This window comes from Streptomyces sp. NBC_01635, from assembly GCF_045209715.1.
GTDB classification, from domain to species: Bacteria; Actinomycetota; Actinomycetes; order Streptomycetales; family Streptomycetaceae; genus Streptomyces; species Streptomyces hirsutus.
Window position 1 is genome coordinate 2847482 of record NZ_CP109277.1, and the last position, 56442, is coordinate 2903923.

General features: G+C 70.3%; 54 protein-coding genes and 2 pseudogenes (1 of these 56 running past the window's edge). 34 read left to right on the forward strand and 22 right to left on the reverse strand.

Translation table 11 applies throughout. From position 1 onward, the window contains the following. Window positions 1-440 precede the first annotated feature (440 nt). Window positions 441-2267 (reverse strand): flavin-containing monooxygenase, encoded by a 1827-nt coding sequence (locus tag OHB56_RS13470; RefSeq protein WP_406353443.1) that lies wholly within the window; start codon window positions 2265-2267, stop codon window positions 441-443. 212 nt (window positions 2268-2479) lie between these two features. Between OHB56_RS13470 and OHB56_RS13475 the strand changes: the two genes are divergently transcribed. Next, window positions 2480-3505 carry an SMP-30/gluconolactonase/LRE family protein gene (locus OHB56_RS13475; RefSeq protein ID WP_326752509.1) on the forward strand — a complete coding sequence of 342 codons (1026 nt, stop codon included), beginning with the start codon at window positions 2480-2482 and terminating at the stop codon, window positions 3503-3505. A gap of 12 nt (window positions 3506-3517) precedes the next feature. Here OHB56_RS13475 and OHB56_RS13480 read toward each other — a convergent pair whose 3' ends face one another. Next, window positions 3518-4156, reverse strand: coding sequence for a TetR/AcrR family transcriptional regulator (locus OHB56_RS13480; RefSeq protein ID WP_406353445.1), 639 nt, complete (start codon window positions 4154-4156; stop codon window positions 3518-3520). Window positions 4157-4325: 169 nt separating this feature from the next. Between OHB56_RS13480 and OHB56_RS13485 the strand changes: the two genes are divergently transcribed. Further along, window positions 4326-4877 (forward strand): multidrug transporter, encoded by a 552-nt coding sequence (locus OHB56_RS13485; protein ID WP_326752511.1) that lies wholly within the window; start codon window positions 4326-4328, stop codon window positions 4875-4877. A 414-nt stretch (window positions 4878-5291) separates the two neighbouring features. Here the strand turns inward: OHB56_RS13485 and OHB56_RS13490 are convergent, their stop codons facing one another. Continuing rightward, window positions 5292-5960: a pirin family protein gene (locus OHB56_RS13490; RefSeq protein WP_406353448.1), complete on the reverse strand. Its 669-nt coding sequence runs from the start codon at window positions 5958-5960 to the stop codon at window positions 5292-5294. 62 nt (window positions 5961-6022) lie between these two features. Here OHB56_RS13490 and OHB56_RS13495 point away from each other — a divergent pair, with 62 nt between their 5' ends. The 5 genes from OHB56_RS13495 (at window position 6023) to OHB56_RS13515 (ending at window position 11047) form a co-directional block, all read left to right on the forward strand. Continuing rightward, window positions 6023-7228: a helix-turn-helix domain-containing protein gene (locus OHB56_RS13495; protein WP_326752513.1), complete on the forward strand. Its 1206-nt coding sequence runs from the start codon at window positions 6023-6025 to the stop codon at window positions 7226-7228. A gap of 89 nt (window positions 7229-7317) precedes the next feature. Continuing rightward, window positions 7318-8262: an ACP S-malonyltransferase gene (locus OHB56_RS13500; RefSeq protein ID WP_326752515.1), complete on the forward strand. Its 945-nt coding sequence runs from the start codon at window positions 7318-7320 to the stop codon at window positions 8260-8262. Window positions 8263-8284: 22 nt separating this feature from the next. Then, window positions 8285-9286 carry a ketoacyl-ACP synthase III gene (locus tag OHB56_RS13505; protein WP_406353449.1) on the forward strand — a complete coding sequence of 334 codons (1002 nt, stop codon included), beginning with the start codon at window positions 8285-8287 and terminating at the stop codon, window positions 9284-9286. A gap of 103 nt (window positions 9287-9389) precedes the next feature. After that, the gene (locus tag OHB56_RS13510; protein ID WP_004988657.1) at window positions 9390-9638 is read left to right on the forward strand and encodes an acyl carrier protein; all 249 of its coding nucleotides are present in this window, start codon (window positions 9390-9392) and stop codon (window positions 9636-9638) included. Between the two features lie 137 nt (window positions 9639-9775). Beyond that, window positions 9776-11047, forward strand: coding sequence for a beta-ketoacyl-[acyl-carrier-protein] synthase family protein (locus tag OHB56_RS13515; RefSeq protein WP_326752516.1), 1272 nt, complete (start codon window positions 9776-9778; stop codon window positions 11045-11047). 154 nt (window positions 11048-11201) lie between these two features. On the opposite strand, the gene OHB56_RS13520 is transcribed toward OHB56_RS13515, so the two are convergent. Beyond that, a complete protein-coding gene (locus tag OHB56_RS13520; RefSeq protein WP_055598235.1) occupies window positions 11202-11696 on the reverse strand; it encodes a DUF3145 domain-containing protein in 495 nt (164 codons plus the stop codon). A gap of 326 nt (window positions 11697-12022) precedes the next feature. On the opposite strand from OHB56_RS13520, the gene OHB56_RS13525 reads away from it, so the two are divergent. Both OHB56_RS13525 and OHB56_RS13530 read left to right on the forward strand, forming a co-directional pair. Next, window positions 12023-12949 carry an SGNH/GDSL hydrolase family protein gene (locus OHB56_RS13525; RefSeq protein ID WP_326752517.1) on the forward strand — a complete coding sequence of 309 codons (927 nt, stop codon included), beginning with the start codon at window positions 12023-12025 and terminating at the stop codon, window positions 12947-12949. Between the two features lie 15 nt (window positions 12950-12964). Then, window positions 12965-13972 carry an aldose epimerase family protein gene (locus OHB56_RS13530; protein ID WP_406353451.1) on the forward strand — a complete coding sequence of 336 codons (1008 nt, stop codon included), beginning with the start codon at window positions 12965-12967 and terminating at the stop codon, window positions 13970-13972. Between the two features lie 248 nt (window positions 13973-14220). Here OHB56_RS13530 and OHB56_RS13535 read toward each other — a convergent pair whose 3' ends face one another. After that, window positions 14221-15048, reverse strand: coding sequence for an EI24 domain-containing protein (locus OHB56_RS13535; RefSeq protein ID WP_406353453.1), 828 nt, complete (start codon window positions 15046-15048; stop codon window positions 14221-14223). A gap of 206 nt (window positions 15049-15254) precedes the next feature. Further along, complete coding sequence (locus OHB56_RS13540; protein ID WP_406353455.1) at window positions 15255-16277, reverse strand: NADP-dependent oxidoreductase; 1023 nt, start codon at window positions 16275-16277, stop codon at window positions 15255-15257. A gap of 92 nt (window positions 16278-16369) precedes the next feature. On the opposite strand from OHB56_RS13540, the gene OHB56_RS13545 reads away from it, so the two are divergent. Then, the gene (locus tag OHB56_RS13545) at window positions 16370-16837 is read left to right on the forward strand and encodes a MarR family winged helix-turn-helix transcriptional regulator (protein WP_406353457.1); all 468 of its coding nucleotides are present in this window, start codon (window positions 16370-16372) and stop codon (window positions 16835-16837) included. Between the two features lie 7 nt (window positions 16838-16844). Here OHB56_RS13545 and OHB56_RS13550 read toward each other — a convergent pair whose 3' ends face one another. Next, the gene (locus tag OHB56_RS13550; RefSeq protein ID WP_406353459.1) at window positions 16845-17477 is read right to left on the reverse strand and encodes a hypothetical protein; all 633 of its coding nucleotides are present in this window, start codon (window positions 17475-17477) and stop codon (window positions 16845-16847) included. 542 nt (window positions 17478-18019) lie between these two features. Here OHB56_RS13550 and OHB56_RS13555 point away from each other — a divergent pair. The 6 genes from OHB56_RS13555 (at window position 18020) to mmsB (ending at window position 25539) form a co-directional block, all read left to right on the forward strand. Next, a complete protein-coding gene (locus OHB56_RS13555) occupies window positions 18020-19183 on the forward strand; it encodes a mandelate racemase/muconate lactonizing enzyme family protein (RefSeq protein ID WP_406353460.1) in 1164 nt (387 codons plus the stop codon). Then, on the forward strand, window positions 19180-20223 hold the full coding sequence (locus tag OHB56_RS13560; RefSeq protein WP_326752524.1) for an alcohol dehydrogenase catalytic domain-containing protein: 1044 nt from the start codon (window positions 19180-19182) through the stop codon (window positions 20221-20223). The genes OHB56_RS13555 and OHB56_RS13560 overlap by 4 nt, the downstream gene beginning before the upstream one ends. A 198-nt stretch (window positions 20224-20421) precedes the next feature. Further along, window positions 20422-21390 carry a hypothetical protein gene (locus tag OHB56_RS13565; protein WP_406353462.1) on the forward strand — a complete coding sequence of 323 codons (969 nt, stop codon included), beginning with the start codon at window positions 20422-20424 and terminating at the stop codon, window positions 21388-21390. A gap of 189 nt (window positions 21391-21579) precedes the next feature. Then, window positions 21580-22692, forward strand: a complete 1113-nt coding sequence (chvE, locus tag OHB56_RS13570; RefSeq protein ID WP_406353464.1) for a multiple monosaccharide ABC transporter substrate-binding protein — start codon at window positions 21580-21582, stop codon at window positions 22690-22692. A gap of 46 nt (window positions 22693-22738) precedes the next feature. Then, window positions 22739-24298 (forward strand): multiple monosaccharide ABC transporter ATP-binding protein, encoded by a 1560-nt coding sequence (mmsA, locus tag OHB56_RS13575; protein WP_406353466.1) that lies wholly within the window; start codon window positions 22739-22741, stop codon window positions 24296-24298. Continuing rightward, window positions 24295-25539, forward strand: coding sequence for a multiple monosaccharide ABC transporter permease (gene mmsB / locus OHB56_RS13580; protein ID WP_406353468.1), 1245 nt, complete (start codon window positions 24295-24297; stop codon window positions 25537-25539). Before mmsA ends, mmsB begins: the two co-directional genes overlap by 4 nt. A gap of 13 nt (window positions 25540-25552) precedes the next feature. Here the strand turns inward: mmsB and OHB56_RS13585 are convergent, their stop codons facing one another. Then, the gene (locus tag OHB56_RS13585; protein ID WP_406353470.1) at window positions 25553-26797 is read right to left on the reverse strand and encodes an RNA-guided endonuclease InsQ/TnpB family protein; all 1245 of its coding nucleotides are present in this window, start codon (window positions 26795-26797) and stop codon (window positions 25553-25555) included. Window positions 26798-27179: 382 nt separating this feature from the next. On the opposite strand from OHB56_RS13585, the gene OHB56_RS13590 reads away from it, so the two are divergent. Further along, window positions 27180-28340, forward strand: coding sequence for an aldose epimerase family protein (locus OHB56_RS13590; RefSeq protein WP_406353472.1), 1161 nt, complete (start codon window positions 27180-27182; stop codon window positions 28338-28340). 218 nt (window positions 28341-28558) lie between these two features. Next, on the forward strand, window positions 28559-30343 hold the full coding sequence (locus tag OHB56_RS13595; RefSeq protein ID WP_406353474.1) for a pyridoxal phosphate-dependent aminotransferase: 1785 nt from the start codon (window positions 28559-28561) through the stop codon (window positions 30341-30343). 76 nt (window positions 30344-30419) lie between these two features. Here OHB56_RS13595 and OHB56_RS13600 read toward each other — a convergent pair whose 3' ends face one another. From OHB56_RS13600 to OHB56_RS13620, 5 genes are all read right to left on the reverse strand, one after another. Beyond that, window positions 30420-31853: a family 43 glycosylhydrolase gene (locus OHB56_RS13600; RefSeq protein ID WP_406353476.1), complete on the reverse strand. Its 1434-nt coding sequence runs from the start codon at window positions 31851-31853 to the stop codon at window positions 30420-30422. Next, a complete protein-coding gene (locus tag OHB56_RS13605; RefSeq protein ID WP_406353477.1) occupies window positions 31835-32815 on the reverse strand; it encodes an arabinan endo-1,5-alpha-L-arabinosidase in 981 nt (326 codons plus the stop codon). The genes OHB56_RS13600 and OHB56_RS13605 overlap by 19 nt, the downstream gene beginning before the upstream one ends. Before the next feature lie 94 nt (window positions 32816-32909). Beyond that, window positions 32910-33182, reverse strand: a complete 273-nt coding sequence (locus tag OHB56_RS13610) for an ATP-binding protein (RefSeq protein WP_406353479.1) — start codon at window positions 33180-33182, stop codon at window positions 32910-32912. A 137-nt stretch (window positions 33183-33319) separates the two neighbouring features. Beyond that, on the reverse strand, window positions 33320-33922 hold the full coding sequence (locus OHB56_RS13615) for a recombinase family protein (protein WP_406353481.1): 603 nt from the start codon (window positions 33920-33922) through the stop codon (window positions 33320-33322). A 147-nt stretch (window positions 33923-34069) separates the two neighbouring features. Next, the gene (locus OHB56_RS13620) at window positions 34070-35383 is read right to left on the reverse strand and encodes an XRE family transcriptional regulator (RefSeq protein ID WP_406353483.1); all 1314 of its coding nucleotides are present in this window, start codon (window positions 35381-35383) and stop codon (window positions 34070-34072) included. On the opposite strand from OHB56_RS13620, the pseudogene OHB56_RS13625 reads away from it, so the two are divergent. Beyond that, window positions 35382-36482: pseudogene (locus OHB56_RS13625) on the forward strand (NAD-dependent epimerase/dehydratase family protein); the annotation flags it as partial. The gene OHB56_RS13620 and the pseudogene OHB56_RS13625 sit on opposite strands and share 2 nt — an antisense overlap. Before the next feature lie 142 nt (window positions 36483-36624). On the opposite strand, the gene OHB56_RS13630 reads toward OHB56_RS13625, so the two are convergent. Continuing rightward, complete coding sequence (locus OHB56_RS13630) at window positions 36625-37455, reverse strand: glycosyltransferase family 2 protein (protein ID WP_406359045.1); 831 nt, start codon at window positions 37453-37455, stop codon at window positions 36625-36627. Window positions 37456-37515: 60 nt separating this feature from the next. Here OHB56_RS13630 and OHB56_RS13635 point away from each other — a divergent pair, with 60 nt between their 5' ends. The 4 genes from OHB56_RS13635 to OHB56_RS13650 all read left to right on the forward strand — a co-directional run bounded on the left by OHB56_RS13635 (window position 37516) and on the right by OHB56_RS13650 (window position 41509). Next, on the forward strand, window positions 37516-38274 hold the full coding sequence (locus OHB56_RS13635) for a hypothetical protein (protein WP_406353485.1): 759 nt from the start codon (window positions 37516-37518) through the stop codon (window positions 38272-38274). Window positions 38275-38283: 9 nt separating this feature from the next. Further along, window positions 38284-39609 (forward strand): hypothetical protein, encoded by a 1326-nt coding sequence (locus OHB56_RS13640; protein WP_406353487.1) that lies wholly within the window; start codon window positions 38284-38286, stop codon window positions 39607-39609. A gap of 136 nt (window positions 39610-39745) precedes the next feature. Then, a complete protein-coding gene (locus OHB56_RS13645) occupies window positions 39746-41032 on the forward strand; it encodes a Tn3 family transposase (RefSeq protein WP_406353489.1) in 1287 nt (428 codons plus the stop codon). Between the two features lie 306 nt (window positions 41033-41338). Continuing rightward, window positions 41339-41509, forward strand: coding sequence for a hypothetical protein (locus OHB56_RS13650; protein ID WP_406353491.1), 171 nt, complete (start codon window positions 41339-41341; stop codon window positions 41507-41509). Here the strand turns inward: OHB56_RS13650 and OHB56_RS13655 are convergent. Continuing rightward, the gene (locus OHB56_RS13655) at window positions 41496-42014 is read right to left on the reverse strand and encodes a pyridoxamine 5'-phosphate oxidase family protein (RefSeq protein ID WP_406353493.1); all 519 of its coding nucleotides are present in this window, start codon (window positions 42012-42014) and stop codon (window positions 41496-41498) included. The two genes, OHB56_RS13650 and OHB56_RS13655, sit on opposite strands and share 14 nt — an antisense overlap. Before the next feature lie 135 nt (window positions 42015-42149). Between OHB56_RS13655 and OHB56_RS13660 the strand changes: the two genes are divergently transcribed. After that, the gene (locus OHB56_RS13660) at window positions 42150-42914 is read left to right on the forward strand and encodes a hypothetical protein (RefSeq protein WP_406353495.1); all 765 of its coding nucleotides are present in this window, start codon (window positions 42150-42152) and stop codon (window positions 42912-42914) included. A 156-nt stretch (window positions 42915-43070) separates the two neighbouring features. Here OHB56_RS13660 and OHB56_RS13665 read toward each other — a convergent pair whose 3' ends face one another. From OHB56_RS13665 to OHB56_RS13690, 6 genes and pseudogenes are all read right to left on the reverse strand, one after another. After that, window positions 43071-44651, reverse strand: coding sequence for a hypothetical protein (locus OHB56_RS13665; protein WP_406353497.1), 1581 nt, complete (start codon window positions 44649-44651; stop codon window positions 43071-43073). 30 nt (window positions 44652-44681) lie between these two features. Continuing rightward, entirely contained in the window at window positions 44682-45008 is a 327-nt protein-coding gene (locus OHB56_RS13670) for a helix-turn-helix transcriptional regulator (protein ID WP_328778930.1), read from the reverse strand. Beyond that, entirely contained in the window at window positions 45005-45148 is a 144-nt protein-coding gene (locus tag OHB56_RS13675; protein ID WP_406359047.1) for a hypothetical protein, read from the reverse strand. The genes OHB56_RS13670 and OHB56_RS13675 overlap by 4 nt, the downstream gene beginning before the upstream one ends. Window positions 45149-45353: 205 nt before the next feature. Next, window positions 45354-45866, reverse strand: a pseudogene (locus OHB56_RS13680) (tyrosine-type recombinase/integrase); the annotation flags it as partial. Window positions 45867-46202: 336 nt separating this feature from the next. Then, a complete protein-coding gene (locus tag OHB56_RS13685) occupies window positions 46203-46937 on the reverse strand; it encodes a response regulator (RefSeq protein ID WP_406353499.1) in 735 nt (244 codons plus the stop codon). Further along, window positions 46934-48247: a sensor histidine kinase gene (locus tag OHB56_RS13690; protein ID WP_406353500.1), complete on the reverse strand. Its 1314-nt coding sequence runs from the start codon at window positions 48245-48247 to the stop codon at window positions 46934-46936. The genes OHB56_RS13685 and OHB56_RS13690 overlap by 4 nt, the downstream gene beginning before the upstream one ends. A 212-nt stretch (window positions 48248-48459) precedes the next feature. Between OHB56_RS13690 and OHB56_RS13695 the strand changes: the two genes are divergently transcribed. Then, a complete protein-coding gene (locus OHB56_RS13695; RefSeq protein ID WP_406353502.1) occupies window positions 48460-49182 on the forward strand; it encodes an ABC transporter ATP-binding protein in 723 nt (240 codons plus the stop codon). Beyond that, on the forward strand, window positions 49179-51527 hold the full coding sequence (locus OHB56_RS13700; protein ID WP_406353504.1) for an FtsX-like permease family protein: 2349 nt from the start codon (window positions 49179-49181) through the stop codon (window positions 51525-51527). Before OHB56_RS13695 ends, OHB56_RS13700 begins: the two co-directional genes overlap by 4 nt. A gap of 144 nt (window positions 51528-51671) precedes the next feature. Here the strand turns inward: OHB56_RS13700 and OHB56_RS13705 are convergent, their stop codons facing one another. Further along, window positions 51672-51842, reverse strand: coding sequence for a hydrophobic protein (locus OHB56_RS13705; RefSeq protein ID WP_406353505.1), 171 nt, complete (start codon window positions 51840-51842; stop codon window positions 51672-51674). A 182-nt stretch (window positions 51843-52024) separates the two neighbouring features. On the opposite strand from OHB56_RS13705, the gene OHB56_RS13710 reads away from it, so the two are divergent. The 8 genes in view from OHB56_RS13710 to OHB56_RS13745 are tightly spaced (at most 34 nt apart) and all read left to right on the forward strand, a layout consistent with a single transcriptional unit that may run on beyond the window. Further along, complete coding sequence (locus tag OHB56_RS13710) at window positions 52025-52345, forward strand: gas vesicle protein (RefSeq protein WP_406353507.1); 321 nt, start codon at window positions 52025-52027, stop codon at window positions 52343-52345. Between the two features lie 34 nt (window positions 52346-52379). Then, window positions 52380-52838, forward strand: a complete 459-nt coding sequence (gene gvpJ / locus OHB56_RS13715; RefSeq protein ID WP_406353509.1) for a gas vesicle protein GvpJ — start codon at window positions 52380-52382, stop codon at window positions 52836-52838. 2 nt (window positions 52839-52840) lie between these two features. Next, window positions 52841-53590: a GvpL/GvpF family gas vesicle protein gene (locus OHB56_RS13720; protein ID WP_326756984.1), complete on the forward strand. Its 750-nt coding sequence runs from the start codon at window positions 52841-52843 to the stop codon at window positions 53588-53590. A gap of 1 nt (window position 53591) precedes the next feature. Continuing rightward, window positions 53592-53852 (forward strand): gas vesicle protein GvpG, encoded by a 261-nt coding sequence (locus tag OHB56_RS13725; protein ID WP_406353511.1) that lies wholly within the window; start codon window positions 53592-53594, stop codon window positions 53850-53852. A gap of 7 nt (window positions 53853-53859) precedes the next feature. Continuing rightward, window positions 53860-54627 carry a histone protein gene (locus OHB56_RS13730; protein ID WP_406353513.1) on the forward strand — a complete coding sequence of 256 codons (768 nt, stop codon included), beginning with the start codon at window positions 53860-53862 and terminating at the stop codon, window positions 54625-54627. Between the two features lie 6 nt (window positions 54628-54633). Beyond that, on the forward strand, window positions 54634-55701 hold the full coding sequence (locus tag OHB56_RS13735) for an SRPBCC family protein (protein ID WP_406353515.1): 1068 nt from the start codon (window positions 54634-54636) through the stop codon (window positions 55699-55701). Then, on the forward strand, window positions 55694-56035 hold the full coding sequence (locus OHB56_RS13740; RefSeq protein WP_406353517.1) for a gas vesicle protein: 342 nt from the start codon (window positions 55694-55696) through the stop codon (window positions 56033-56035). Before OHB56_RS13735 ends, OHB56_RS13740 begins: the two co-directional genes overlap by 8 nt. 19 nt (window positions 56036-56054) lie before the next feature. Continuing rightward, window positions 56055-56442 carry the 5' end (the start) of a GvpL/GvpF family gas vesicle protein gene (locus OHB56_RS13745; RefSeq protein ID WP_406353518.1) on the forward strand. It continues 437 nt past the right edge of the window, so the window shows 388 of its 825 coding nt (coding positions 1-388); the start codon lies at window positions 56055-56057; the stop codon falls past the right edge of the window.

Here is a 56442-nt window from a genome sequence, read left to right on the forward strand (position 1 = left end):
ACATCTAGGCCGTAACAAACTCTGCGCATGATCTAGGCAGGATGTAACTTTCACTGCAGTCATGCGGCACAAGGATGGTCTTGTGCGCCTTCCTTCCCACCGCGGCTACGATCCCGGCGCAAGGAGGTGCGGCAAAGCGCTTGTGGTCTTCAGCGGCTCCCGGTAGGTCTTACGCTGCGGTCGATGAGCCGCTGCAGGCCAGCCGTCAAACAGCGTCACGGTGTCGCGGCCCTTCCTCGGGCCATCGGGGGATCCCTGCCAGAACCTACGGAAGGGGTCAGTCAGCGACGGCCACGCGGCGGCATCGGCAAAACTCTCCATGTTTCGTCTCGGAATTGAACCCGACCCTGTCCCCGGGCCGCATCCGTTCGATGTCGTCCTCGACTGTCAGGGTGTCCACTCCAAAGGATCAGCCTCGGCCATTCCCACACCCCGCCGGGTCACCGCTCCCGGGCAGGCGTCCTCGGCTGGAGGATGTCGTCGATCGAGTCCTCGCGCCACTGAGCGAGGAGCCGGTGGAAGGCGAACGCGCCGTGGGGGTAGGCGGTGGGGCCGTTGGGACGGCCCCGGCCTTCGCGGTTGTAGTAGCCGGGGGTGCACTCGGCGTGGAACCACTCGTGGTCGGGGGCGTCCTTCGCCAGGACGGCGAGCCAGGCGTCCTCGGTCTCGCGGGACGGTTCGACGAGAGCGTTCTCGGCTTCGGCCGCGGCAACCAACGCGGCGGCGTGGACGGCCTGTTCGTCCAGGATGTGGGTGAAGTTGACGCTGCTGGCGTTCTGCAGGGACCCCATCTGGATCAGGTTCGGGAAGCCGTTGCTGGTGAAGCCGTGCAGGGTGCGCGGGCCCTGCCGCGCCCAGGCGTGCAGGAGCTGGGTGCCGCCCCGGCCGTGGACGGGAAGCTTGCCGGAGAGGACGCCCGAGGTGCCGACGGAGAAACCCGTGGCGAAGACCAGGCAGTCGAGGTCGTAGGTGACGTCGCCGACGACCACGCCGGTCTCGGTGACGCGCTCGATGCCGTGGGTGTCGGCGGTGTCGACCAGGGTGACGTTGGCGCGGTTGAAGGCCGGATAGTACTTGTCGGAGAAGGTGGGGCGCTTGCAGGCGTACCGGTACCAGGGCTTGAGCTTCTCCGCCGTGTCCGGGTCGGCGACGGTCTGCTCGACGCGGGTGCGGAGATCATTCATCTTGGCGGCGTCGGCCGCCTCGTAGGCCGCTTCGAAGGCTTCCCGGTCGTCCTGGCGGCGGAAGCTCGGCAGGAGCTTCTCCAGGAGGCCGGCGGACTCGGTCCAGCGGTCGGCGACGAGGTCCTGGTCGGCCGGTTCGCCGGAGACGATGCGGAGGTAGTTCTCGCGGCGCTCATGCGCCCAGCCCTCGCGGTCGGCGCCGATGTCCTGGGCGGTGGTGCGGCGGTTGGCGCGGACGTCCACGGTGGAGGGGGTGCGCTGGAAGACGTAGACGTGTGCGGCGTCCTCGGCCAGCATCGGGATGGCCTGGATGCCGGTGGCGCCGGTGCCGACGACGCCCACCCGCTTGTCCGCGAGGCCGGTCATGCCCCCGTCCGGGGTGCCGCCGGTGTAGGCGTAGTCCCACCGCGAGGTGTGGAAGGTGTGGCCCTTGAAGTCCTGGACGCCGGGGATCCCGGGGAGCTTGGGCGTGGAGAGGGTGCCGGTGGAGGTGACGACGTACCTGGCGCGGAACGCGTCGCCGCGGTCGGTGGTCACGGTCCACGTCTCGTCGGCCTCGTCCCAGGTCAGTGAGGTGACCGAGGTGGAGAACAGGGCGTCCTCGTAGAGGTCGAACTTCCGGGCGACGCGCACCGCGTGGCGGCGGATCTCCTCGCCGGGGGCGTACTTCCACTCCGGGACGTATCCGGTCTCGTCGAGCATCGGCAGGTACACGTGCGACTCGATGTCGCAGTGGATGCCCGGGTACCGGTTCCAGTACCAGGTGCCCCCGAAGTCGCCGCCCGTCTCGACGACGCGGACGGACTCCACGCCCCGCTGCCGCATCCGCGCTCCGGCGAGTATGCCGCCGAATCCGCCGCCGACCACGGCGACGTCGACGGTGTCGCGCAGCGGCTCCCGCTCGACGACCTCACCGGCGTAGGGGTCGGCGGCGTAGTAGCCGAACTCGACTTCGGGAGCCTGGTACTGGGCGGCGCCGTCGGGGCGTACGCGCCGCTCGCGTTCGGAGCGGTAGCGCTGCCTCAGCGCGTCCAGCTCCTCACGGGACGGAGCCTGGTGGGACGGCATGTGAGGGATCGTCATGTGGGGGGACCTGCCTCAATCCTCTGTTGTTCCGGCCGAGTCGATCTGTGCGGTCGTCGGCTCCGCTACGGTAACAACAACCGGACAGCACTGTCCGGTTGAGATTCGGACGCGCAGTGGCGCGTACTGACCCGTCTCCGCCTCACTGCCGCCGGCACCCTCGACCCCACTCCCCCCACCCCACACACAGCCGACAGGAAGAGTGACCCCCCATGCGACGACTCCCCCTCCGCTCCCTCGCCGTGCTCGCCGCCCTCGGCTCCCTCGCCCTCGCCGGATGCGGTACGCAGAGCGGTGGCACCGGCGAGCGGACCGCCGGTGCGCCCGGAGCGGACCGGACGATCCGCGCGCAGCAGGTGATGCGGCTGACCGAGGTGCACGAGCAGACCGGGATGACGCTGCTGGAGGGGCCGACCTTCGGTGCGGACGGCGGTCTGTTCGTCGTCGACGTCACCGCGCCCGAGGGCGAGCCGAAGGTAATGCGCGTCGACGTCCGGAAGAAGACGAAGCGTGCGGTGCACACCGACGGGCGCGGGGCGTACACCTCGGCGCAGTTCAGCCCGTACGACGGACGGCTCTACCTGACCGACTTCGCGCACGGCGAGATCGTGAGCCTCGACGCCGACGGTGGCGGCCTGCGGACCTTCTTCTCCGGTGAGGTCGACGGCGCTCCGATGAACCCCGACGACCTCGCCTTCGACCAGGACGGCAACCTGTACGTCAGCGACTCGCGGGGACTGACCGAGGGCAAGGCGCTCGGCCGGGTGGTGCGGATCGACCGCGACGGTGAGGAGGCCACCGTGCTGGCCGACGGTCTCGCCGCGACGAACGGGGTCTCCTTCGACGCGGAGTACCGCGGCCTGTGGTTCAGCGAGCTGACGGAGAACCGGATCTCCTACCTCCCCGTCGGCGCGAAGGGCGGGGTCACGGCCCGGCACACCGCCATCCGGGTCGACGGCGGGATCGCGCAGACCGACTCGATCGCCGTGGACGCGGACGGCAACCTCTACCAGGCGCTGCACGGGAGGCCCGCGATGGTCGTGTACAACCGGCACGGTGAGCGCCTGGCGACCGTCGAGGTGCCCGCGCGCGCCGCCGAGGGCCTGGAGTCGGCGACGAACGTGGCGATCACGCCCGGCGGCACCAAGGCGTACATGACCGTCAGCGGGCCCGCGGGCGGCTACCTGTACACCTTCGACGCGTTGGCGAAGGGCACCCGGCAGTCCAACGGCGGCTGACGGCGACCGACTTCACCCTGAGAAGGGCCGCACCGGTCCCACCTCGACGCCGAGGAGCCGCCAGGCCGCCAGCGCCCTGCGCTCCCGTTCCTCGTGGGAGGGGCCGGTGACGGCGCCGGAGACCATGGCGACGGCGAGCATGAGGTCGTCCGCCGCGACCGGCCGGTGACCGCCGTCGCCGGGCAGGTGGGCGCGCAGAGCGCGTTCGACCCGCCGGGACAGGGCCAGGGCGTGCGCGCGGACACCGGAGTGACGGTCCGATCCGTCGGCGTGCAGGAGGCCGATGAACGCGGCCGACTCCTTCAGGTGCCAGGTCAGCACACCGAGCACACCGGCGAAGGTCGCGTGCTCGGCCGCGGCCGCCTGCTCCACCTCCCGGACGTTCTCCTCCAGCACCGCCGTCGTCACGGCGGCCCGGTCCGGGAAGTGCCGGTACAGGACGCCCTGCCCGACCCCGGCGCGGCGGGCGATCGCGGACAGCGGGGCGTCCAGGCCGTGCTCCGCGTAGATCTCCCGGGCGGCGGCGACCAGCGCGGCACGGTTGCGGGCGGCGGCCTTGGGCCCGTGGTTGGCGGGCCGCCGCTCCTCACCCACAGGCTGCCGCCCCTCACTCGCGGGCCGCGGCCGGTCCGGCACGGGGTGGTGCGTCATCCCGGCAGAGTACGGCAGTGCTCGCTCGGCACCGCCGCCTCGGTCCGCGTCGCCCCTCCAGTGCTACGGCCGGATGGTTCCCACCGTCGGGCAAGCCGGGCAACTCGCGCAGGCCTGAGCGACCAGGGTCGCTGACCGCAGGGCCGAGGGCGTACGCCATCCTGAGGGCATGACGTCCCTGACACGCTCCCGGGCGGCGCTTGCCACGCGGTTGCGCACCCTGGCCGCGCTGGAGCTGGCGAACATCCTCCTGATCGGCTGGGTCGTGTTCGTATCCCTCGGCGCCCCGGCCACCGCGGCGAACACAACCGGGTACGTATTGGCGACCGGACATCTACTCATAGGCGCCGGATACTGGGCGGTGAAGCTGCGTCAACTGCGTGACGCTCTGCCCCGCCCGCCGCTGATCGCGGCATTCCGCCGGCTCCGTTCGGTGTGTGCGGCGGGTCTGGCCGTCGGCCTCGTAGTGATCGCCACCTCCCTCACGGGACAGCCAGGAGTGGCACGGGTCCCGGGCCTGGTCCTGTACGGGCTGGCTCTGGCCGAGTACGTCAACTACTTCCACTGGCAGCTGATGCACGACACCCGAGCGGACTGGCACAGGCTGCTGCGCAGTCGGCGTCTGCGCAGATCACACCTGTCCGAAGACTTGCGGACTTACGCCATGGCACGCACACGGCGACAACGGCGCGCCTGCGCGCACCCCCACTTGGGACGATGAGGACCACAACGCCCCCGTTCGCCGACGCCGGGAGGTTGATCGGCTCATGGCACACCACGACGGTGTCCCGTCCGGTGGCGTGGAAGGCCCGAAAAGCGTGAGCACTTCGGCCGCAACTGCCCAGGATCCGCTCATTTGGGCACCCAAATGACAGTTGTCTGCTGACTGCTCACGCTTTTCAGCTACACCGCACCGTGGGACACCACCCGAGCCGCCGACAGCACCCTCGCCTCGAAGGCCGAGACGCCGTCTGCGGACCGGATCCACTCCGGGCAGGCCGGCATCCTGCGTCAGCCGGGCTTCCAGGGCGCGGCGCGCGTCGCCGACGTGACGGTCGAGGCAGCGGCGACGGCTGACTGGCACCTCGGCCCGGCCACCGGCTGATCGATGGCCTCCTCCGCCGTCGGACCCGTGTCAGGCGCGCCGCATCTCCCACAGCAGGAGTTCGGACGCGGTCTCCGAGACCGCCACGACGCCCTCGGCGTCCGTGAGGCGGGCCGCGTCGCCCGAGGTCAGCCGTTCGCCGTCCAGGGTCACCTCACCGCGCACGACGTGGAGGTATACGTATGCCGCGTCCGGGATCGCCGTGCGCTCCCCCGCCGTCAGCCGGCGGACGTGGAGCATGGCGCCCGCCTCCGGGAGGGCGTACGGGGTGGAGTCGGCGATGCCGCGGACGACCTCGTAGCAGGGGTCGCCGCCGGGCTCCAGCGGGGCCAGCCACATCTGGAGGAAGGTCAGGGGGACGGGGCCGTCGTTGCGCTCCACGTGCCGTACGCCGGAGGCGGCGCTCAGGCGCTGGACGTCGCCGGGGCGGACCACGGTCTCGTGGCCGGTGGAGTCGCGGTGGGTCAGCTCGCCCTCCACCACCCACGTCACGATCTCGGTGTGGCTGTGCGGGTGCTCGTCGAAGCCGGCGCCGGGGGCGAGCCGCTCCTCGTTGCAGGCGATCACCACGCCGAAGCGCAGGTGGTCGGGGTCGTAGTGCGGGCCGAAGGAGAAGGCGTGCCAGCTCTCGATCCCGGCCGCCGGATCGCCGCCCTGGAAGCGCTCGTGCGCGCGCCGTACGTCCGTCACGCCGTCCACGGTAGCCCCGGCGCGAGACCCGGCGACGCGTTGCGGTGTCCGGATGAGGCAGTCTTGTCACCGTGCCCGAACCCGAAACCAGCAAGCCCGAAACCCCGGCAGGCCCCGCCCACCCGCATCCCGCGACGCTGAAGCGACTGGAGAAGTCGTCCGGCCACCTCGCCGCGCAGGCCATCCTGCGGATGGACGAGACCCTGCCCTGGTACCGGGCGATGCCACCGGAGAACCGTTCCTGGATCGGGCTGGTCGCCCAGGCGGGCATCGCCGCCTTCACCGAGTGGTTCCGGCGTCCCGAGGCGCCGCAGGCCATCTCCACCGACGTCTTCGGGACCGCGCCGCGCGAGCTGACCCGGGCCATCACGCTGCGGCAGACCGTGGAGATGGTGCGCACCACCATCGAGGTCATGGAGACGGCCATCGACGAGGTGGCCGCGCCGGGCGACGAGTCGGTGCTGCGCGAGGCGCTCCTGGTGTACGCGCGGGAGATCGCGTTCGCGACGGCTCAGGTGTACGCGCAGGCGGCCGAGGCGCGGGGCGCCTGGGACGCGCGGCTGGAGTCGCTGGTCGTGAACGCGGTGCTCAGCGGCGAGGCCGACGAGGGTGCCGTGTCGCGGGCCGCCGCCCTGGGGTGGAACTCGCCGGAGCACGTGTGCGTGCTGCTGGGCACCGCGCCCGACGGCGACTCGGAGCTGACCGTGGAGGCGATCCGGCGGGCCGCCCGGCACGCCAAGCTCCAGGTGCTGACGGGGGTGCTCGGGGACCGGCTGGTGGTGATCGCGGGCGGCAGCGACAATCCGCTGGCCGTCGCCAAGTCGCTGATCGGGCCGTACGCGCAGGGTCCGGTGGTGGCGGGTCCGGTGGTACCGGACCTCCAGGCGGCGACCCGGTCCGCGCAGGCCGCCGCGGCGGGCCTGAAGGCGTGTTCCGCCTGGCAGGACGCGCCGCGTCCGGTGCTGGCCGACGATCTGCTGCCGGAGCGGGCGATCGCCGGTGACACCGCGGCCCGCGAGCAGCTGGTGGAGGAGATCTACAGACCGCTCGAGGAGACCGGGGCCGCGCTGCTGGAGACGCTCAGCGTCTATCTGGAGCAGGCGAGCAGCCTCGAAGGGGCCGCTCGGATGCTGTTCGTGCACCCCAATACCGTGCGTTACCGGCTCCGACGTGTGACAGACGTCACCGGCTGGTCACCCTCCGATGTACGCTCTGCGTTCACACTGCGGGTCGCGCTGATCCTGGGGCGTCTGGTCGACGGCGATCTTCAGCTCTAACCTCTTGTCGGGGTTCCACAAAACCCCCTCGTGTTCTTCGTCCTTGTCCTCACGGGCGGCTTCGGCCGTCGTCAAGAGAGAGTGTGAGAGTGCTCGTACTCGTCGCTCCCGGCCAGGGCGCTCAGACGCCCGGCTTCCTGACTGAATGGCTCGACCTTCCCGGTGCCGCGGACCGCGTCGCCGCCTGGTCCCACGCCATCGGACTCGACCTCGCCCACTACGGCACCGAGGCCGACGCGGACGCGATCCGCGACACGGCCGTCGCCCAGCCGCTGCTGGTCGCGGCCGGGCTGCTGTCCGTCTCGGCGCTGGGTGCCGGTACGGACGACGCCGCCTCGGCGGTGGCACGGATCGCGCCCGGCGCGGTCGCCGGTCACAGCGTCGGCGAGTTCACCGCGGCCGCGTTCGCGGGTGTCCTCGACGACGCGGCCGCGCTGAGCCTGGTCCGCAAGCGGGGCCTGGCCATGGCCGACGCCGCCGCGATCACCGAGACCGGCATGGCGGCGCTGCTCGGCGGCGACCCGGACGTCACCGTGGCGCACCTGGAGAAGCTGGGGCTGACCCCGGCGAACATCAACGGCGCGGGCCAGATCGTGGCGGCCGGCACCAAGGAACAGCTGGCCGCGCTGGAGGCGGACAAGCCGGAGGGCGTGCGCCGGGTCGTCGCGCTCAAGGTGGCCGGCGCCTTCCACACGCACCACATGGGCCCCGCGGTCGACACGCTGGCGAAGGCGGCCGAGGACCTGACGCCGGGCGACCCGAAGGTCGCCTACGTGTCGAACAAGGACGGCGCGACGGTCGCGACCGGTGCCGGGGTGCTGGAGCGCCTGGTCGGCCAGGTGGCGAACCCGGTGCGCTGGGACCTGTGCATGGAGACGTTCAAGGAACTCGGGGTGACCGCGCTGATCGAGGTCTGCCCCGGAGGGACCCTGACCGGCCTCGCCAAGCGTGCGCTGCCCGGCGTCACGACGCTGGCGCTGAAGACCCCCGCAGACCTCGACGCCGCCCGCGAGCTCGTCGCAGAGCACGCCTGACGCCCTTAGGAGCAGAATCCGCATGGCGAAGATCAAGCCCAGCAAGGGCGCCCCGTACGCGCGCATCCTGGGTGTGGGCGGCTACCGGCCCACCCGGGTCGTGCCGAACGAGGTGATCCTCGAGACGATCGACTCGTCCGACGAGTGGATCCGCTCGCGCTCCGGCATCGAGACGCGGCACTGGGCGTCGCCGGAGGAGACGGTCGCGCTGATGTCGGTCGAGGCGTCCGGCAAGGCGATCGCGGACGCCGGCATCGAGGCCGGGCAGATCGGCGCCGTGGTCGTGTCGACCGTGTCGCACTTCCAGCAGACCCCGGCCATCGCCACCGAGATCGCCGACCGGCTGGGCACGAACAAGGCCGCCGCCTTCGACATCTCGGCGGGCTGCGCCGGCTTCGGCTACGGCCTCACCCTCGCCAAGAGCATGGTGGTGGAAGGTTCCGCCGCCTACGTGCTCGTCATCGGCGTGGAGCGGCTGAGCGACCTGACCGACCTGGAGGACCGGGCCACCGCCTTCCTGTTCGGTGACGGCGCGGGCGCGGTCGTCGTCGGCCCCTCCCAGGAGCCCGCCATCGGCCCGACGGTCTGGGGCTCGGAGGGCGACAAGTCCGAGGTCATCAAGCAGACCGTGCCGTGGACGGACTACCGCGACGGCGAGGTCGAGAAGTTCCCCGCGATCACGCAGGAAGGCCAGGCGGTGTTCCGCTGGGCCGTGTTCGAGATGGCGAAGGTCGCCCAGCAGGCGCTGGACGCGGCCGGGATCACCTCGGACGAGCTGGACGTCTTCATCCCGCACCAGGCCAATGTGCGGATCATCGACTCGATGGTGAAGACCCTCAAACTGCCGGAGCACGTCACGGTCGCCCGTGACATCCGCACCACCGGCAACACCTCGGCCGCCTCGATCCCGCTCGCGATGGAGCGGCTCCTGGCGACCGGCGAGGCGAAGAGCGGCGACACCGCGCTCGTCATCGGCTTCGGGGCGGGTCTCGTCTACGCCGCAACGGTCGTTACTCTCCCTTAGGCACTCCGTGCCGGATCATTCGATCCGACACGGAAAACCGCACCACCCGCCGCTGTCGCGGCGGGCGCCACACCCTCAGGAATCACAGCGAAGGAGCGCCATCATGGCCGCCACTCAGGAAGAGATCGTCGCCGGTCTCGCGGAGATCGTGAACGAGATCGCCGGCATCCCGGTTGAGGACGTCCAGCTGGACAAGTCCTTCACCGACGACCTGGACGTCGACTCGCTGTCCATGGTCGAGGTCGTCGTCGCCGCCGAAGAGCGCTTCGACGTCAAGATCCCGGACGACGACGTCAAGAACCTCAAGACCGTCGGCGACGCGACCGAATACATCCTCAAGCACCAGGCCTGAGCGCTGCTGGTCCTTCCGTCCGGGGCGTGCCGGACCCGGCATGCCCCGGACGGAAGGACCGAGGCCGGGAGTCCCCGGCCCCGCCACCCGGCGGTGGCGCCGTACGAATCCTCGTATCCGTTGGAGAAAGAATTCCGATGAACTCGACCAATCGCACCGTGGTCGTCACCGGTATCGGCGCAACCACACCGCTGGGTGGCGACGCGGCCTCGACCTGGGAGGGTCTGGTCGCCGGACGTTCCGGAGTCAAGCCCCTCGAGCAGGAGTGGGCCGCCGACCAGGCGGTCCGTATCGCGGCCCCCGTGGCCGTGGAACCCACCGAGACCATCCCGCGGCCGCAGGCCCGCCGCCTGGACCGCTCGGCGCAGTTCGCGCTGGTCGCGGCCAAGGAGGCGTGGGCCGACGCCGGCTTCGAGGGCAGGGCCGGTGAGGACCCGAACGTCGTCCCGGAGCGGCTCGGCACGGTCATCGCCTCCGGCATCGGCGGCGTGACGACCCTGCTCGACCAGTACGACGTGCTGAAGGAGAAGGGCGTCCGCCGCGTCTCCCCGCACACCGTCCCCATGCTGATGCCGAACGGCCCGTCGGCCAACGTCGGTCTGCTCGTGGGCGCCCAGGCGGGCGTGCACACCCCCGTCTCGGCCTGCGCCTCGGGCGCGGAGGCCATCGGCTACGCCATCGAGATGATCCGTTCCGGCCGTGCCGACGTCGTCGTCGCGGGGGGCACGGAGGCGGCGATCCACCCGCTGCCGATCGCCGCGTTCGGCAACATGATGGCGATGTCCAAGAACAACGACGACCCGCAGGGCGCCTCGCGGCCGTACGACGTCGGCCGGGACGGCTTCGTCCTCGGCGAGGGCGCGGGCGTGATCGTCCTGGAGTCCGCCGAGCACGCCGCCGCACGCGGCGCCCGCGTCTACGCGGAGGCGGTCGGCCAGGGCATCTCGGCCGACGGCCACGACATCGTGCAGCCGGAGCCGGAGGGCCGCGGCATCTCGAACGCCCTGCAGCACCTGCTGGACTCCACCGACCTGGACCCGTCCGAGATCGTGCACGTCAACGCGCACGCCACCTCGACGCCGGCCGGTGACATCGCCGAACTGAAGGCACTGCGCAAGGTCTTCGGCGACGACGTGGACCACATGGCGGTCTCCGCGACCAAGTCGATGACCGGGCACCTGCTCGGCGGCGCCGGTGGCGTGGAGTCGGTGGCGACGGTGCTCGCGCTGTACCACCGGGTGGCTCCGCCGACCATCAACATCGACACCCTCGACCCCGAGGCCGAGGCGAACGCGGACGTGGTCCGCGGCGAGGCGCGCAAGCTGCCCGTCGAGGGCCGCATCGCCGCCCTCAACGACTCGTTCGGGTTCGGCGGGCACAATGTGGTGCTGGCGTTCCGGTCGGTCTGACCGGCGCCGGTACGCCGGGTGCGTCCGTGCGAAGGGCCCCACCTCGTGAGGTGGGGCCCTTCGGCGTGCCGGGGAGGGCGGGGTACCCCCGTACGGGGGTACCGGGTACGGCGTACGGGGGTAAGGCGTACGGGGGTACCGGGTGCCGGTGCGGTCAGACGACCTGGTGGAGCCAGCGGACCGGGGCGCCCTCGCCCGCGTAGCGGAACGGTTCCAGCTCGTCGTCCCAGGGTTTGCCGAGGAGCTTGGCGATCTCGGCCTCCAGGTCGGTCTCGCCGTGCTGGGACCTGGTCAGGGCGGCGCGCAGCCGGTCCTCGGGGATCATGATGTCGCCGTGGATGCCGGTGACGGCGTGGAAGATGCCGAGGTCGGGGGTGCAGCTGTAGCGCTCGCCCTCCGCGGTGGGGCAGGGCTCCGAGGTGACCTCGAAGCGCAGCAACTGCCAGCCGCGCAGCGCCGAGGCGAGCTTGGAGGCGGTGCCGGCCTGGCCCTTGAAGGAGAACTCCGAGCGCCAGGTGCCGGGGGCGGCGGGCTGCCGGATCCAGTCCAGGCTGACGCGCACGCCGAGCACCCCCGCGACGGCCCACTCGACGTGTGGGCACAGCGCACGCGGCGCGGAGTGCACGTACAGGACTCCACGTGTCGTCACCGGAACCTCCGGGCAGAGCGGGACAGGTCGGAAAGGGCCGATCAGCGGGTGGCCGGGAGGACCACGTCGATGCCGAGGCTACCGTGTGGCGAGGGAAGGAGTGTGACGTACCGTCCGTCCCGGTACCCGGAAATTGCCGCCATTCACCCGGCAGGCCGACAACCCCGGGGTACCGGCCCCCGATCATGTGAGCCGTTCCATATGCGGCGTTCCGTCTGAAGCCGTCCGCCCGGGCGGGCAATCGGGTGGACAGCCGGACGAGCGGGAACTCTCGCGCGTTGTTATGCATGGGGGACGGTGACCACGATGTGCGGGGAGGCCGCGGGATGGACCAGGGGACACGGCGGAAGAGGCCGGAGCGGGGCGGCCGTTCGCGGGCCGTGCTCGCCGCCGTGGCGGCCGCCGCCGTGCTGGGGGCCGCCGGCTGCGACGCCGTCGGCGGTGACGGGGCAGCTCCGTCCGGCCCCGGGGCGAAGAAGGCCGCGCCGTCCCCGTCGCCCACTCCACTCTGGGACACCAGCCCCGCCTCCGTGGCCGCCGTGGGCGATTCGATCACGACCGGTTTCGACGCGTGCGCGGTGCTGACGGACTGTCCCGAGGTGTCGTGGGCGACGGGCAGCAGCGAGGAGGTCGACAGTCTGGCGGTGCGGCTGCTGGGCCCGGCGGGGGCCGCCGAACGGAGCTGGAACTACGCGGTCACCGGGGCGCGGATGGCGGACCTGCCCGGCCAGATGGCCCGAGCGGTGGGCCGGGGGCCGGAGTTGGTGGCGGTGATGGCCGGGGCGAACGACGCCTGCCGGGCCACGACGTCGGCGATGACGCCGGCGGCCGACTTCCGCGCGGACTTCGAGGAAGCGATACACACCCTGCGCAAGGCACTGCCCAAGGCCCAGGTGTACGTGGCGAGCGTGCCGGACCTGAAGCGGCTGTGGTCGCAGGGGCGGACCAGCGCGATGGGCAAGCAGGTGTGGAAGCTCGGCATCTGCCCGTCGATGCTGGGCGATCCGGACGCTCTGGACGCGGCGGCGAACGAGCGGCGCGAGACGGTGCAGGACCGGGTGGAGGAGTACAACAAGGCGCTGGAGGAAGTCTGCGCCGAGGACGAGCGGTGCCGCTACGACGGCGGGGCGGTGCACGCGTACAGGTTCGGCACCGCGCAGTTGAGCCGCTGGGACTGGTTCCACCCCAGCATCGACGGTCAGGCCCGGCTGGCGGAGATCGCCCACCGTACGGTCACGGCGACGAAGCCGTGACTTATCGTTTCGCACATGAACGAACTCTTCGGCACACTTTCCGACGGCACCCCGGTGCACCGCTGGACCCTGGAGCGGGCCGGCGTACGCGTACGGGTGCTGTCGTACGGCGGGATCGTGCAGGCCGTCGAGGTGCCGGACCGGGAGGGACGGTCCGGGAACGTGGTACTGGGCTTCCCCGGCCTGGACGGCTACCTGGCCCACCCGGAGCCGTACTTGGGCGCCCTGATCGGGCGGTACGCCAACCGCATCGCGGGCGCCCGCTTCCCGCTGGACGGCCGGGTCCACACACTCGCCCCGAACAACGGGCCGAACTCGCTGCACGGCGGTGAGCGGGGCTTCGACAAGCGCGTGTGGGACGTGACGCCGGTTCCGCACGGTCTGCGCCTCACCCTGGTCTCCGCGGACGGCGAGGAGGGCTTCCCGGGCCGCCTGGAGATGTCGGTGACCTACACCCTGGACGAGCGGGGCGCGCTGGGAATCGCGTACGAGGCGGTGACGGACGCGCCGACGGTGGTGAACCCGACGAACCACTCGTACTGGAACCTGGCCGGCACCGGGCCCGACGCCGGCTCCGGCCCTCGCTCCGGCTCCGGCGGTGCGGCCGGGCACGAACTGCGGCTCGCCGCCTCCCGCTTCACCCCCGTCGACGCGGACCTGATCCCGGCCGGCGGCCACCAGGACGTGACCGGGACCCGCTTCGACTTCCGCGAGGCGCGCGGGACCGGCACCGGGTACGACCACAATTACGTGCTCGACAAGGGCGTGACGCCGACGCCGGTGGAGGTCGCCGAGCTGTACGAACCGGGTTCCGGGCGGGTGCTCACGGTGGCGACCACCGAACCCGGGATGCAGGTCTACACCGCCGACCACATCGGGGAGCCCTTCGCGCCCGGCGCCGGCGTCGCGCTGGAGACGCAGCACTTCCCCGACTCCCCGAACCGGTCCGACTTCCCGAGCACGGTCCTGCGGCCGGGCGGGACGTTCCGCTCGGAGACGGTGTACGGCTTCGCGGTGCGGTAGCGGGGCCCACTCGCCCGGGTCCGCCCGATTCCGCCGGGAGCCGTCCGGGGTGACGCACATGAGCCCCGGCCCGGGGTCAGGGTCCCGGACCGGGGCTGCTCATGCGGAGGGATACCCCGGCCGACGGGAGCTACCCCGGTTCAGACCGTAATCGTCGCGGTGATTCCGCGGTCCGCAATCGGGCATTCGATCGGGAGTTCGTACGAATCCTTCACAAAGGGCCACGATGTGGTCACCTCGTCGCACTCTCAGTGTCCGTCCCGGCCGATCGACGGAGACGGCTGCGACGGGACCCCGGGCGTCTCGGCGCCGTCGTCGTCCCCGCCCCTGGTCTCCTCGCCGAGCAGGTCCCGTGCCATGAGGGTGGCGCCCGCGACCGCGCCCGGCATCAGGAACACGGCGACGAACGGGACGAGGAACGCCAGCCCCAGCGGCGTACCGAAGCCCCAGACGAGGGTCTTACGGCTCCTCAGCAGGGTCAGCCGCGCCCGCAGCTCGACCCCGCGCCGCTGCAGGGCCACCGCCGTCAGCTCCTCCGTGAGGAAGAACCCGGTGACCATGAAACCGATCACCGGTACGACGGTCTGCCCGACGAACGGGACGAACCCGAGCGCGAAGAGCAGCACCGCCCAGAGCAGGGCCCGTACGACGATACGGAGGCTGTCCCGGCCGGAGATCCACAGCTCCCGCCACAGGGGCAGATCGGACTCGGGGGCGGTGCCGTCGGGCGAGACGTCCCGGTCGACCTTCTCGGAGAGGCTCTCGTAGAAGGGCTGGCCGATGAGCAGGGTCACCGCGGTGAAGGTGATGACGGAGAGCAGCAGGCCGAGCGCGAAGAGGAGGACGGTGAGCAGTCCGCGGAACAGGCCGAGCCAGGGACTGGACCAGTCCTCCGCGAACGGTGTCGCCCAGCCGACGAAGTCCGCTCCCCCTATGACCAGCCCGACCAGTGCCGCCACGTAGAGCACCAGCGTGATCAGCCCCGGCAGCAGGCCGAAACCGTACTGCTTGCCGTGCCGGGCGACCCACCGCTGGCCTTTCAGGAGATACCGGAAACCCACCCCAAGATCGCGCATGGGGGAACTATAGGGGCCCGTCGTCGGCGTGTCGTCGGCCGGTGGTCGGGGCATCGGCGGGACCGCGGCCGGACAACGGACGGACATCGCCTTCAGGATCGGCATTGCCGAGGGGAGTGGGAGAGCGGGCCGCGGAGCCGGTACGCGGGACGGAGGGACGGCCGTGTGCCGTCCCTCCGTCCCGCACCGGAGCTCGTCGTCCGGTGTCAGAGCTTGACGATCATCTTTCCGGTGTTGTCACCGCGCAGGACGCCCAGGAACGCCTCGAGGTTGTTCTCGATGCCCTCGACGACGGTCTCCCGGTACTTGAGCTCGCCCGAGGCGATCCAGCCGCCGACCTCCCGCACGAACTCCGGCCGCAGGTCGTTGTGGTCACTCACCAGGAAGCCCTCGATGCGGCCCCGGGTCTGGATGAGGCGGGCGAGGTTGCGCGGGCCCGGCGCGGGCTCCGTGTTGTTGTAGACGGAGATCATCCCGCACACGGCGATCCGTCCGCCCCGGTTCAGCGAACCGATGGCGGCCTCCAGGTGGTCCCCGCCGACGTTGTCGAAGTAGACGTCGACGCCGTCCGGCGCGGCTTCGCGCAGTTGCCGGCTCACCGGGCCGTTCTTGTAGTTGAACGCGGCGTCGAATCCGTACTCCTCGACGAGCAGGGCGACCTTCTCGTCGGATCCGGCGGAACCGATCACCCGCGAGGCCCCCTTGAGCTTCGCGAGCTGCCCCACCTGGCTGCCGACGGCACCGGCGGCGCCGGACACGAAGACGGTGTCGCCCTCCTTGAGGGCGGCGATGCGCAGCAGTCCCGCGTACGCGGTGAACCCCGGCATGCCCAGCACGCCCAGGTAGGCGGAGAGCGGCGCGACCCCGGCGTCCACCTTGGCGGCGCTCTTCGCGTCCACCAGCGCGTACTCGCGCCAGCCGAAGCCGTGCAGCACGTGGTCGCCGACGGCCAGCCCTTCCGCGCCGGAGGCGACGACCTCGCCGACGGCGCCGCCCTGCATGGCCTCGCCCACCGCGTACGGCGCCACGTAGGACTTGGCGTCACTCATCCGGCCGCGCATGTAGGGGTCGACGGAGAGGTACATGTTCCGCACCAGCACCTGGCCCTCCCCCGGCGTGGGGATCTCCGCCTCGACCAGGGAGAAGTCCTCGGGCTTCGGCCAGCCCACGGGTCGGCTGGCCAGGTGCCATTCGCGGCCGGTGGCGGGGAGCGTGGGGGTGTCGGACATGGGGTGGGGCCTCTCCTCGAAGTGTTTCACCATCTGAAACAACCATGCCGTTGAATATTTCAGGATGTCAAGCATGTGGGTACCCTGGAGGCATGGCCGCCACACCCAGCTCCCCCGGACGCCCCGACGACCTGACGCTGGAGGTCGTCGGCCTCATCGGCTCGGTGGTGGCCCGCTACCACGAGGAGTACGAGGAGGCGGCGGCCGGACACGACCTCACCGGCGCGCAGGCCCGGCTCCTGAGCCTGCTCTGCCTGGAGCCCCTGCCGATGAGGAAGCTCGCCCACCGCCTGAAGTGCGAGCCGTCGAACGTCACCGGCATCGTCGACCGCCTGGAGTCCCGCGGCCTGGTCGAGCGCCGCCCGGACCCGGCGGACCGCCGCGTGAAGGTGGCGGCGGCGACGGAGGAGGGCCGCAGGGTGGCCCGCGGCCTGCGCGATGCGCTGCGTTTCGCCCGCGAGCCGCTGGCCGCCCTCACGGACGAGGAACGCCGCTCCCTGCGCGACATCCTGCGGACGATGCTGGACACCGAAGGGACGGCGCCCGGAGGCCGGGGGTGAGCAGCCGTCAGGTGCACCACCACAGGAAGCGGTTGCAGGTCTCCGAGGGTTCCGGCTCAGGTTCCGGGTCCGGGTCCGGGTCGGGGTCGGGCTTCGTGGGGGTCGGGTCCGGATCGTCCGGGTCGTCCGGGTCGTCCGGCTGAGCCGGGGGCTCCTGCGGCCCGCCCGTCGCCGGGTCGGCCGGGGAGGTGTCCGCGGGCTCCGACGGGGTCGCCTCGTCGGGCTCGTCCTCGGCCTCCCCCGATTCCTCGTCCGTGGGCGACTGCGAGACCGACGGCGAGCCGGACGCCTCCGGGGAGGGGGACGTCACGGCCGCGTCCCCGCCCGCGCCCGGCGCGCCGCCCGACTGCCGCGTCGGCTCGGTCTCGACCGGCCCGCCGGCCGGTGTCTCGTCCCCGGCCGCCGCCGACTCGGACTTCGTCCCGGGCGCGTCCAGTCCCAGCTCCGCGAGGCTCAACGCGCCCGCGGCCAGCACGAACCCCGCCACGACCGACAACGAACGCCGCCGTCGCCTGCGGTGCGCCGCGGCCTTGCGGTCCCGGCGGCTCTCACCCGCCCCTGAACCTTCGTCGCCTTCGTCGCCTTCGTCACCGTCATCCGCGGCCGAGGCGGCCCCGTCCGCGGGGTCCGCGGAGTCCACGGGCGAAGGGGACGCGGGGGGCGCGGGGTTCCGTCCCTGCCGTTTCCCGGGCCCGGCGGTCCCACCGGCCTCGCCGGTCCCGGCGGGACCCGGGGCCGCCCCCGGGGCCCGCTCGTGTCCGCGGTCCGGCCGAGGTCCGGATTCCGGCTCCGGCTCCGGCTCCGGCGGGTCGTTCTCGTACGCCGTCCGGGCGGCGTCGGAAGCCTCCGGGCGAGCCGGGAGGTTTTCGGCGGGGGTGCCGCACCCAGGGCAGGCGAGAGCGCCGTTGAGGTGCCTTCGGCACGGCTGGCAGTAGTCCATGACGCGTGAAGGCTAAGTTCCGCTCACGTCCGGTTCCTAGAGCAAGGTGTGAAGGTTTGGTAGGGACGCTTGCCCATAGGTTTCGAAACTGTCGAAACCGTTATGCGCGCGACCCATTGACACCCCCACCGCCCCGTCCTTACTGTCACGCCAGCATTTCGAACGTGTGACGAAATATCGAACACGTCGCACCGCACCAACGAACGATCACAGGGTCCACAACGCAGCGAGGGGCAACCGCCGTGCGTATCACCGGAATCAGCACACACGTGGTCGGGACGCCGTGGCGCAACCTGACGTACGTCCAGGTGCACACCGACGAGGGGATCACGGGAGTCGGCGAGACCCGGATGCTGGGGCACACCGACGCCCTTCTGGGTTATCTGAAGGAGGCCGAGGTCAACCACATCCTCGGCTCGGACCCGTTCGCCGTCGAGGACCTGGTCCGCCGGATGAAGTACGGCGACTTCGGCCGGGCCGGCGAGATCGTGATGTCCGGTATCGCCGTCGTCGAGATGGCCTGCTGGGACATCAAGGGCAAGGCCCTCGGCGTCCCCGTATGGCAGTTGCTCGGCGGCAGGGTGACCGACAAGGTCAAGGCGTACGCCAACGGCTGGTACACCACGGAGCGCACCCCGGAGGCGTACCACAAGGCCGCGCAGGCGGTGGTGGAGCGCGGCTACCGGGCCCTGAAGATCGACCCGTTCGGCACCGGGCACTTCGAACTCGACCACAAGGAGACCCTGTACGCCATCTCCCTGATCGAGGCGGTCCGCGACGCCATCGGCCCCGAGACCGAGCTGATGCTGGAGATGCACGGCCGCTTCTCCCCCGCCACCGCCGTCCGCCTCGCGCGGGAGCTGGCGCCGTTCGACCCGGCCTGGCTGGAGGAGCCGGTTCCGCCGGAGAACCTCAAGGCGCTGGAGAAGGTCGCCGCCAAGGTCGACATCCCGCTCGCCACCGGTGAACGCGTCCACGACCGCATCGAGTTCCGTGAGCTGTTCGAGAGCCAGGCCGTCGACATCCTGCAGCCGGACGTCGGTCACATCGGCGGCATCTGGGAGACGCGCAAGCTCGCCGCGACCGCCGAGACCCACTACATGCTGGTCGCGCCGCACAACGTCGGCGGCCCGGTGCTCACCGCCGCGTCCCTCCAGGTCGGCTTCACCTCACCGAACTTCAAGATCCTGGAGCACTTCAACGACTTCGCCGACGCGGAGATCAAGAAGGTCGTCAAGGGCGCCCCGCAGGTGAACCCGGAGGACGGCTGCTTCCACCTCTCCGACGCCCCCGGCCTCGGTGTGGAGCTGGACGTCGACGCGGCGGCCGAGTTCCCGCAGCAGCAGGCCCGGTTCGACCTGTGGGCCGAGGGCTGGGAGCAGCGCAAGCCCAAGGGCACGAAGTGACCGGGCGAACGGGCGGCCCCGCGGCCGCTCCCGGGAACTCCGTCGCCGTCGTCGTCGACGCCCCCGGCGCACACCGCCTGGTCGCGCACGAGCCGCGCGACCCCGGTCCCGGCGAGGCCCTGGTCCGGGTGCACGCGACCGGCATCTGCGGCAGTGACCGCGAGGTGTACCAGGGCAACCGCCCCGAGGGGTACGTGCGGTACCCGCTCACGCCGGGCCACGAGTGGTCCGGAACCGTGGAGCGGGTGGGCGCGGGCGTGCCCGCCTCGCTCACCGGCCGCAAGGTCGTGGGAGAGGGGTTCCGGAACTGCCAGGTGTGCGACCGCTGCCACGCCGGCGAGACGACGCTGTGCTCGGCGGGCTACGAGGAGACCGGGTTCACCCGGCCGGGGGCGATGGCCGCCACGCTGACCCTCCCGGCCCGCCTGCTGCACGTCCTGCCGGACGACGCCGACCTCACCGCGGCGGCGCTGCTGGAGCCGGCGGCCTGTATCGCCGCCGCCGCGCTCAAGGCGAACGCCGTGCCCGGCGAGCGGGTCGCCGTGGTCGGCACGGGCACCCTCGGCATGTTCGCGGTGCAGTTCCTGCGCGCGAACTCCCCGGCCGAACTGCTGGTCGTCGGCACCCGCGGCGACCGGGAGGAGCTGTCCCGGCGATACGGCGCCACCGATTTCCGCACCAAGGACCAGCTGCTCCCGGACGACTTCGACGTGGTGATCGAGACCGCCGGGTCCGCCGACGCGGCCCGCACGGCCGCCGCGCTGCTGAGGCGCGGCGGGCGGCTCGTCCTGACGGGCATCCCGGCGCCGGGCGCGGACGGTCTCGACCCGACGGACCTGGTCGTACGGCAGGTGGAGGTGCACACCGTCTTCGGGGCGCCGCCGGACGCCTGGGCGCACACGGTACGGGTGTTCGCCGCCGGGCTGCTCGATCCGCTGCCGCTGGTCACGCACGAGCTGCCGCTGGCCGGGTTCTCGGAGGCCATCGAGCTGGTGGGATCCGGCGACCCGAAGGTGGGCAAGGTCCTGTTGCGTCCCTAGGGCGCCCGATCGTGCGCCGGTACGGGGCGTCCTGACCGCCCCGTACCGGCGCACCCGCCCCGCGCCCCCGCCGCATCCGCCGGCCGTCTCCCCCGCCGCCCGTCCCCTGCCGCCCGCCTCCTCCCGTCGACCGCGCCCCTCCCGTTCCCTCCCACGGGCCGCGCACCTCGTCCGACATACCGAACAAAAGGACATCTTGTGACCGACGCTTCCGCCAAGGCAGCCCGCAGGCCCGGTGAGCAGGCGCTCACCGCGCTCGGCCTGGGCGCTCCCGCCCCCGACCCCGCCGACGCCTCGCCGCACTCCTTCCCCGGCGGCGGCCGCTGGCGCACCGAGGTCCCCTCCTGCGAGGGGCCCGAGGCGCTGGCGGTGGTCCTGAAGGAGGCCTCCCGGCTGGACGTGCCGATCCACCGGATCAGTCAGGGCAGCGGCGTCTGGATGCTGACCGACGCCGAGATCACCGAGATGGCCGAGGCCACCGCCGAACGGGACATCGAGCTCTGCCTGTTCACCGGTCCGCGCGGCACCTGGGACATCGGCGGCTCCACCCGCACCGACTCGCGCGGCGCCGGACTGCGCGCCCGGGGCCACGACGCGGTCGCCGGCTGCGTCGAGGACGCCGTACGGGCGACGGAGCTGGGCGTCACGTGCCTGCTCGTCGCCGACGAGGGGGTGCTGTGGACGCTGCACCGGGCGCGGGCGGCCGGGATCATTCCGCAGGACACCACCTTGAAGGTCTCGGCCCTCATCGGACCGGTCAACCCGGCCTCGTACGCGGTGTACGAGCAGCTCGGCGCCGACTCGATCAACGTGCCCAGCGATCTGACGCTGGATCATCTCACCGAGATCAGAAGGGCGTCGGCCACCCCGATGGACATGTACATCGAGGCCCCCGACGACCTCGGTGGCTACGTCCGGATGTACGAGGTGGCCGAACTGATCCGGCGCGGCGCGCCGTTGTACCTGAAGTTCGGCCTGTCCAAGGCGCCCGGGATCTATCCGTACGGGCACCACATGCGGGACGTCACCCTCGCCAGCGCCAAGGAGCGGGTGCGGCGCGGCCGGCTCGCCCTGGACCTGCTCGCCCGCCACGGCGCGGACGGCGACATGGCCCCGCTCGGTTCACGGCTCCCGGGAGATCTGCGCAGGTTCGGCATCTCGTCATAACGTTCCGGAAAATCGACTTCACAGAAGCAGACACAGACGCGCACAATCCCACACACCCCTTTCTCGGGATTGTCCGGCACCGCCTTCGCACCGCACCGCCCCGCACCACAGCTTCATCACCAAACCCCTTGGCCCGAAAGCGACTTCGCACCTCCGGGCCGCCCTGCACACACATCGAGGATGATGATCATGCGTAACCGCAGAGCCGTCACCGCCGCCATAGCCACCGCCGCCTCCCTCGCCCTCACCCTGTCCGCCTGCGGCCAGAGCGGTGAGGGCGGCAGCGAGGACGACAAGGGTGGCTCCGATGGAGCGACCATCGGCATCGCGATGCCGACCAAGTCCTCCGAGCGCTGGATAGCCGACGGCAAGTACGTCGTGAAGGAGGTGGAGTCCAAGGGCTACAAGACCAAGCTGGTCTTCGGCGAGGACGACCCGGACCAGCAGGTCGCCCAGGTCGAGAACCTGATCACGCAGGGCGTCAAGGCGCTGATCGTCGCGGCGATCGACAACAAGTCGCTGAACAACGTCCTGCAGCAGGCCAAGGACGCCGATATCCCGGTGATCTCCTACGACCGCCTGATCCTCGGCACGGAGAACGTCGGCTACTACGCCTCGTTCGACAACGAGAAGGTCGGCGAGCTCCAGGGCGGCTACATCGCCGACAAGCTCGGCCTGAAGGACGGCAGCAAGAAGGGCCCCTTCAACATCGAGCTGTTCGCCGGCTCCAACGACGACAACAACACCCGCTACTTCTTCCAGGGCGCGATGAAGGCCCTGCAGCCCTACATCGACAAGAAGCAGCTCGTCGTCAAGTCCGGCCAGACCGAGCTCAACCAGGTCACCACCCTGCGCTGGGACGGCGGCACCGCCCAGAAGCGCATGGACGACATCCTGACCTCGTCCTACAAGAGCGGGCGGGTCGACGCGGTCCTCTCCCCGTACGACGGCATCTCCATCGGCATCCTGTCGGCGTTGAAGTCGGACGACTACGGCTCCAAGAACAAGCCGCTGCCGATCGTCACCGGCCAGGACGCCGAGGTCGCCTCGGTGAAGTCGATCATCGCCGACCAGCAGTCCATGACGGTCTACAAGGACACCCGCGAGCTCGCCAAGGTCGCCACGAACATGATCGACGCGCTCCTGAACGACAAGGAGCCCGAGGTCAACGACACCAAGTCCTACGACAACGGCGTGAAGGTCGTGCCGGCCTACCTGCTGGAGCCGGTCGCCGTGGACAAGAGCAACTACCAGGAGGCCGTGGTCGACTCCGGCTACATCAAGGAGAGCGACCTCAAGTAGACGCCCCCGGCACACCGCCGTCACCTACGGATTGGAAGGCACGACCATGGCGGGACCCGTCCTGGAAATGCGCTCGATCGTCAAGACCTTTCCCGGCGTCAAGGCGCTGTCGGACGTCACTCTGACCGTCCGGCAGGGCGAGGTCCACGCCATCTGCGGCGAGAACGGCGCCGGCAAGTCGACCCTCATGAAGGTCCTCTCCGGCGTCCACCCGCACGGCACCTACGAGGGGGAGGTCCTCTTCGAGGAGGGCCTCTGCCGGTTCAAGGACATCAGGGCCAGCGAGCAGCAGGGCATCGTCATCATCCACCAGGAGCTCGCCCTGGTGCCGTACCTCTCCCTCGCGGAGAACATCTTCCTCGGCAACGAGCACGCCCGGCGCGGATTCGTCGACTGGCACGAGACGCTGCGGCACGCGACCGAACTGCTGCGCCGGGTGGGGCTCGACGACCACCCGGAGACCCGGGTCGCCGACATCGGCGTGGGCAAGCAGCAACTGGTGGAGATCGCCAAGGCGTTGTCGAAGAAGGTGAAGCTGCTCATCCTCGACGAGCCGACCTCGGCGCTCAACGACGAGGACAGCGGCAAGCTGCTCGACCTGATCCTCCAGCTGAAGGAACAGGGCATCACCTCGATCATCATCTCCCACAAGCTGAACGAGATCCGCGCGGTCGCCGACTCGGTGACGATCCTGCGGGACGGGCAGACCATCGAGACGCTCGACGTGAAGGCCCCGGAGACCACCGAGGACCGGATCATCAGCGGAATGGTCGGCCGCGACCTCGAACACCGCTTCCCGGAGCGGACCCCGCACCACCCCGAGGAGGGCACCGCCCCCGCTCTCGAGGTGCGCAACTGGACCGTGCACCACCCGATCGACCAGCAGCGCAAGGTCGTCGACGACGTGTCGTTGCAGGTCCGGCGCGGCGAGATCGTCGGCATCGCCGGCCTGATGGGCGCCGGCCGCACCGAGCTGGCGATGAGCCTGTTCGGCCGCACCTACGGCCGGTACGCGGGGGGCACGGTCCTGCGGGACGGCGAGGAGATCCGTACCAAGACCGTCCCCGAGGCGGTGCGGCACGGCATCGCGTACGTCACCGAGGACCGCAAGCACTACGGCCTGAACCTCATCGACACCATCAACCGCAACATCTCGCTCAGCGCGCTGGGCAAGGTCGCCAAGCGGGGCGTCGTGGACGAGCACAAGGAACGGCAGGTCGCCGAGGGCTTCCGGAAGTCCATGAACATCAAGACGCCGACGGTCTTCGAGCCGGTGGGCAAGCTGTCCGGGGGCAACCAGCAGAAGGTCGTCCTCAGCAAGTGGATCTTCGCCGGTCCCGAGGTGCTGATCCTGGACGAGCCGACCCGGGGCATCGACGTCGGCGCCAAGTACGAGATCTACAAGGTCATCGACCGACTGGCCGCCGAGGGCAAGGCGGTCGTCTTCATCTCCTCCGAGCTGCCCGAACTGCTCGGCATGTGCGACCGCATCTACACGATGGCCGCCGGGCGGCTGACCGGGGAGTTCTCGCGGGCCGAGGCATCCCAGGAATCGCTGATGCGTCGAATGACGAAGGACAAGAAGGATAAAGAGGTAACCCGATGAGCACGGATGTCACCGACAAGACCCCGGCCGCCGCGCCGCCGGGCAGGAACGGGGCGGGCACCGGTGACGGCCTGCTCCAGCTGATGCTGGACGGCATGCGCCGCAACATGCGCCAGTACGGCATGCTGATCGCCCTCGGCCTGATCGTGGCGCTGTTCGCGGTGTGGACCGAGGGCGACCTGCTGCTGCCGCGCAACGTGTCCAACCTGGTGGTGCAGAACAGCTACATCCTGATCCTGGCGATCGGCATGATGCTGGTCATCATCGCCGGCCACATCGACCTGTCGGTCGGCTCGCTGACGGCGTTCGTCGGCTCGATGGCCGCCGTGTTCATGGTCCGCAACGACCTGCCCTGGCCCGTCGCGGTGCTGCTGTGCCTGGCGGTGGGCGCGATCGCGGGCGCGGTACAGGGGTGGTTCATCGCGTACGGCGGGCTGCCGTCGTTCATCGTGACCCTGGCGGGCATGCTCACCTTCCGTGGTCTGACCGAGATCTTCCTCGACGGCCAGACCCTCGGCCCGTTCCCCAAGGGGCTGCAGACGACCGCCAACGGCTTCCTGCCCGAGGTCGGCCCGGACACGAACTACCACAACCTCACCCTGTTGCTCGGCCTCGGACTGATAACCCTCGTGGTGCTCCAGGAGGTCCGCGACCGCCGCCGCCAGCAGGAGTTCGCGCTCGACGTCCTGCCCGCCAAGCTGTTCCTGCTGAAGCTGGTGGCGCTGACCGCCGCCATCCTCACCGTCACGCTGCTGCTGGCCAGCTACAAGGGCGCCCCGATCGTGCTGCTGATCCTCGGCGCGCTGCTCGTCGGCTTCGGCTACGTGATGCGCAACGCCGTCATCGGCCGTCACATCTATGCCATCGGCGGCAACCTGCCCGCGGCCAAGCTGTCGGGCGTGCGGGACAAGAAGGTCACCTTCCTGGTCTTCCTGAACATGGGCATGCTCGCGGCCCTGGCGGGTCTGGTCTTCGCCGCCCGCTTCAGCGTGGCCTCGCCCAAGGCCGGCCTCAACTTCGAACTCGAGGCGATCGCGGCCGCGTTCATCGGCGGCGCGTCGATGAGCGGCGGTGTCGGCACCGTACTCGGTGCGGTCATCGGCGGTCTGGTCCTGGGCGTGCTGAACAACGGCATGAACCTCGTCGGCGTCGGCACCGACTGGCAGCAGGTCATCAAGGGCCTGGTGCTCCTGGCGGCGGTCGGCTTCGACGTGTGGAACAAGCGCAAGGTCGGTTCTTGACATGCTCCCTGGCCTAAGGCCCAGGGATTCCGGTCTGGGCCGTCTGACCCTTCCGGGGGCTTCCTGCTTCACCGCGCTGTGCGGGCACACGTGCCCGTCTTACCGGCACTCCACAGGCGTTTCGCGTCTCCGCCCGTCCGGCGGCGACGATACGGCGTCCTTCGAACAGGACGTTGCAGGCTGCGTTGTGGTCACGGTCGTGCACGGTGCCGCACGCCCCGCACGTCCACTCCCTCACGTGCAGGGGTTTGGGAACGTCCCGGAAGCCGCAGGCCGAGCAGATCTGAGAGGACGGGAAAGCACGGTCCACCTGAGCGAAGGTGCGGCCGTGCTTGACCGCCTTGTACTCCAGCATCCGGACGAACGCGGACCATCCCGCGTCGTACACGGACTTGGCAAGCCGGGTGCGGCCGAGACCGGACACCGCGAGGTCCTCCACGTACACCGCTTGGTTGTCGCGGATGATTTGTGTGGATGCCTTGTGTGGGAAGTCCCGGCGCTGGTTCGCGACCTTCGCGTGACAGCGTGCGACCTTGCGGCGGGCCTTGGCCCAGTTCTTCGATCCTTTCGTCTTCCGAGACAGCTCCCGCTGACCGCGCTTGAGCTTCTTCTCCGCCCGGCGCAGGAAGCGCGGGCTTCCGATCTTCCGCCCGTCGGAGAGGACTGCGAAGGCGGTCAGGCCGAGGTCGATACCGGTATCGATCTCGGCCTTGGGGAGAAGGTCCGGTTCGGTGTCCACGACGAAGCTGAGGAAGTGCCGTCCACAGCTGTCCCGGGTGACGGTCAACGACGTGGGTGCGGCCGGAAGCGGGCGGGACCACCTCACCGCCAGTTCACCGACCTTGGCCACATACACCGTGCTGTTCTCCCTCAGAGAGAAGGCGCTGGCGGTGAGACGGACCGACTGACGGGTGTCCTTCTTCGACTTGTAGCGGGGAGGGCCTGCCTTGCGGCCCTTCCGCTTGCCTTTGAGGCTGTCGAAGAAGTCCTTGTAGGCGGCATCCAGATCCCGCAGGGACTGCTGCAGGACAACCGCAGAGACGTCGGCGAACCAGGCGCGCTCGTCGGTGCGCTTGGCCTGGGTGATGCGCAGCCGGGACAGCTCCGCCGACGTCACGTACGGCAGCCCGGCCGCGTGCGCTTCCTTCCGGTCGCGCAGACAGTCGTTCCACACCACACGGGCACACCCGAAGGCACGCGCCAGCGCACGGCGCTGGGAGGCATCCGGGTAGGCCCGATAGTTATAGCGAAGCTGCACGAACCAAAACGCTACGGCTATTTCCCTCAACGCGTCACGGAACAACGAAAGGCATATAAGACGCATTACTTCCATGAGGGAGAGATGCGCTTGACCCTTGCGACGCGGTACCGGCACGAGATGTTGACATGCTGCGCAGAGGTCATGCGCACGGTCTGCGAGGAAGGGGAAACGAAGAAATTCGGCGGGCGATCACGACCACGTTCACCTCCTGATCCGCCACTCCATCGAACAGCAACAACGTGCGCTCTGAGGTGCACGTCAAAACAGCCTTGAGACGCTTTCGCCCCCGGCGTATGCGCTGAGGCCTTCTGTAAGAGTCCTCGGTCAGTCAGCTCGGGCCCGCCGGACGGCGGGGCCCCTTCCCTTTCGGGAGTTGCACATGGAACTGAGCAGACGCACGGTCATCGCAGGAGCCGGAGCGGCGGCGGCCGGAGCGGCCGCCACCACCGCCCTCGGCGGTACGGCCCACGCCTCACCGGGCAGGGGGAAGCCGGCGCGGACCCTCTTCGGCCGGCTCGCCGACGGCACGAAGGTGCACAGCTGGTCGCTGGCCAACGGCGGGACCCGGATGAAGGTCCTGTCCTACGGCGGCATCGTCCAGTCGCTGGAGGTCCCCGACCGCCGGGGCCGCCACGCCAACGTCTCCCTCGGCTTCGGCACGCTGGAGGAGTACGTCGCTTCCAGCCCGTACTTCGGCGCCCTGATCGGCCGCTACGGCAACCGGATCGGCAAGGGCCGCTTCACCCTCGACGGCACGGTCCACCGGCTCTCCGTCAACGACGGCGCCAACAGCCTGCACGGGGGCGCCCAGGGCTTCGACAAGCGGGTCTGGGACGTCGAGCCGTTCACCGAGGGGTCCGACATCGGACTGCGCCTGTCCTACGTCAGCGCCGACGGCGAGATGGGCTACCCGGGCACCCTGCGGACGAAGGTGACGTACACCCTCACCCGGCACGGCGACTGGCGCGTCGACTACGCGGCCACCACCGACCGGGCCACCGTCGTCAACCTCACCAGCCACGTCTACTGGAACCTCGCCGGCGAGAGCAGCGGCTCCGTCGGCGACCACGAGCTGTCCATCGCCGCCACCCGCTACACGCCGGTCGACGCGGGGCTGATCCCCACGGGCGAACTGGCCCGGGTCGGCGGCACCCCCTTCGACTTCCGCGGCGCCAAGCCGATCGGCCGGGACCTCCGCGTCGCCCACCCACAGGTGTTGTACGGGCAGGGGTTCGACCACAACTGGGTGCTCGACAAGGGGGTCAGCGCCCGCCCCGGGCACGCCGCCACCCTGCGCGACCCGTCCTCCGGCCGCACCCTGCGGATCGCCACCACCGAACCCGGACTGCAGTTCTACTCCGGCAACTTCCTCGACGGCACCCTCGTCGGCACCGGCGGGCGGGTCTACCGCCAGGGCGACGGGCTGTGCCTGGAGACCCAGCACTTCCCGGACTCGCCGAACCGGCCGTCGTTCCCGTCGACCGTGCTGCGGCCGGGCGAGACGTACCGGACGACGACGGTGCACTCGTTCGACGCCTGAGCTCCGCACACGGGTCCTGACGGGCCCGGGGAGGCCCGCCCGGAGCGCGTGACGCACGCAACACGCCCAGGGTTCACGTCGTCACACTTTTTTCACACCAGTTGAACAGCGCCACACCCCCCTCCGTATGTACGGGTGGCCCGCGCTCCCCCGCGCGGGCCACCCACGCATGACGGGCCCGGAACCTCCCCGCCGGGCCCGCCGCACCCGGAGGTTCCATGGCCGACAACGTCACCTCGTTGTTCCGCAGCAACGCGGCGCACAGCCCCTCGATGGCTGCGCTGGCTCGGGAGAGCGACGGGGCCGGCCTGGTGGACTTCTGCATTCCCTGCAACCCTTACTTCCCCACCCCCGCCATGTTCGAGGACATGGCGACGCGGCTGCGCGAGATCATCACGTACTACCCGAGCGGCGCCGACACCATCACGGCCGAACTGTGCAGCCTGCTCCAACTCCCGCCGCAGTGCGTGGCGATGGGCAACGGCTCGACGGAACTCATCACCTGGATCGACCACCTGCTGGTCCGCAAGTCCCTCGCCGTCCCCGTCCCCACCTTCGGCCGCTGGACCGACCAGCCCATGGAGACCGGCAAGCGGGTCGACATGTTCCCGCTCCAGGAGTCCGGCGGCTTCGCCCTCGACCTCGCCCAGTACGCCGAGTTCATCCGCGCGCGGGGCACCAAGGTCGCGGTGATCTGCAATCCCAACAACCCCGACGGCGGCTTCCTGCCCAAGCACGCGGTCGTGCAGTTCATGGACGCGATGGCCGACCTGGACCTGGTGGTGATCGACGAGTCGTTCCTGGAGTTCGCCGACGCCGAGGTGGAACCGTCGGTGGTGCAGGAGGCGATGCTGCGCCCCAACGTCATCGTCCTGCGCAGCCTCGGCAAGAACTTCGGTCTGCACGGCATCCGGTTCGGCTACCTCGTCGCCAACCCCGCGCTCGCCGGCCGCGTCCGCTCGATGCTGCCCAAGTGGAACCTCAACTCCTTCGCCGAGCACGTGGTGTTCATGCTGAAGGAGCACGGCACCGAGTACCAGCAGAGCCTCCACCAGGTGCGCCGCGACCGGATGGACATGTCCGGCCAGCTCTCCTCACTGCCCGGTCTGACGGTCTACCCGTCCCAGGGCAACTTCCTCTTCGTGCGCCTCCCCGTGGGCGCCGAAGGCACCGTGGTCCGGGACCGCATGCTCACCGAGCACCGGCTCCTGGTCCGCGAGTGCGGCAACAAGATCGGCTCGTCCAGCCGCTTCCTGCGTCTCGTGGTACGTCCGCAGGTGGACGTACGTCGCCTGGTGTCCGGCCTGGAACAGGTGCTCTACGGGACCTCCAGGAGGGGAGCCGCCGTGCCCGAGCAGGCCACAGGGACCGGCTACAGCTCGGGCACGGCGGCGATAGACCGCCTGTTCAGCGAGACCAACGGCGCCGGTACCCAGGGCCTCGCCGCCCAGGCCATCGGCGCCGGTACAGGGGCGCCGGGTCTCCCCGCCGCTCCGGCCGCCGGCATCGGCATGCCGCTCCCCGCCGTCCCGTCCCCGGTTCCGGTGGGCGCGGACGCCGGGATGCCCATGCCGGCGGCAGCCTCGTCGGGGCCGCAGCAGATGCCCCAGCAGGCGCCACAGCCCCTGCAGCCCCCACCCCAGCAGGCGCCACAGCCCCTGCAATCCCCGCCCATGCAGTCCCCGCCGGTGCCGCAGCAGCCGGTTCCCCAGCAGATGCCGCAACAGATGCCTCAGCAAATGCCGCAGCAGATGCCTCAGCACCCCCTGGCGGCTCCGGCTCAGGTACCCGCGCCAGCCCCGGTGCCCGCTCCGATGCCCGCCGCGGCGTCGTACCCGTCCCCGCAGATGCCCACCGGTCCCACACCGCCCGGTGTCCCCGCCCGCGGCGGCCTGACGGCGGCGCAGGTCAGAGGCACCGACGGCCTGTCCCAGGCCCCGGGAGCCAGTTGGTCCGGAGCGCAGAGCTGGCCGGAGGCGGCCGGCATGGGCCAGCTGAGCTGACAGACCCCCCACGGGACACACGGGGCGCGTCGGGGTACCGCGAAGGCACCCCGACGCACCCGAGGTCCCGGTCCGGTCAGACCGGGTTGAGCCGCCACTGCTGGCAGGCGTTGTTCAGCCAGGTCCACTGCCGTACGTCGGCCGCGTCCGCGGTGGAGCAGTCGGCGACGTCGGCGACCTTGCCGGTGGCCTGGTTGAGGATCCGGACGTGGCCGCCGTCGGTGGCGACGAACCGGAACCGCTGGCAGGTGTTGTTCAGCCACGACCACTGGCGCAGGTCGGCCCCGTCGGCGGCGGAGCAGTTCTCGGTGTCCAGCACCTTGCCGGTGGAGACGTTGAGCAGCCGGTGCGTGTCGTCGCCGAGGTCCTCCAGCCGCCAGCGCTGGTGGGCGCCGCCGTTGCAGGCGTACTGCTGCACGTTGGCCCCGTCGGCGCTCGAACCTCCGGCGACTTCCAGGCACTTGCCGCTGTTGCGGTTGGTGAGGGTGTAGGTGGCGGCGACGGCCGCGGGCTCGCCCGAGGGTCCGGTCTGACTCGCCCCGAGCCGTACGGGCGTACCGAGGTTCGGTGAGCCGTCGGAGTTCCAGGTGAACTTCTGGGCCCGTGCGGTGCGCCCGTTGTCGCAGCCGTCGGAGGTGGAGTCGTTGGCGTGGTACACGATCCAGCTCTCGCTCCCGTCCGGCGAGGTGAAGAACCCGTTGTGCCCCGGCCCGTACACGCCGTTGCCGTCGCTGCGCTGGAAGACGGGCGTGGACTTCTTGGTCCAGGACGACGCGGAGGTGGGGTCGGAGCCGGTGAGGGAGAGCTGCCCGAGTTTGTAGTCGGGGGTCCAGCAGCCGCTGGCGGAGTAGATGAGGAAGGTCCGCCCGCCCCGCTGCAGGATCTCCGGCCCCTCGTTGACGGTCCCGCCCTGGCGTTCCCAGTCGTGGGTGGGCGTGGAGACGGTGGAGAAGGAGGAGCTCACCGTGTACGGGTTGGACATGCGGGCGGCGACGACGTTCTGCGTCCCGTTGTGGGTGCTGCCGAACAGGTACAGCTGCCCGTTGATGGTGGCGACGGTCGGGTCCAGCATCCAGGAGGAGTTGAGCTGCCCCTTGTAGGTGTACGGCCCCAGGGGGTCGGATCCGGTGCTCTCCAGGACGTGGCTGCGCTGGGTGGGGTTGTAGTCGGAGACGTTCTGCCCGGCGACGTAGTACAGGTACCAGCGGCCGTTGAGGTAGTGCAGTTCGGGTGCCCAGATGTTGCAGCACCGGGAGGCCGCGTCGCCCTGCCACACCTGGACGCTGGGGGCGGTGGCGAGTCCGGCGAGGGTGGCCGACCTGCGGATGGTGATGACGTCGGTCCAGGACGTGCTGATGAGGTAGTAGTCGCCCCCGTGGCGGACGATCCAGGGGTCGGCGCCCTTCTGGGCCTTGACGGGATTGCCGAACGAGGCCGCCTGCGCGGAGGACTGCCCGAGCGAGAGGGCGAGCAGCAGCGCGGCCAGCAGGGTCAGTAGGCGACGGGCCATCCGCTGCTCCAGTTCAGGAGGTTGATGCCGAGCTTGGGGGTGCCGTTGTCGTTGGCGTCGTAGTAGTGGTAGACGATCAGGTCGCCGTCGACGTCGTTCATGATCGACTGTCCGCCGGGGCCGACGATGCTGCCGTGCGACTCCAGCACGGGCGTCCCGCCGTTGCTCATCATCGAGACGCCGTTCTTGTCGCGGTACGGCCCGGTGATGCTGGTGGCGCGGCCGACCTTGACCTTGTAGGTGGAGCTGGTGCCGGCGCAGCAGGTGTCGTAGGACGCGAACAGGTAGTAGTACCCGCTCCGTTTGACGATGAAGGGCGCCTCGACGGCCTTGGTCCCGGTGGGCCGGGAGGCGAGGGAGTAGCGGGTGGTGTTGCTCGAGAGCTGCTTCCCGCTGGACGGGTTGATCTGGATCATCTTGATCCCGGTCCACCAACTGCCGAAGGAAAGCCACCACTTGCCGTCGTCGTCGACGAAGAGGTTGGGGTCGATGGCGTTGTGGTCGCTGGAGGAGCTGGACGTGTGGACGGTGCCCTGGTCGGTCCAGCTCCCCGGCTGCCCAGTGCTGGAGGTGGCGAGCCCGATGGCGGAGGTGTTGGAGCCGAACTTCGAGACGGAGTAGTACATCAGGTACTTGCCGCCGTGGTACGAGATGTCGGGCGCCCACGCCTCCGGGACGGAGGAGTAGGTCCGCCACCAGCTCGGGCGCGAGGAGAAGGCGTCCGCCCCGGCGCTGAAGGCGGTGCGGTCGCTCGACGTCTTGTTGCTGATGCCGCCGCCGGTCGCGTACAGCAGGTACTGCCCCGACGACGTCCGCATCATCGACGGGTCGTGGGTGACGACGGAGCCGGTGACCCGGCCGGGGTTGGGGTACGCCGACGCGGTGCTCGGCATGAGGGCGAGCAGGGCGGCGGTGGGGAGAGCGAGGAGGACGGTGCGTTTGCGGAGGAAGCTGCGGCGCATGCGGGTCTCCTTGCGGTGGGGGTCAGAGCGCGTCCGTGATATCGAACAACGATCGCAAGTTCGAACGGGACCGTAGAATCGAACCACTTGCGCGTCAATGACCCTCGCAGTCCCAATCGACGCCCACCTCGGCGCGAACCGTCTTCCCGGGCGGCTCCCGGTCCATCACCTCCCACCGGTCGGCGAGCGCCTCGACGAGCAGGAGTCCGCGACCGCACTCGTCGAGAGGGCGCGGGGCTCCCGCACCACCGGGCTCAGGCGGATACGGCGGCCCGGTACGCGTATCGGTCACCTCGACGCGGACGCCGACGGCAAGGCGGGTGAGCGCCGACTCGAAGTCCCGACCCGGCACACGGCCGTGCGTCACGGCGTCGGCGGCGAGCTCGCCGACGATCAGCGCGAGGGCGTCGGAGACGTCCGTCGCCGATACCAGGCCTCGGCTCCGGTCTACGGGGTGCCGTTAACGAGCGGCGAACCAAGTGACAAGTAACCTGCCGGTAGCTTTCAGGCCTTCGGCGCGGTGGTCTTCTTCGGCTGTCGGGGCACGGTCTTGGTCTTGTCGAGGTGTCCGTACACCGTGGAATGGGGCACGTTGAACATGTCGGCGATCTGCTGAACGGTCTTCTCGCGGGCGTCGTAGAGCTGCTGGGCCAGCTCGGCCTGGTCGGCCGTGAGCTTCGGCCGCCGTCCGTCGACCCGGCCGCGGGCCCGCGCGGAGGCGAGCCCGTCGTTCGTACTCGCCACGATCAGCTCGCGCTGGAGCTCCGCGAGCACGCTGAGCATCCCGAACATGGCCCGGCCCTCCATGGTGGAGGTGTCGATGCCCTGCTCGATGACGTGCAGCCCGATCCCGCGCTCGCGTAGCTCGGCGCCGAGGGTCACCAGGTGCAGCACGGAGCGGGAGAGCCGGTCGAGCCGGGTGACCTTCAGTGTGTCGCCCTCGCGCATCAACTGCATGACGAGATCGAGTTTGGGGCGGGAGGCTTTCGCGCCGCTGGCGACGTCGACGTGGATGTTGTCGCGGTCGACGCCGTTGCGGAGAAGCGCGTCGATCTGGTGGTCGGGGTTCTGGTCGGCCGTCGAAGTGCGGCAGTAGCCAAGAAGCATTGTCGGAAACTACCCCGCCAGCCGTTCTCCGACGTTGTTTTCCGACGCGAGTTGTCGACAGTGCTCACCTGCGGGTTCGTGATCGCGGGGTGGAGTGTCGACAGACGGTGCCGACACTCAGGGGCAGCCTCCCGGCGGTTGGTCGGATCATCCTGCGAGTCGTTCCCGGGCGTACTCGCGCAGCTCGATCATCGGTTGCTCGGTCCGGTCGTCCAGGCGGTGGATGAGTGCGGAAGCGAGGTCGATGCACCGATTGGCCCCGGAGGCGAGTGCGGTGTCGAGAGCTGTGCGGGCATCGGCCGCAGCGGCGGAGGCGTCGCGGTTGCGGAGTGAGCCTTCGGCCCGGTAGGTCAGGAACACTGCTCTGGTACGGGAGCGGCGTGGATCGAGGTCGCCCAGTCCGGAGTCGATCGCGGTGCCGGCACGACCGGGGTCGCCGAGGTCGAGCCAGCACCGCCCCGCGTCCGCGTTGACGTCCGCCATCGACATCCAGGACACCACCGGGGGTGTGTCCTGCGGGCGCATCCGGTCCAGTTCGTTCTCAGCGGAGGTCAGGGCGCGCCCGGTTCCGGTGTGATCTTGGAGTACGGCGCAGGCCCGTGCACGGCGTACGTCGAGCAGGGAGCGGGCGGCCGGCGTACGGGTCCGGGAGCGGGCATGCTCCAGCACTTTGATCGCGTCGGCGGGCCTGGACAACCAGGTGGCCTGGTAGCCGAGATCGGATAACGCGACGGCGGCGAGATCGCGGTCCCCGGCCTGGTGTGCGGCGTGGACGGCGGTCTGCCAGTGGCGTTGGGCATCCGCGTGCCGGTCGGCGTCGAAGCGCAGCCAGGCGGCGCAGTGCGCGAGGTCGGCGGCCACGGCGTGGAGGCGGCGGCCCATTGCTGAGCTGTAGCGGTCCTGGGTGATCAGGTCGATCGCAGTGTTCAGATGGGCGTCGATGAGACCGGAGACCTGCCGGTGCGTTCCGGCGGCAAGGGTGCGTAGCTCGCCGGAACGCTGCTCCAGCCACCTCAGGAGTTCCTCGTCGATCTGTTGTCCGCCCAGGGCCTGGGACAGGTGGCGTGGCTCGATGCGGGCCCAGTCGGCGGCGACCTCGATGAGGGCGCTGCTGCTGAGTACCAGGAAGGATCGTCGGTCCATGCGGGTGATCTGCACCTCTTTCAGGGCGGCCCGGCTTCCCGAGGGGCTGAACGGGGCGGGATGTTCGAAGGCGGGCAGCCAGTGGGGCCATCGCAGCTGGTCGAACGCGGCGGCGGGAACATCGAGGACCTCGGCCAGCAGCAGCTGGCTCTCCTCGCTCGGGGTGGTTCCTGTCTCCCAGAGCCAGATCCGGTTGCGGTCGATACCGCTGCGCAGGCCACGCCTGCGGGCCTGCGCACGAAGCAGACGGGCGAGGTCCTCTCCGGACCAGTGGTGACTGCGGCGCAGATGCGCCAGCGGATGACGGTCCAGCTCCATGTCGCCCCCTCCGATACTGACGCCGCCCCTTCACCATGCCGTACCCGGGCAGGGGTTGAGGAGGCTTCACCGAGGCCGGGCACACACCGGCCACACAGTCATCCCCTGGAGCAGGGCGGGGCCCGGTGGTGTCCTCGACGGCGTGACGCCGCGCATCCGCGCGGTGCCGTCGAGAAGGGCTGGTCCTTACGTGAACACACTGGATTGCTTCGCTGATCTGTCCGGAGCCACCGTCACCGTGACCGGAGGCTTCGGACTGGTCGGCAGCCGCATCGTGCACAAACTCCGCACGCTGGGCGCCAAGCCGCTGGCCGTGGGTCGTCTGGATGCCTACGGAAGTTCCGTCTACTCCTCCGTGTTCGGCATCGCGCCCGGGGACGTGGACGTCGTCGCCGGCGACATCACCGACGCCCCGCTGATGAACGACCTGATCTCGCGCAGTGATTACGTCATCCACGCCGCGGCGCTGGCCGACGTCGCGGAGTGCACCCGTAATCCGGCGGCCGCGCTGGAAGCCAATATCCGCGGTACCCAGACTGTGCTGGATGCCGCGGGCCGGCACAGCGGCACGCTGAGGCGACTGGTCTTCGTCTCCTCGGCCAGCGTCTACGGCGTCGGCCACGGTTCGCCGGACGCGGGGGCAAAGTTCAGCGAGGACGATGTGCTGACGCCCGGGTCGATCTACGCCAACACCAAACTGTGGGGCGAGCATCAGACCGCCCTCGCCCTGGGCGGCTCCGACGATTCGTACGCGATCGTGCGGTACTTCTCCGTCTACGGACAGCCGCAGGTGGTCAAGGAGAACAGTCACAGCTGGGTGGTGGCCTGGTTCGCGATGCGGGCCGCACTCGGCCTGCCGCTTCACCTCAACGGCGGGGGCCACCAGGTGCGGGACTTCGTGCACGTCGACGACATCGCGGAGGCGACCCTGCTGGCGGCGGTGACCGAGCACGCAGATCGTACGACGCTCAACGTCGGCACCGGCCGGGCCACTTCCATCCGGCAGATCGCCGACCGGGTACGCCGCCGCCATTCCGGTGCGCGGATCATCGAGACCCCGCGGCCGCAGGGCGATCCGCTCGGGGCTTGCGCCGACATCACCCGCATGACCAAGGTGCTGGGCTGGGCTCCGCGGGGAACATCGAGGACGGGGTGCGCCGCTACCTGCAGTGGCTGGAGCAGACCCCGGAAGCGATTCCGGCGTGGCTGCACACCGAGGCCCAGGCTGCTTCGTGAGTCGCTCAGATCACCGGGGGGCGGCCGAGGCGGGCCAGTCGGAGCACGGTGCGCCAGCGCATCGGTTGGCGGCGCCCGCACTCGGTGCGCCAGCCCTCGGCGAAGCCGCCGAACCAGGCCCGCAGCCCGGTGAGGCTGCGGGTGCGGGCCAGCGTCAAGGCCACCCACACCCCCAGGTAGACGGGGACGAGCACCGCGGGCAGGTGGCGGCGGGCGAGGTAGACCCGGTTGCGGGCGTTGACCTGATAGAAGAACGCGTGCCGCGCCGGGGAGGTCCGCGGGTGCTGGAGAAGCAGTTGGGGTGCGTAGCGGACCTTCCAGCCGGCGTCGATCGCCCGCCAGGCCATGTCGGTCTCCTCGTGCGCGAAGAAGAACGCGACGGGCCATGGGCCGACCTGCTGCAGCATTTTCACGGACAGGACGTGGGCGCCGCCGAGGAAGCCGGTCACCTCACCACCGCGCATCGGATCACCTGCCCGCAGCCGGGGTACGTGGCGGCGCTGGGTCACTCCAGTCTCGTCCGCGATACGGAAGCCGATGATCCCCAGCCGCGGGTCCGCCGCGTACAGCGCGTGGATCGTGGCAAAGACGTCGTCGGCGACCAGCAGGCCGTCGTCATCCAGGTCCAGCACCAGGTCCATGTCCGAGAGGTGTTCCAGGGCGGCGTTGCGGCCGCCGGTCACTCCCAGGTTCTCTGCCAGCTGCACCGTCTCGACCCACGGCGGCAGATCGGGCATCGCGCATCCGTTGGCCACCACCACCGTCCGCGCCGCCGGGGCCGTCTGCGCATGGACCGAGGCCAGCAGCTCGGCCAGTTCCTTGGGCCGGGTGCCCATCGTCAGGATCGCCACGCCCAGCTTCACGCCTGCCCTGTTCCCATCTGTGTGAAGGACGCCATGACCGATCTAAATCCGCCCGGCCGCGCCTGCCTGCATGAACTCGCCGCCCAGCGCCGACTGCCCGCCCACCAGCCGATGGACCAGATGACGCTCGGGTGGATTTCGGGCCACCGTCCGGCGAACTTCGACGCCGCGCCCAGCTTCCCACGCCCCGGACTCATGCTCGTACCGGCCCGCTCGTGGTTCCTCTCCGAGCGCCAGTCCGACGCCAACCACGGGGTGCGCCACAACGCCCGCGTCAGCCTGTACGCCGCCCTCCTCGCCCAGGAGCACGAGCTCGGCGCCGACGACATCGCGGCCCTCTGCGCCGCCGGAGCCGTCCACGACTGCCGACGGCGCGACGACCGGACCGACCCCGGTCACGGACAACGAGCGGCAACGTGGTTCCGCCGCCGCACCGCCACGGTCACCCGCGCGCTGGGCCGCGAAGTTCCGGCCGCCACGCTGCACCGGGCGGCGCAGGCGATCGCCGTGCACGACGTGCCCTACGACCACTTCACCACTCGCCAGAAGCGCGCCTACCGACAAGCTCCGCATCTCGTCGACGTCCTCAAGGCGGCCGACTGCCTGGACCGCTACCGCCTGCCGCTTACGCGGTGGTGGCCGGACTTGACCCGGCTGCGTATCGCCGTGCCCGACTGGCTGCCCCCGGCCGCCTTCGCCCTGGTCGTACGCAGTGAACAGGCCGTCCTTGACGGAGCCACCACCCCCTGCGCCCTCGCCACCGCCCGACGCTCCCTTACCCCCGGCCAGTAGGAGCCCCGCGTGGACATTGACCTCGACGACACCCACACCGACTACACCCACCCCCGCACCCGCCCCGTCCCGGCCGGGTGCACCGAGAGCGAGGGCGACTGGCGCCGCCGACTGCAGCACGACACCCCCGGCGGCCATCTGCTCGCCCACAACACCATGACCCAGACGCTCGCCAGCGGCCGCCCGATCCATCTGATGCACACCACGAGCGCCCTGGACGCCATCCGCGCCAGCGGCCAGCTCTATGCCTCCTCCGGATGCCTGCTCGCCGCCCTGTACTGCGCGCCCCTGGCCGAGACCCCCGTCGGCCTGCGCCCGCACAACCTCGGCGCCTACCTGCTGCAGACCAAGCCACACACCCAAACCCTGGTGATCGAGATCACGCCCACCGCACCGGCACCGGCCAAGGGCATCGACTACCTGCGGCTCGGCCCCCTCCACCTGCACACCTACCTCGACCACCGCAGCTTCCTCACCCAGGCCGAGGACCTCCAACTACGCAACAGAGCACTGCACCAGATCCGTCACGCCGCCCCTTTCCTCGACACGGTCCTGGCCAACGCCACCGGACGCCGGACAACGCCGGGCACGTTCGTGGACCAGCTCGCCGCTGCCGTCCCAGGCCTTCCGTTCCTGGGCTACGTGTACTTCGAGGTGCTCTCCGAGTACCTGATGCTCCACTCCACCAGTGCCGAGACGAAGGCGTTCGCGGAGGCCGGCGAGATGAACAACCGCCTCTACAAGCGCCTGGCGTTCTCCGCGGTCAACGGCATGGACAAACTGTTCGACCTGTCCCGCTTCCACCCCGACCACCAGCGCCTGCACGACCTGATCGCCGACATCGAGCCCCCTCTCGCCCCTGGAGCGGCGCAGTACACCCGAGACCGGCTCTCCCACCTGCTCACCGCTCTGGCCCTCCACCCCAACCAGGACGCGAGCGCCTTCACCTTCCGCGGCCAGGACTTCGACAGCCTTGCCCAGGCCGCGCCGTCCCTGCTGGGCCAGACGCTCTTCCGCGAGATGCGCATTCTTCAGCGCTATCCGCAGCTCTACCTCGCTTTCGAGCAAGCCAAGGCCCTTCGGGCCTGGAACTACTGGAACCACCACCAGATCCGGGCGCCGTTCAACGGGTTCCTCCCCAAGGGCGAGATCGGCGTCAACCCCGCCTACCCCGACCGCTGCGCGGTGTGGCTGGTGGAGACCTGCGAGCGGGGTCTACTCCACCCGGTCGACGAACTCGACGTCGCCTTCGTGCCCCGCCTGGCCGATCTGGGCATGACCGCCATGCGCCGGGACGCCACCGGCAAGGCGGCCGGGCATCCGGCCGCCGCCTGAACTGATCGGCTGCCGCTGTTACCAGGCCCTCCCACCCTGCCGGACTGCTTCGCCGAAGTTCGTCCGCCGTGTACAGCGGCGCCTCTACCGTCCAGCCCGAATGCTGATCACGGGGGCGTGCGGAAGGGGCTGTCGAGTGGGGCGGGATCTGGGTCTGGACGGGGTGGTGGACCATTTCGCCCTGTCCGGCGACGAGGTGGGCTGGTTACGGAACAAGTCCGGGGCCACGAGGCTGGGCTTCGCCGTCCAGCTCAAGTTTTTGACCTGGCGCGGACGGTTCCCCAAGATGCGTCTGGAGCTTCCGCCCGACGCGGTCGAGCACGTCGCCAAGCAGGTCGGCGTCACCGCGTCCGAGCTGGGGTTCTACGACTTCACCTCCCGTGCCGCGAAACGGCACCGCAGCGAACTGCGGAATCTGACCGGATGGCACGAGTGCAGCGTGACCGACCAGGTCAAGCTCGTCTCGCACCTGGTGGATGTGATCTGGCACGACGAGCGCCGCGAGGAACAGGTACGGGCCGAGCTGCTGCGGCAGATGCGCGTGGACTTGATCGAGCCGCCGACAGCGGCCCAGATCGACTCGGTCATCCGGTCCGCGCTGCACCAGGCCGATGAGCGGGCCGTCGCCGAGGTCGCCGCCGCCATCGAGGGTATGATGCGGCACGCCACCACCATGCAGGCCGAGGGCAACTACGTCGATTCACATGGCCAGTCGGAAATCGGGTTCGGACTCACGAGGCTCCTGGGCTACGACCTGCTGCCGCGCATCAAGCAGATCAACAAGGTCAAGCTGTACCGGCCCGGCCGCGAGGACGAAGACACCTACGAGCGCCTGGCCGACGCGATGACCCGCCCCATCCGCTGGGACGTCATCGAGAACAACTACGACCAGCTCATCAAGTACGCCACCGCGATCCGGGTCGGCACCGCCTCCACCGAAGCGATCTTGCGGCGCTTCATCCGCACCGCCTCCCACCCCGTCTACCAGGCCATGCTCGAAGTCGGCCGAGCACAGAAGACCATCTTCGTCGCCCGCTACCTGCGCGACCGCGACCTCCAACGCGAGATCCAGGAGGGCCTCAACGTCGTCGAGGGCTGGAACGGCGCCAACGACATCATCTTCTTCGGCAAGAGCGGTGAACTCAGCAGCAACCGCCGCGACCAGCAAGAACTCTCCGTCCTCGCGCTCCATCTCCTCCAGACAGCCCTCGTCTTCGTCAACACGCTGATGATCCAGGAGATGCTCGCCGACCCGGAGTGGGCCAACCTCCTGACCGAGGAGGACAAACGGGCCCTGACCCCGCTGTTCTGGATGCACATCCAGCCCTACGGCGAGGTACGGCTCAACATGGGCCGACGCCTCCAGCTCGCCCAGCCCGTGCATCAGGAACCGGACCCCGAGCCGGAGCCGGCGGCCGCGTAGTCCGACGCCCCGGAACAAGCAGAGGACCCCGGCCACGGCCGGAGTCCTCTGCTGCGCGGTGCGCCTTCGATCCGAAAGCTACTGGCGGGTTACTTGTCACCTGGTTCGCCACTCGTTAACGGCACCCCTCGAGTCCCGTAAGTTCACGCAATCTGAAGGGTTCTCGGTGGGAACTCAAGGGTCCGTCGTCGTGCTCTGCGGAGTTGCTTCCGTGGGTTCGGGGCCAACTCGCGACCTTGCCGTTCCTGGTCCCCTGGACCGGCAAGACGCCGAGCGGCCCCCCTGCTCGAACGCAGCGAAGCGGAGTTGAGAGCTTGGGGGCGGGGCAGCCTCGGGTCGCTGCTGTACCGGCGGGCGCTGGGCGAGGCCGTCGCCACGGCGCTGGCGGTACGCGACGGCGCGCCGTCGACCGGCCCCGCACCCACGTACGCGCAGATGCAGGCCCTCGTCGACGGGCCCGGCGTCACGTGCCGGTGAGCTTGTCGAGGTCGGGGGCGTAGACGGTCATCCAGTGCGGGTTCAGCCGGTAGTAGACGACCTCGTGGTTCCAGTCGAAGGCGTCGTCGTCGTAGAAGTCCTTCAAGTAGGCGAGGAGTTCCTGCCAGTCGGACGTGGTCTCGGCGTCCTCGGGGTTCAGCTCCTCTACCGTGCCGTGGGTGAACACGCCGAGGTCCTCGCCGCGCATGTGCGCGACGCTGGCGGCCGGACGGGCCGCGAGATGACGGGCCTTGGCGGCGTTGCGCGCCGTGCCGAAGTGCCACCGGCCGTGCAGGAAGTGCCCGTCGGCGCCGCTGATCCGCGGTTCGCCCTTTGCGGTCACCGTGGAGAGGGCGAGTGTGCACATGCCGGTGAGGACCCCGGTGAGCTGCGCCGCCGTGATGGTGCGGCCCTCGACGATCGAGCGGAGGTGTGCAGTCGAGCCGGAGAGGGAGGAGTCGAGGAGGGACTGGAGCTTGTCGAGTTCCTCTGGGGTTTCGCGCATACGTCCATCGTCGGCCGTAAACCCGACACCCTCTGTCGTCATTGATGAAGCAGCGGTGAGGTTACTCCGCACGGGTTGCGCTCGGTGCTGCGTGGATAAGGCCGCGCTGTCGGTGCGGCCCCCTACAGTTCCGCCATGTCCAACTACCGACGGCCGCGGCCGAATCGCAAGCTGATGTGGGTCGAGCACCCCGCCGGCACCCACCTCGACCGTTCCCGTGCCTCCTCCCGCGGGATGCGCGGCACCGCCCGCAGTGACTGGGACAACTCGCTCGTGGCCCAGGCCGAACTCTTCGACGCCTACGACCGGTACGACGACGGCTACAAAGACGGCCTGAAGAACCTCTTCGCCAACTGCGTCACCGACATTGCGGTGGAGGTCACTCATATCGTGACGGTTGCCGCCTTGGAGGCCGCCACCCCGTGCCTCAAGGACGGGGTGCGCCGTTTCAAGGAGAAGCTGCGACGCACGCCCAAGAACACTCCGGCCGCCGAGGCGGCGCAGGAGGCCGCCCCCGAGCGGCCCACTGCATCTGGTCCCCGGCCGGTGACCACGGCCGCCGACGGCCGCGACCAGGTGGACCTCGTCCTGCGTGCCGACCAGGGTGACGCCAGCGCGCAGGCCGCCTTGGGACGGATCAACATGCGAGCGGTCGAGACATACGGCATCGCCGCGCACTACGCCGCCGGCCTGCCCGCGGCAGACGTTGCCGGCGAGGCCATGCGCCAGGCCCTGGCCGCAGCCGCGCCCGGCTACGTCGCCGCCGCCCTCGAGCGCCTCGCCTTCGACGAGACGCTCGGCCTGACCCCGGCGCAGCAGATGCGCCTGCGGGATCGTGCCGCGGAGCTCAACCCCGGTGTGGTCGCAGACCTCACCGGCGTCAATGCCCCGTTCGCGTAGGCCGGACGCTCCGGGAGCGATCGTGGCCGCAGTGCATGCGGTCTGAGAGCTACCTGTCACTTCACGGCAGCTTCGGGAGGACAGGGCCGAGACTCCCGCGAGTTCGCGAAAACTGAAGGCGCTTCAGCGGGAACCCGAGGGTCCGATGCCCGGATTTTAGGGGGTGGCCCCGTGGGTTCGTGGTGAAGTCGCGGGGTCGGTTTCCAGCGGCCGTTCCAGGAGAGCGCGGGCGGAGTTCGCGTAGCGGATCGCGGTCTTCTCGTCCAGGCCGAAGACCTCGGCGAGGTGGAGGGCGTCGGGGCCGTGGGTGAGGGCTTCTTCGAGCTGCCGGTCGACGCGGAGCTGTTCCAAGGTGGCGGCTTGGCCGCGAAGTGGTGCGGTGAGGGAGACCTGGCTGACCGGAGCAGCTCCCAGGGCGGTGATCTTGTTGATCAGCAGGTGGGGATTGGCAGTGTCGGGCCAGCGGTGGCGCCGGAACTCCAGCCACTCGCGGGCGACATGCAGTGTGAGATCGTCCAGCCGTCGGGCACGGCCGTCGACGGTGAGTTTCCGGTTGCCGATGTCGAGGTCGTCGAGCTGGAGGCGGCGGATGGCCCCAGAACGTGCGGCGTGCACGGCGGCGAGGGCGAGGACCAGACGGTCCGCCGGCTTGGTGACCGCGGCGACGGAGTTGTCGATGTGCTCGGGTTCCAGGGGCTGGATGATGCCGTGCTCGCGTTGGCCGACGCGGATGCGGCTGGTCGGGTTCTTGAAGATGGTGCCGTTCTTCTTGGCCCGGCCGAACAGAGACCGCAGCACGATGAGGGTGTGCTGACGCTGGCTGCCGTTCAGGGCGTCGAGCTGGGCGAGGACGTCGTCGCGGGTCACCTCACGCAGGTGGTCGTAGCGGCTGGACCAGTCGATCAACACAGGCCGGATGCGGTTGAGGTAGTTCCAGACCGTGGCCTCGTCCCGGGGCTTCGACCGGGGGCCGCCGTCATGCAGGAGCCGGATCCAGTGTTCGACGTCGCGGCGGATGCCGGGGGTGAGACCGTCGAGCTTGCACTCCAGCCACGTCTCGAAGGACGGCGTCCGGTCGTCGACGAAGGCGCCGATGTGGCCGAGGACCTCGATGGTCAGTTCCATGTTCAGCCGACGCGGTTGAAGGGCCGGATAGAGCTCGGAATGGCGCACGACATCGCCACCGACGTGCCGGGACATCAGGATGATCAGAGCCCGGTCGACGCTGAATCGGACCTTGCGGGGCCAGCCGCGGGCCTCGCCCAGGCCGTGGGCGGTGTGCCGGGCCCAGGCGAGCCAAGGGTTGTCCGGGTCTGTGTGCTGGTCGGGGTCGATGCTGGTGAAGTCGCGGCAGACCGCGAACAGAGCGGGCTGGAGCCAGCCGCCAGGCGGTGACGCCGGAGCGGGGTCGGGCCTGCGGGGGCGTCCCCGCCGCTCGTACTTCGGCTGCCGCGGTCGCGGGACTCGCTCCCACAGCGGGGCCATGTGCGCGAAGAACAACTGGTGATACCGCAGTGCTGGCAGCAACGACTCCGCCCTGGCCCCGGTGGCCGCAGCATCCGTACGCGCTTGGCACCAGCACAGCCGGCAGTACCCCTTCCGCAGCGGGCCGTATCCGGTGCAGCCGGTGCACCGGCCGTCCGAACCGGGGCGGGCGAAGGAGGAGCATCCTCCGCAGCGCCGCATGAACAGCAGTCCCCAGCCCAGGCAGTGCGGGCAACTCTTCGGCTCCAGCATGGAGTTACCGTCCTCGCGTCAGCTGGCTCGTCACTGCGGCGGCAAGGACCGGCCGTCCCGCCTCCGTGGGACCACCGCCGGTGCGGGGGCGCCGACGGCGGCGGCCTGCTGGCCGGCCTCCTCGCCAGGACGGCGGACCTTGTCCGGTTCGGGGATCAGCAGGTCGCCGATCTCGCAGCCGAGGACGACGCAGATGACGTCCAGGTCCTCCAGCTTGAGGGAGATGGGCTGGCCGGACCACAGCCCGGACATCTTCCCTGCCGAGATCACCAGCCCGTGCTCGGCCAGGCTCCGCTGGAGCTCGGACGCTTTCCAGATGCCCTCGTTCGCGGCGGTCAGCCGCAGGTTCCACCTCATCGGATCAGCCCTTCCAGCCGCTTCGCGGCCCGTTCGGTCCCGGCGGCCCAGGCGTCCTCGACCCGGGTCTGCTGGACGTGGACGTATCGCATCGTGGTAGCGATCCAGGAATGTCCCAAAACCTCCTGGATTGCAAGCAAGTCCAGCCCATTTCCATAGAGCTGGGACGCGCAGAAATGCCGCAGGACATGCGCATCCCGGCAGATGCGCTGCGGCCGCGTCCTTGAGCCCTTTCCGCAAGGCGTCGTCGCCGACCCGGCGGGCGGTGCCGTCGGTGTTCTTGCGCTCGGAGGGGAACAGCGGGGCGCCGGGCCGGGTGTGGTCGTCGTCGAACTGGCCCCACACGTCCTCGATGAACCACCGCAGCGTGCGGTCGGCGCCGTTGATCAGAGGCACCATCCGCTCGCGGGGCCCGGAGCCGCGGGCGCCCTTGCCGTGGCGGACGTGGAGCTTGCCGAAGCGGCCCAGGTTCCACTTGATGTCGTCCAGGTCGAGCTTGCATGCCTCGCTCACCCGCAGGCCGACCTGGGACATCAGCTTCGCCGCGGTGTAGTTCCTCGCGGTCGGAGTGAACTTGCGGCAGGTGGCCAGCTCGTCGCCCCAGGCGGTGAACAGGGTGGCGACCTCCGGCTCGCTCGGCGGGATCCGCAGCTGAGCGTCCTTGGCCCCGCGCGGCCGGTTCATCTCGTCGATCGGGCACTCGACCGCGCGGCCGGTCATCCGGTGGAGCTCGCCCTTGTGCCGCAGCTCCAGGAACATGAAGTACGTGGTCAACGCCTGGGACCGGGCCAGTCGGGTGCCGCTGGGTGAGTTCCGCAGCACCTTCCCGAAGTACGCGTCCGCGTCGGCGGGCTCCATGTCCCACAGCGGCCGGCCGAACCAGGTCCTGATCTGGTCCAGGTGCCCGACGTCCCCGCGGATGGTGCCGTCCGCCAGGCCCGCCGAGGCCCGCGCGAGGACGAATCCGGACAGCGCGTCGGTCTCGAACCGCTCCAGCTCCTCCGCCGAGGCGGGCGCCCAGTGCTCACGCAGGTCCCGTACGACTGCCAGCGCCGCCAACCCGAGCCTCCTCGCCTTCGGCCCGACTATGGATCGGTCGGACGAGATGAGAACGCTTCAAGAATCCCGAAGTTACGTCACAAGGCAGCAGAACACTCGAAGGAGGAAGAACCCCCTGGCCACAGGAACAGAGACTCAGCGGGGCTCAGGGGAACTCGCGGGATGTCGCACATACGGCTGCTCGGCGGACTGCTGGGCGACCTCGTGTGCGCCGGCGCTGACCAGCCCTGTCTCGTAGGCGACGATGACGGCCTGGACACGGTCACGGAGTCCGAGCTTGGCGAGGATGCGGGCGACGTGCGTCTTGACGGTGGTCTCGGCCAGGTGGAGGCGGGTGGCGAGTTCGGCGTTGCTCAGTCCTCGGGCCAGCAGGCCGAGGACCTCCAGTTCGCGCGGGGTGAGCGAGGCGAGGTCGCGGTGGAGGGCGGCGGTGTCGCCGCCGCGCCGCGTGAACCGCTGCACGAGGCGGCGGGTGATGGCGGGCGCGAGGAGAGCGTCGCCGGTACGGACCGTGCGGACGGCCGCGGTCAGATGCTCGGGGGTGACGTCCTTGAGGAGGAAGCCGCTGGCCCCGGCGGACAGCGCCGCGTAGACGTACCGGTCGAGGTCGAAGGTGGTCAGGATGATGACGCGGGGTGCGTCGGGGGTGCCGGTGAGGATGCGGCGGGTGGCCTCCAGGCCGTCCATCTCGGGCATCCGGACATCCATCAGGACCACGTCGGGACGTGTGCGGCGGACCGCCTCGACCGCTTCGGTCCCGTTGGTCGCCTCGGCGACGACGTCGATGCCGTCGGCGCCGAGGATCAACCGGAATCCGGTGCGGACCAGGGTCTGGTCGTCGGCGAGGAGCACACGCAGCGGCTCGGTCACGGTGTCTCCAAGGGGATCAGGGCCTCCACACGGTAGCCGCCGGTCAGGCGTCGGCCGGTGGTCAGGGTTCCGTCGTAGACGGCGAGGCGCTCGCGCAGGCCGATCAGGCCCCGGCCGTTTCCGGCGGCCGCGCCCGCACCCGGATGCCCGCCGGTGTCGGTGACTTCCACCCGGAGCCGGTCCGGGCCGTATGCGACGGTCACGGCGGCGGTGGCGCCGGACGCGTGCTTCACCGTGTTGGTCAGGGCTTCCTGGACCACGCGGTAGGCGGCGAGTTCGACGCCGGGCGGCAGGGGACACGGCGGGCCGGTCACGGTCAGGTCGACCGGCAGTCCGGTGTCCCGGACCCGTCCGACCAGTGTTTCCAGCTGGTCCAGGCCGGGTTGCGGGGCCAGCTCCGCCGCCGTACCGGCCGGGTCCGCCTCTTTGTCCGTTCCCTCGTCCCCGTCGGCCATGGTGAGCAGTCCCATGACGTGGCGCAGCTCGGTCATGGCCGCCCGCCCGCCCGCCTCGACGGCGAGCAGCGCCTCGCCGGCCTGCTCGGGGGAGGTCTTCATGATCTTGCGGGCGGCGCCCGCCTGGATGACCATCACGCTGACGTTGTGCGTGACGACGTCGTGCAGTTCGCGAGCGATCCTCGCGCGCTCGTGCTCGACCGCCCGGCGCAGTGCCTCGGCCTGTTCGCGTTCCAGATCGGAGAGCCGGGTGCGGCCTTCGTCGGTCCGGAGTTTCCAGGTGCGCAGTCCGAGGGCGGCTCCCGCCATCGGGACCAGGATCAGCAGGACGACGTACTCGTTGGGGATGATCGGTGTCACCGAGTTCCCCGAGGTGCCGACCAGGAGGACCGACACCGGCAGGGCCGCCAGGGTCGCCACCCGGTAGGGGCTGTGGACGGCGGCGCTGTAGACGGCGATCACGAACGCGTAGAACGTCAGCCGCATCACGCTCTGCGGTGTCGCCAGTACCGCGGCCGTCACGACGCACAGCACGGCGAGCGGGTAGCGGCGGCGCAGTGCCAGGGCACCCGAGGCGACGACCGCGAGGGTCACCATGAGGGCCAGGCCGCCGGGGCCGGACGGGCGCGGCACGACGTGCTCCACACCGGGTGCGATCTCCCGCACCACGACGTTGTTCACGTTGTCGATGCCGTAATAGACGGTGGCGGCACCGAGCGCCAGCGCCACCAGCACGTCGAACCGCCGGGCGCGACGGCTGAGCCGCAGCGGCGGGCCGGTCGGGAGCCTGGCGTCGCGGACCGCCTCGCGGGCCGTGGCCCTCAGCCGCTCCAGCGTCGCGCGTACGTCCGTCACCGGTTCATTGTCGCCGCCGCCCGAACCGTCGGCGTCCGCCTCCGTGGTCGTTCCCGGCGCCTCGCGTACATCAGGCGTCTACATCGCAGGGATGACGTTCCGGCAGATCGTCCCGATGCGGTACGGCAAAGGGTCCGGGCGGGCGACGCACCGCGGCCGGGCGCGCTCCTAGCGTCCGAGGAATCTGATACCCGCGCCGAAGGAGCCCTTTCATGACCACGCCGGTGATCGAACTGCGCGGGGTGAGCCGCCGATACGACGACGGCCCGCCCGCCCTGCACGACGCGTCGCTGACCGTGCGGCCCGGCGAGGCCGTCGCGATCCTCGGCCCTTCCGGCAGCGGCAAGTCCACGCTGCTCAACCTGATCGCGGGGCTCGACCGGCCCGATACGGGGACCGTCACCGTGGACGGGGTGCGGGTGGACCGCCTGGGCGAAACCGGATCGGCGCTCTACCGGCGGTCGAAGATCGGCATGGTCTTCCAGTTCTTCAACCTGCTCGACGATCTGACCGTCACCGACAATGTCGCCCTGCCCGCACGGCTCGCGGGCATGGCACGCCGTGAGGCGGACCGCCGGACGGCGGAACTCCTGGAACTGCTCGGCATCGACCGGCACGCCCACGCCTACCCGGGGCGGCTGTCCGGCGGCGAGCGGCAGCGCGTCGCGGTGGCCCGGGCGTTGATGAACCGGCCGGCGTTGCTCCTGGCCGACGAGCCGACCGGGGCCCTGGACACGGCCGCCGGACAGGACGTCAGCAGGCTGCTCACCGACCTCCACGGCGAGGGCCAGACCATCCTCGTGGTCACCCACGACCTGGCTCTGGCCCGGTCCTGCACGAACCGTACGGTCCGGATCGCCGACGGCCGGATCACCGAGGACGTCCGGTCACGGGCCGTCGCCCCGGAGACCGTCGCCCCGGAGACCGTCCGATGAGCGCGCTCGGCAAGGTGGTCCGCTCGGGGGTGGGACGGCGCCGGGTGCAGACGCTGGTGATCGGGCTCGCCACGATGATGGCGGTGGCCGCCTCCGTCCTCGGCGGATCGCTGCTCGTGGTGTCCGGCGCGCCCTTCGACGACGCCTTCGCCAGGCAGCACGGCGCGCATCTGTCCGTGCAGTTCGACGCGGGCAAGGTGAGCGCCAGGCAGCTGTCGAAGTCCATGAACGCCGAGGAGGTGCACAGTGCGGCCGGGCCGTTCCGTACGGCGACGGTCACCCCCCGGGCGGACGAGGCGGGCCCCGGGTGGCCGATGACCGTGGTGGGCCGCCCCGATCCCGGCCGGGGTGTGGACGAGGTGACGCTGCTCGACGGGCGGTGGCCCACCCGTTCCGGCGAGATCGTGCTGTCCGCCGGCTCCTCGATCCCTCCGACCATGGGCATGGAGATCACCTTCCCCGACCTGCCCGGCGGTCCGACGCTGGCGGTGGTGGGTGTGGCCCGCTCGGTCACGCAGACCGCCGACGCCTGGGTGGTTCCGTCCCAGCTGCCGGCGCTCACCGCGCCCGGCAGCGGCGGCTACCAGATGCTCTACCGCTTCACCGACGCGGGCACCACCGCGCAGATCGCCGCGGGCGGCAAGGCCGTGACCAAATCCCTGCCGCCGGGATCGGCCGTCGGCGAACAGTCATGGCTCACCGTCAAGAAGAACGCCGAGCGCGACACCGCCCTCTACGTCCCGTTCCTCATCGCGTTCGGCGCCCTGGGCCTGGTCATGTCGGTGCTCATCGTCGGCAACGTCGTCGCGTCGGCCGTCGGCACGGGAACACGCCGCATCGGCGTCCTCAAGGCCGTCGGTTTCACCCCGGCCCAGGTCGTACGGGCCTACGTGGGCCAGGCGCTGATCCCGGCCGCCGCCGGCACGGCCCTCGGTGTCCTCGCCGGCCACCTGCTCGCCGTTCCCGTACTGGCCGAGACCGAGGAGGTCTACGGCGCCTCGTCCCTGGCCATCGCCCCCTGGGTCGACCTGGCAGTGATCGCCGGGGTGCTCTGCCTGGTGGCGGCGACCGCGTGGGCGAGTGCTTGGCGGGCCGGGCGGCTGCGTACGGTCGACGCGCTCGCCGTCGGGCGTACCGCTTCGGCGGGGCGCGGCCGGTGGGCGGCCCGCCTGGCCGGACGGCTGCCCTTGCCGCAGCCGGTCGCCCTGGGCCTGTCCCGGCCCTTCGCGCGGCCCGCCCGCGCGCTGGCCATGGGCGCGGCGATCCTGTTCGGCGCCGTCGCCGTCACGTTCACCGTGGGGATGGGCGCCTCGCTCGGCCAGGTGATGAAAGCCAGGGCCCACGACGCCGCCGACGTCGTCGTGCCCGCGCCCCCGCCGGACTTCGGCCCCCGAGGCCCCGGCCCCGAGAAGCAGCCCCGGGCCGATCCCGTCGCAGTCACCGCGGCCGTCGAGGCCGCCGCCGGAACCGGGAAGCACTACAGCGCCGCGAAGGTGCGGGCGACCGTGTCCGGCCTGACCGGCACCGTCAACGTGATCGCCTTCACCGGCGACGCTTCCTGGGGCGGTTACACGATGGTCTCGGGCCGCTGGATCGACAGGCCCGGAGAGGGGGTGGCCCCGACCCCCTTCCTCGCCGCCACCGGCACCCGCATCGGCGACACCGTCACCCTGAACGGCCTGGCCGAGCCGGTCACGGTCCGGATCGTCGGTGAGGTCCTCGACCCCCGCCACGACGGCATGCAGGTCTTCACCGACGCCTCGACCCTCACGGCCGCCCGTCCCGACCTGACGGAAGCGAGCCATCACATCGCGGTCACGTCGGGCGCCGGCGTGACCGACTACGCCGACGCGCTGAACAAGGACCTGGCACCGCTGGGGGTCACCGCCCGAGCCGGCGGGCTCGACGCCGGCAGCGACATGGTCGTCACGCTCAACGCGCTGTCCACGATCCTCACGTTGATGCTCGTCGCCGTCGCCGCGCTCGGCGTGCTCAACGGCGTGCTGCTCGACACCCGCGAGCGCGTTCGGGAGATCGGTGTCCACAAGGCGCTCGGCATGACGCCCCGGCAGACCGTCGCGATGGTCCTCACCTCGGTCGTCGTGACCGGACTGGTCGCGGGCGCTCTGGGCGTGCCGCTCGGCGTGGCCCTGCACGGCCGGGTCCTCCCCGCGATGGGCGAGAGTGTGGGGCTCCGCCTCCCCGATTCCGTCATCGCCGTCTACCACGGGGCCGAACTGCTCCCGCTCGCGCTCGGCGGCCTGCTCATCGCCACCCTGGGTGCGCTCCTGCCCGCCGGCTGGGCCGCCAGGGCCCGGACCGCCACGGCCCTGCGCACCGAATAGGAGGCACGGGCAGGGCGGTATGGCGCGGGCCGCGCGGATGCGGCCCTCATCGGCGATGGTGGGGCGTTCGGGCATGAATGCGGGGCGGCACCGGAAAATGGTCCGGTGCCGCCCCGAGCATTCAGGTAAGGCGTGTTCCTCGGTTTACCAGCGATACCACCGGCCCCGGCTTCCGCCCGTATGGGTGGAGCGCATGACGAAACCGAGCAGCCACACGGCCAGCACGATCACGGCAACGATCCACAGCGCCTTCATGGCGAATCCGGCACCGAAAAGAACGAGGGCCAGCAGAAGTACAAGAAGCAGGGGAACCATGATTATCAACCTCCGAGGGAGCAGATGCCCCGGAATTCTCGTCACACGCGCGACGCCTTCATGTTTCTTTTACACCGCAGCGGGAAAACGCGCACGCCGCACCACTGCGGCACACACCCCGCGCCTCCCACGGATGGCTCCGCTCGAGATGCGCGGCCGCCAGGAGTACCAAAACTGACCGTATGGCAGAACCACGTCGCTCCGGCACCGGGAGCTCCAAGACGGCCCCCGCGCGGCGAGCGGGGGCCGCGCGGGGGCCCGAGCACGCGGCCCGTACCGCCCTCCAGAGCCTGGAGGGGCTGATCGACCACCCGGCGGAGGGCGTGTCCGCCGTCCGGCGTTCCGACGACGGCTGGTGCGTGGTGGTGGATGTTCTGGAGGTTCCGCGGATTCCCGACACCACGAGCCTCCTGGCCTCGTACGAGTTGCAACTCGACCGGGACGGCGAACTCCTGGAATACCGCAGGGTCCGTCGCTACCGGCGGGGTGCGGCCGACGAGTGATCCGTGTTCGCTCCCTCTGCTGGAAGGAACTTCCATGACCGCCACCACTTACTACTCCGACGAAGTCGTGGCCTGCCCTCCCCGCTCCGGCACGCTGTACGACGTACTGGAACTGATTCTCGACCGCGGCATGGTCATCGACGTGTTCATACGGGTCTCGCTGGTCGGGATCGAGATCCTCAAGGTGGACGCGCGCATCGTCGTCGCGAGTGTGGACACCTACCTGCGGTTCGCGGAGGCGTGCAACCGGCTGGACCTCGAGCGCGATTCCGGCAGCACCACGGTTCCCGAACTGTTCGGCGGCGGTGCGGCCAAGGCCGTCGGCAAGCGCAAGGTGCGCAGGGCCGCCGACACCGTGGGCGAGACCGTACGCAAAGTGGTGGGCGGCGGCGACGAGGAGCCCGACGACGAGGGCGAGGACGAGCAGCAGGAACGCCCGAGGAAGCGGCGCGCTCCCGCGCGCAAGAGCAGCCGACGCCGCGTGGAGGCATGACCGTGGTAGCCGACGGTGTGTACGTCTACGCGATTCTGCGGGCGGGAACGACGCTTCCGAAAGGGCTCGGCGGAGTGGGGTCCCCTCCCGCCCCGGTGCGGACGATCGGACAGGGCCCGCTCGGCGCGGTCGTCAGCGACGCACCGCCCGAGCTGCGCGCGCGACGTCGCGACCTGCTGGCGCACCAGGAACTCCTGATGCGCCTGGCGGACGAAGGGCCGGTGCTGCCCATGCGGTTCGGCATGGTCGCGCCGGACGAGAAGACGGTCCTCGAGCAGCTGGCCGCCGCCGAGTCCCGCCATGCCGCCGCTCTGGAACAGCTGGCCGGCCGCTTCGAGATCAACGTCAAGGCACTTCCGGCACAGAACGCGCTGGCGGCCCTCGTCGCCGAGGAGAAGGACGTACGGCGGCTTCGCGACGCCGCGCGCCGGCGTCCCGGCTACGAGGCCAGCATCAGGCTGGGCGAAGCCGTCACCACCGCGCTCACCCGCAGAGCGGCGGCGGCGGGACGGCGCATGGTGCGTGAACTCACGCCCGGGGCCCGCGCCGTGGCAGCGGGTCCCACCGTCCCGGGCTGTGCGCTCAACATGTCCTTCCTCGTCGACCGCGGCGACACCGACACCTTCCTCACCCGGGCCCGGGGCTTCGCCGACGCGCATCGGGAGCATGTGGAACTCCGGCTCGCCGGCCCGCTCCCCTGCTACAGCTTCGTCACGTCCGAGGCCCTCCCCGTACCCGTGGGCGGGGCCTGACATGGGACTGATCACCGGCCTGCTCACGCTGCCCATCGCGCCGGTCCGGGGCGTGGTCTGGGTGGCCGAGAAACTCCACGACGCCGCCGAGCGCGAGTTGCACGACCCCGCCGTTCTGCGTGCGCAGCTGGCGGTGCTCAACCAGGAACTCGAGGCGGGCGACATCACTCCGGACGAGTTCGAACGAGAAGAAGAACGGTTGCTCGACCGACTGCACGCCGTGCGGGTCGGTCCGACACACCACGATCGCGAGCGAAGGTGACGTGCTGATGGAAGACCAGTCCAAGGCTGCCCTCGGGGCTGCGGTGATCGGCGGCTATCTCCTGGGCCGGACCGGGAAAGGGCGGCTGGCCATCACCGTCGCGACGTACCTGGCCGGCCGGCGGTTCGGGCTGGAGCCCCGCCAGCTCGCCGCGGAGGGGATGCGCCGGCTCGGAGAGGTTCCCCAGTTCGCCCAGCTCCAGGACCAGATCCGGGGCGAGGTCCTCGAGGCGGGGCGCAAGGCCATGACCGCCACCGCCAACCGCAGTCTGGGCTCACTGGCCGACACGCTCAGCGACCGCACGGCCCGTCTCACCAAACCTCCGCGGGACGAGGACGAAGACGTCGAGGACGAGTACGAGGGCGAGGAAGAAGAGACGCCGGACGACGAAGGCGCGGAGTACGGGGACGACGAGTACGAGTACGAGGACGAAGAGGAGCCGGGTCCGGAGGAAGAGGAAGAGGAAGAGGAGGAGCCCGGCCCGGAGGACGAGGAGGAAGAGGAGGTCGAGGAAGAGGAGGTCCCCGAGCGGAAGCCGAAGAAGCGGCCGTCGGGCAGGAAGACCCCGGCGAAGAAGTCCGCCCCGGCCAAGAAGAAAGCGGCCGAGAAGAAAGCTCCGGGCAAGAAGGCGACCGCCAAGAAGTCCGCTCCGGCCAAGAAGACGGTGTCCAAGAAGACCGCGGCCAAGAAGACATCTCCCGCGAAGAAGACGGCGGCAAGCACCTCGTCGTCGGCGAAGGGGACCGCATCCAAGCGCACGAAGCGTCGGAGGTAGCCAGTCATGGCCCAGTCGAAGAACACAGAACCCGAGGCGGAAGAGTCCGGACTGAGCAGGCTCCGGGGAGAGCTGTCCGGCTTCCTCGGCGCGCAGGCGGGGAAGTTCGCCGAGAAGGCGGGAGACAAGCTGACCGGCGTCACGAACCGGCTGACCGACGTCGCGGAGAACGGCGGATCCCTGCCCAAGATCGGCTCACGCGTCCTTCAGGGCGATTCGCCGGTGAAGGCGTTCGTCTCGGAAAAGGCCAAGGGCGTCAAGGACAGTGTCGTGGACAAGGCCAAAGAGACCTTCGGCGGTGGAAAGCGCAAGCGCAAGTCGGGCGGCGGCAAGCTCATGAACATCATCGAGGTACTCGATGTGGGAGTACCTCTGCGTACCGCTTACGACCACTGGACCCAGTACGACCAGTTCAGCGGTTTCACCAAGGGCGTTCAGGACGTCTCGATGGAAGACGAGGCGACCAGCAACTGGAAGGTCAAGATCGGACCGTCCTCGCGCAGCTTCAAGGCGACGGTCCAGGAGCAGGTGCCCGACGACCGCATCGTGTGGACGTCGGAAGGCGCCAAGGGCACCACGCGTGGTGCGGTGAGCTTCCACGAGCTGGCTCCGTCCCTCACCCGCATCGTCCTGGTCCTCGAGTACTACCCCTCCGGGTTCTTCGAGAAGACGGGCAACCTCTGGCGTGCTCAAGGGCGCCGCGTACGTCTGGACTTCAAGCACTTCCAGCGGTACGTCACGCTCACCAACGATGAACCCGAAGCCTGGCGTGGCGAGATCCGCGACGGAGAAGTCGTCAAGTCCCACGAAGAGGCCATGGAGGAGGAAGAAAGAGAAGAGGGCCAGGACGGCTGGGAGGACGAGGAGGAAGAGGGCGAGGAAGAGGACGGCGAGGCCGCGGACGATCGACTGACGGGCGAGGACGAGGAAGAAGACGAGGAGGAGTACGAAGACGAAGAGGAGCCCGGCCCGGAGGACGAGGAGGAGGAGGAGGAGGGCGAGGAAGAAGAGGAGGGTGAGGAAGAGGAGGAGCAGCCCGCCGAGCGGCGCTCCCGGAGGGCTCGTCGTGACTGACCTCGACTTCCGGCACGACGTGGACCACCCCGTCCCCGGGCCCCCGAACACCAACCTCGCCGACATCCTCGAGCGCGTCCTCGACAAGGGCATCGTGATCGCCGGCGACATCAAGATCGACCTTCTCGACATCGAGTTGCTGACCATCCGGCTGCGTCTCTTCGTGGCCTCCGTGGACACCGCGAAGAAGGCCGGCATCGACTGGTGGGAGACCGACCCGGCGCTCAGCTCCCGCGCGGCACGAAGCGCTCTGCGGGAGGAGAACCGCGAACTGCGCGCCCGCCTGGAGGCGCTCGAATCCGGGCCCCGGGAAACGTCGTCGGCCGGTCGATGAGTCAGGGAGGAAGGAAGGCATGACGGAGCACAGCCCCACGGCTTCGGACACGACCGCCCTCTACGTGTACGCGGTCTGCCGCGCCGAGGGAAGTCCGGCGCTCGACGGGGTGTCCGGGGTCGCCCGGGACGCACCCCTGCGGACGCTTCCCCTCGGTTCTCTCACCGCGATCGTGCAGACCGTGCGGGCGGCCGAGTTCACGGACGAGGCCTGGCAGGAGCGTCTGACGGACGAGCCCGAACTCGAACGGTACGCGCGGGCCCACCACGAGGTCGTGTCGGCGGTCGCCGCCCAGGCGCCCACGGTGCCCTTGCCCCTGGCGACGCTGTACAACGCGGAGGACAGGGCCGAGTTCGTGCTGGGCAACGAGTCGGCGCGCTTCCACGCCGCCCTGGAACGCATCGCGC

Bases quoted from the DNA above. Each gene is read 5' to 3' on its own strand.
- OHB56_RS13470 (WP_406353443.1), bottom strand. From the start codon at position 2,267: ATGACGATCCCTCACATGCCGTCCCACCAGGCTCCGTCCCGTGAGGAG.
- OHB56_RS13475 (WP_326752509.1), top strand. From the start codon at position 2,480: ATGCGACGACTCCCCCTCCGCTCCCTCGCCGTGCTCGCCGCCCTCGGC.
- OHB56_RS13480 (WP_406353445.1), bottom strand. From the start codon at position 4,156: ATGACGCACCACCCCGTGCCGGACCGGCCGCGGCCCGCGAGTGAGGGG.
- OHB56_RS13485 (WP_326752511.1), top strand. From the start codon at position 4,326: ATGACGTCCCTGACACGCTCCCGGGCGGCGCTTGCCACGCGGTTGCGC.
- OHB56_RS13505 (WP_406353449.1), top strand. From the start codon at position 8,285: ATGGCGAAGATCAAGCCCAGCAAGGGCGCCCCGTACGCGCGCATCCTG.
- OHB56_RS13510 (WP_004988657.1), top strand. From the start codon at position 9,390: ATGGCCGCCACTCAGGAAGAGATCGTCGCCGGTCTCGCGGAGATCGTG.
- OHB56_RS13515 (WP_326752516.1), top strand. From the start codon at position 9,776: ATGAACTCGACCAATCGCACCGTGGTCGTCACCGGTATCGGCGCAACC.
- OHB56_RS13525 (WP_326752517.1), top strand. From the start codon at position 12,023: ATGGACCAGGGGACACGGCGGAAGAGGCCGGAGCGGGGCGGCCGTTCG.
- OHB56_RS13530 (WP_406353451.1), top strand. From the start codon at position 12,965: ATGAACGAACTCTTCGGCACACTTTCCGACGGCACCCCGGTGCACCGC.
- OHB56_RS13535 (WP_406353453.1), bottom strand. From the start codon at position 15,048: ATGCGCGATCTTGGGGTGGGTTTCCGGTATCTCCTGAAAGGCCAGCGG.
- OHB56_RS13540 (WP_406353455.1), bottom strand. From the start codon at position 16,277: ATGTCCGACACCCCCACGCTCCCCGCCACCGGCCGCGAATGGCACCTG.
- OHB56_RS13545 (WP_406353457.1), top strand. From the start codon at position 16,370: ATGGCCGCCACACCCAGCTCCCCCGGACGCCCCGACGACCTGACGCTG.
- chvE (WP_406353464.1), top strand. From the start codon at position 21,580: ATGCGTAACCGCAGAGCCGTCACCGCCGCCATAGCCACCGCCGCCTCC.
- mmsA (WP_406353466.1), top strand. From the start codon at position 22,739: ATGGCGGGACCCGTCCTGGAAATGCGCTCGATCGTCAAGACCTTTCCC.
- mmsB (WP_406353468.1), top strand. From the start codon at position 24,295: ATGAGCACGGATGTCACCGACAAGACCCCGGCCGCCGCGCCGCCGGGC.
- OHB56_RS13590 (WP_406353472.1), top strand. From the start codon at position 27,180: ATGGAACTGAGCAGACGCACGGTCATCGCAGGAGCCGGAGCGGCGGCG.
- OHB56_RS13595 (WP_406353474.1), top strand. From the start codon at position 28,559: ATGGCCGACAACGTCACCTCGTTGTTCCGCAGCAACGCGGCGCACAGC.
- OHB56_RS13600 (WP_406353476.1), bottom strand. From the start codon at position 31,853: ATGGCCCGTCGCCTACTGACCCTGCTGGCCGCGCTGCTGCTCGCCCTC.
- OHB56_RS13605 (WP_406353477.1), bottom strand. From the start codon at position 32,815: ATGCGCCGCAGCTTCCTCCGCAAACGCACCGTCCTCCTCGCTCTCCCC.
- OHB56_RS13615 (WP_406353481.1), bottom strand. From the start codon at position 33,922: ATGCTTCTTGGCTACTGCCGCACTTCGACGGCCGACCAGAACCCCGAC.
- OHB56_RS13620 (WP_406353483.1), bottom strand. From the start codon at position 35,383: ATGGAGCTGGACCGTCATCCGCTGGCGCATCTGCGCCGCAGTCACCAC.
- OHB56_RS13630 (WP_406359045.1), bottom strand. From the start codon at position 37,455: ATGGGCACCCGGCCCAAGGAACTGGCCGAGCTGCTGGCCTCGGTCCAT.
- OHB56_RS13635 (WP_406353485.1), top strand. From the start codon at position 37,516: ATGACCGATCTAAATCCGCCCGGCCGCGCCTGCCTGCATGAACTCGCC.
- OHB56_RS13655 (WP_406353493.1), bottom strand. From the start codon at position 42,014: ATGCGCGAAACCCCAGAGGAACTCGACAAGCTCCAGTCCCTCCTCGAC.
- OHB56_RS13660 (WP_406353495.1), top strand. From the start codon at position 42,150: ATGTCCAACTACCGACGGCCGCGGCCGAATCGCAAGCTGATGTGGGTC.
- OHB56_RS13665 (WP_406353497.1), bottom strand. From the start codon at position 44,651: ATGCTGGAGCCGAAGAGTTGCCCGCACTGCCTGGGCTGGGGACTGCTG.
- OHB56_RS13670 (WP_328778930.1), bottom strand. From the start codon at position 45,008: ATGAGGTGGAACCTGCGGCTGACCGCCGCGAACGAGGGCATCTGGAAA.
- OHB56_RS13695 (WP_406353502.1), top strand. From the start codon at position 48,460: ATGACCACGCCGGTGATCGAACTGCGCGGGGTGAGCCGCCGATACGAC.
- OHB56_RS13700 (WP_406353504.1), top strand. From the start codon at position 49,179: ATGAGCGCGCTCGGCAAGGTGGTCCGCTCGGGGGTGGGACGGCGCCGG.
- OHB56_RS13705 (WP_406353505.1), bottom strand. From the start codon at position 51,842: ATGGTTCCCCTGCTTCTTGTACTTCTGCTGGCCCTCGTTCTTTTCGGT.
- OHB56_RS13710 (WP_406353507.1), top strand. From the start codon at position 52,025: ATGGCAGAACCACGTCGCTCCGGCACCGGGAGCTCCAAGACGGCCCCC.
- gvpJ (WP_406353509.1), top strand. From the start codon at position 52,380: ATGACCGCCACCACTTACTACTCCGACGAAGTCGTGGCCTGCCCTCCC.
- OHB56_RS13725 (WP_406353511.1), top strand. From the start codon at position 53,592: ATGGGACTGATCACCGGCCTGCTCACGCTGCCCATCGCGCCGGTCCGG.
- OHB56_RS13730 (WP_406353513.1), top strand. From the start codon at position 53,860: ATGGAAGACCAGTCCAAGGCTGCCCTCGGGGCTGCGGTGATCGGCGGC.
- OHB56_RS13735 (WP_406353515.1), top strand. From the start codon at position 54,634: ATGGCCCAGTCGAAGAACACAGAACCCGAGGCGGAAGAGTCCGGACTG.